The sequence below is a fragment of the Ruminococcoides sp. genome (assembly GCF_057037865.1).
On the sequence record NZ_DBLZMS010000001.1, the window covers coordinates 1 to 40,884 of the forward strand.

The window sequence follows — 40,884 nt, forward strand, 5'->3', positions numbered from 1 at the left end:
ATTAACACCTTTTAACAATGCCGTTTGAGAAAAGCACAGTATTCCTGAATTTGTAAGTCTATTAACTTTCTCTATTGCATATTCTGTTAATTCTAAATGAGAATTAATGTGAAAGACCATAAATAAAGTTTTATTAATTGATTTTAATTTATTAATAAAATATTCTGTAATTAATTCAGGACAATATGTTAATACTCTCGTATGTATTCTAATGATTTTTACGCTTTCTATTTTACTAACTTCCATAATCATTGATAACAAAAGATCTATATTTATAGCAAATGGATCTCCACCAGAAAAAATTACTTCATTAATTTTATCATGTTCTTTAATATACGCTAATACAGAATTAAACTCATTAATACTTAAATCAGAACTATCAATAATATTTTTCCTAAAACAAAATCTACAACTTCCTAAACATCGTTCAGTAGGAAAAATCAAAACTTTTGATGGATATCTATGATACAATCCTTTAATCAAATTAATTTCTCTATCTTTTGAAACATCTGTTATGATATTAATTTTATCATTTTTCTCTAAATTCTCATTGTAAAAAAATTGATTTGTAAGTCTATTATCAAATTTTGAATTTATAATAACATTATTTAAGTATCTTGTAATATTTTCTCTATACATTTTTAGCTCCTATACATTATAATTAGAAATATCAATTTTATTATTTTTATTGTTAATATTTGAATTCCAAAAATCAATAAACTGTTTCCTAAATCCAATCCGTTTGTTTAATCCAAATTCAATATTAAACTTTAAAGTTCTATCTCTTACATCCATTATATCAACAGCAATTGCCATTTCATTCACCGAAAATGGATTAAACAATATTTGTTCAGTAGACCAATTAAAATCGCTACTATTAACTGGTAAAAATTGCACTTGGTTATTCAAATCTAAAATATTTTTACCCTTTTTATTAAAATACATTTTATATAACCTGAGCATCTCATCTCTTTTAAGATTATTATTTTCACTGTTTTTGTAAATATATTTATATTTGCAATCACGATCAATAACATTATTCATAACAATCGCATGAAATTCCTTATCATCAAAATCCCAAAGAAAATCTGGCGTTATAATCCATATTTCTTTTGCAGATTTTTCTATTCTTCTTGTAGTGTTTTCATTCCATAACCATTGCGATTGTGATGAAAACTTAAGTACACCTCCGAGTAAATTTAAAAATTGTTCTTTTATGTAATTCACACAATCTTGATACTTTTTAAATGGAGTAATTTTATATTGTGATAACTCTAAAATAAAATCATAATATTCCTTCTTTTTAATAGTAGATTTTGAATTGATTTTTTTATTTTCAAAATCACGCCATACATTTTGTTTGATAAAAACAAATATAGGCAAATTTAATTCTTTGGCTCTTTCATATTCTCGATGTATAATTGATTTATTATCAATTACCGTACCGTAATTATTATCTAATATTAAAATAAAAACATTTGCTTTTTTTACTGCATTTATAGTCTCATCAACAATGCTAAAATCCTGCATATTATCATAAGGAAAATTATAGGATTGAAACTCTATAATGTCATAATTTTCTTTTTTCAAGTCTTCAATAATAGATTCTCTATCAGTTTTTGTATTTTCATCCATTGTAGAACTAATAAACAATTTTGGAATCTCTAACCAAGTTACATCTAAAAACATATATATGCTCCTTTAATTCTTATATGGATACCACCATTCACGTTTTTTTAAAGTCATATCGAAATTCAATACTTTTACATTCATGGAATTTTTAACTGAATCAAACGACAAAGAAAATCCCATTCCACTATCCTTAATTCCGTTCCACGGAACTTGGGGTAAAGGTAAATTCACTTCATTAAGCCACACCATTCCGCAATTAATATTATTAGCTATCCTTTCAAAAGTACCTACTGATTTTGACCAAACTGTACAACCCAAACCAAAACTAGATTTATTAATTATTCTTTCTATTTCATCATAGTTTTCAAATTGCCCTAAATATACTATAGGAGCAAATAACTCTGGTAATGTATTCATATAATCAATATTTTCACATTCTAATACAGTAGGATATAAAAAATTACCATTAATTAATTCATTATTTGTTACTTTTTTCCCTCCAATTAATAGTTTGCAACCATTTTTTATTGATGAATCCACTAGATTTAAAATACTTTGCAATTTTTCTTCAGAAATAAGTGGAGAAATTTCTTTAACGACACATAGCTTACTAACTTTTTCTATATACTTTCTTTTAAATAATTCATACATCGACTTATGAATTAATATTTTTTCTGTTGAAACACAAACCTGTCCCGCATTAGAAAATGCTCCCCACAATAGACCGTCGACAGCTAAATCAATATCTGAATTATCACATACTATAGCAAAATCACTTCCACCCAATTCCAAATTAATTTTCTTTAACTTAGTAGAATTTGATTCATAAATATTTTTTCCTGCATTTTGACTTCCAGTAAAATCTATTGCATTTATATTTGTATCTCTAACTAGAAATTTACCAACACTACCGTCTCCAGTAATTATATTAAACACTCCTTCTGGAAAGCCAGCATTTAAAAATAAATCAAATATAAGTTGTCCAGTTTTGGTAGAATATTCTGAGGGTTTAAATACTATTGTATTTCCAGCAATTAATATAGGAATTATTGACCATATAGGCAATTCAAAAGGATAATTCCAAGGCTTTATAACCGCATATACCCCTCTTGGTTCATACTTTAAAATAGTTTTTTTTCCATGCCATATACTATTATCTAAATTTACCTCTAATCCATTACTCAAAATGTCATAGGATTGTTCAATATAAAATTTTATAATATCATAACTCTCTAAAACCTCTGTCTCAGCTTCAACATATGGCTTTCCTACATCAGTACATATACATTTAATAATCTTTTCTTTGTCTTTTAATATTAAATCTAATAATAATCTAATTTTTGTTATTCTTTCTTCAAAAGTTGTTTTCTTCCATTCTTGAAATGAATTTTTTGCCTTATCTGTTACTGATATTATTTCGTTAATTTTGTAATTCTTTACATTATATAAGATTTCATTGTTAAAAGGTGATTTTTTTGTAAAATAAGTATTCTCCATTTTTATTTCCTCCTGAAACTTATTGTAGTGCCATTATATCACCCGTGTGATAAATTTACAATATTAAATAAACAATTAAATAGTTTTTGTTTAATCAAACAAAAACTTGTCGAAATAATTGTTACAATTTACTATATAAGAATTATAAAAGTGAAGTATCAAAAAAATGAAACTTATTTGTTTTACCTATGATTTATTTTCCCTATCCCCACCACACTACTAGCACTGTATGCATCGCACACACACAACAGTATACTATACTAAAGGTTTACTGCAATTATATATAGATAAATATTACATGTAGCTCCAGCAAGGTCTCGGGAGTTATGCCGAGACCTTGCTGGGGCGTAAAACTTAATATAAGTGCAGTAAATTGCGTTCTTTCAACGTAGGCTGTTGTGTGTTTAGGTGTACTAATAATATGTACCATTCAAATAAGATACGTTTGCGTACATGTAATTAGCATAATAAATTCCATAGTAAATATTGACTATTTGCAATTTTAGATGTATAATTTCATTATAATTCTAATAAAGAAATAATATGACAAGATAATGATTTTATTTGTAAAATAATGATATGCTTATTTTGAGAAATGTCGTTGTCCAATTACCAGAATGACTAGTATTTCTTAGAAGCTCGTGCCGCGAGGCGTGAAGGTTCAAGTCCTTTTACCCGCACCATTTTTATTTTTAAAATGTACAAGCCACTTTTGTTTGTTGGACAAGAGTTTACAATAAAATATTATTATGAGTGCGTCAGTCTTTTTTAGGATTTTTAAAGAGACTGACGCACTATTTTTACATATTATTACATTTATTTTAATAGAATAAATTAAGGAGTGGTTTGTGTGAGTATTATTAAAATGAATGATTTTTTTAAGATTTCTATTGCAGAAGCTTTCGATGAATATGAACTGCATTGTAAAGCTAGAAATTTATCTAAAAACACATTAAAAAGGCATTTGGAAGATTACAAATATTTTGACAAGTATTATGATACCTACAATATGTGTTCAACAATTGGTGAAGATATAATAAATCGGATATAAGATCTATCTTCTAAGTCAAAATATATCAGATAAAACCGTTGAAACAAGAATAAAAGGTATTAGAGCTTTTTTATATTTTTGCATGGATAAGGGGTATATAAAAAAATTTAAAATTGAAAATATAAAAACTGATGAAGCCATCAAAGAACCTTACACCGAATATGAAATGAATCTATTATTGAAAAAGCCAGATTTAAAAAAATGTAATTTTTCTGAGTACAGAAACTGGGTTTTAGTAAACTACTTTTATTCTACACGGTAATAGACTAAATACTGTTAGAAATATTAAAATAGAAGATTTAGATTTAAAGGAAAAATGTATGTTTTTAAGAGTTATTAAAACAAGACGTCAACAAATTATTCCATTAAGTAATACGATGACTGCAATCCTTACTGAATATTTGAGATATAGAAAAGGAAATCCAGAAGATTACTTATTTCCCACTATTCAAAATAAACAACTATCGCCACGTGGACTTGAAACAGCAATCGGAGAATATAATTTAAGACGAGGTGTTACCAAAAAATCTGTACATTTATTTAGACATACATTTGCTAGAGATTGGATTTTAGCAGGTGGTGATGAGTTTACATTACAAAATTTACTTGGACACACAACATCTGATATGACAAAACATTATGTTAATATATATGGTAAAGATTTAAAAAACTCACAATTTTATAATCTTAATCCTCTTGACAGACGTTCTACAATTAATTCAACTATAACTATGAAAAAAGGCAAAAAATAATTTTATTCAAGCCAAAAAAAGCAACAGTTACTTAGCAAATGTAACTGTTGCTTTTCGCTTGAATTTGATGTTATTACACAGACAATGAGAGCTTATGCAATCACTCATTGCCTATCAAATTGAAAGTAGTAAATAGCTGATTTTGTATTTGGTTTGTTCACTGTCTCCTTTATAAGGATTTTCCATAAGTTCAACTCACCAGATGGTGAGTTGGGTGCGTCATTACGATATCTGAGCCAACGATTTGCAATGCCCTTGCCGGAACTCAAAGGCACTCTCACCGACATAGGCACAGAGGAACTTAATCATCTTGAAATGATCGGTGCAATAGTATATCAGCTGACGAAAGACCTCACCGAGGATGAAATCAAGGAACAGGGATTCGGTGACTATTTTGTTGACCACACAACCGGAATTTTCCCACAGGCGGCAGCAGGTTTTCCCTATACAGCTGCATCAATGCAGGTTAAAGGCGATCCGATAACCGACCTGCACGAAAGTATGGCGGCTGAGCAAAAAGCCCGAACGACTTACGATAACATCCTCAGATTCTGCGATGACTACGATGTAAAAGATCCGATTCGCTTTCTGCGTGCCCGTGAGGTTGTCCACTACCAACGTTTCGGCGAAAATCTCCGCCTCTTAACCGATAAACTCAACGAAAAGAACTTCTACGCCTTCAACCCCTCATTCGATAAAAAATGCTTTAAAAATGAACTGAAAAAGAAGAAGTAACCAATAATTCACAAAAAGACTCCCCATAGACTTCGCAATGAAATCTATGGGGATTTTTGTATAACAATCCAGAATTAAATACAATTAACATTATCGCCAGACAGAAACTTTTCTATTACTTCTGCAATTTTAGCACTCTCAGTACATGTCAATTTATTATTATCCGAGTTATTTCTTATACATTTTATAAACTCAGCCAATTCGTAACGAATACCGTCACCTTCAAATTGGTAAAAATATTTTTTATTATTTCTAAAATCCTCTCTTCTAACTTCAAAATAATCCATTTTCCACCATGGAGAGGGAACATATATATATCCGGTGGTACCTGATATAATCAAATCACCTTCTGATTTTACACCAATTCCCACTTTTAACGATGCTTCAGCATTCGGATATAGCATATTGATTTTGGTATAAATATCAACATTATTATCATCAAATGAAGAAATAAAATTTATACTTTTTTCATTTTGACCTAAGATTGACATCACAGCAAAAATAACATAAGATCCCCACTCAATCAAGGCTCCACCAGACTTATTTTTATACAACCATTTTGGATTATTTAAAGATATATCAGTACATGTTGCTTCTACACCCTTTACTTTACCAATAATTCCGCTTCTAACTAACAAACACATTCTTTGAAAAGCAAGTGAATACGCTGTTTTAAGCGCTTCACACAAGATAACATTATGATCGTTTGCTAATTGATATATCAATATAGCATCTTTCCTATTTAATGATATAGGAGTTTCTATAAATACATGCTTACCACATAAAATTGCAGTTTTTGCAAATTTAATTCTCGTATCGGGACTTGATATTATGTAAACAGCATCTACTAAACTAAGCATACTTTTTAAATCATCATGCACTTTAATAAAATCATACTCAGAGATAAATTCAGGAACCTCATTAACGGCAAAAATATCAGTAACGCTAACACCACTAATATACATACTCTCACCAATAAATTTTTTTAAAGTCGGTGACTCCCCAATAATTCCAATTTTAACATTGTTCCCTTTTGAACGCAATTCTGTACTGGAAATACCTTTTGTTCTTTCCAAATACACAACCTTGCAATAATCGTTTAAATAATCAAATTTTCCTTTCCAATCAGAACCAACAGTAAAAATATCTATACCATATTTTTTATGTCATCAATTTTTTGGCCATCATATTCTTCTATTATAATTTCATCGGCAAGCCCTGTAGCTTTAACAGCTTCAATTCTTTCGGTTAAAGACTGTTGAACTAGCAATTTACCACGAGATCTATCATAGTTTTCAGAAGTAACCCCAACTATTAAGTAATCCCCTAAGGCTTTGGCTCTTTCAAGTAACTTAATGTGTCCGTAATGTAAAAGATTATATGTTCCGTATGTAATGACTTTAGTCATTTTGCTTTCCTCCAAAACGAGTAAAGTCTTAAATCAATCCTCGTGCCTGCATATCTTCTAATGCCTGAATCAATACATCATTTTCGCTATGATTTAAATAGCCAATATGTCCTACCCTAAATACTGTATCCTTTTTATCTCCTCCATTTGGACAAACCCAAATTTGGTACTCATCCTTAAGTATTGAAAAAATATCACTTGCCTTTGCAGTTATAGGATGAAGTGATGTTACAGCATTGGACGGACTTTCAGAAACAAATTCAAATGGAAGTCCTTTTATTTTATTTCTAAAATCTCTAGCTTGAGATGCCACCCTGTCGATTTCAGCACTTGCGCCACCTTGAGTTTTAATTTCATTTAACCTTACACTGATTTGTAATAAAATACTAACCGCAGGTGTGAATGGAGTTTGACCACGTGTTCCGTTTTTTAATGCATCTGATAAATTAAAATACAAAGATTTTACTTCAGATTTATTCACACGACTAATTGCATTTGGAGATAATACAATAATTGATATTCCTGGAGGACATGCTAATACTTTTTGCGAACCTGTGATCATTACATCTGCACTACATGTTTTCATATTAAAAGGATCAGCAAGAAACGATGACACACAATCACATACAAAGAACAGATTGTTTTTTTGCAAAACTCTCCAATCATTGTGGTATCATAAAGGACTGCCGAAGAAGTTTCATCAACATTAACAAGAAGCCCGGTAAAATCCTGTTCATTATATTTATACAACTTTTCTTTAGTGAGTTTTTCTCCAAAATTTAAATTCAAAGATACAAAGGGAATCTCATGTATCTTACAAATATCAACAAAACGCTGACCGAAACTTCCTCCGTTTATTACTAATACCTTATCATTCTCCGAAAAGCAATTCATTACGGTTGCTTCCATTGAACCTGTACTGGAACAAGTCATAAAAACGGCTCTTGAATCATTCGGCGCATCTGCATATTCAAGCATTAAGCTTTCATTATCTTTCATTAATTTCGAAAATTCCGGTGTTCTAAAATAAGGTACTTGTTCTGATCCAATAGATCGAACACTTTCACTAGATTGAACCGGTCCTACAGTGAAATTGATCATTGTCTTTTCTCCTTTAAAAATATAAATAATTAAAAAAAGCAAAACAACAGTGTTTCTGATTTATTTATTATGTAACTCTATTTCTCGCTGATATTCCGAATAATCTTTATACAAATCAAATATTATGTCACCTAAAGTATCAGCATGACCACCTCTTTCATTTTCTGGAGGAGGAGTCATGTAATCACCATACATATTATGCAAAAAACTGTCATAATCACTGTAAGTATTAAAATATGAGTCTTCAAATTTTATACTGATATAACTTTCAATAAGAGAAGTTGATCTAATAGTTGCGGCGTCCATAGAATACCATATTTCGCAACAATCTTCAAATTTGTTTGGAGCCAGCATAATATTATGCTCATTTATCCTACATATCAATCTACGAATATCCCTTGGTATAGCATAAATCAACTTTAATTTTAAACTTATCGGTTCATCTAATGCTTTGGCATATGTATCATGCAGAAGCATTCTATTCAAAGCCAAGGCTTTCTTCTGTTTATTTCTCTTTTTAGGATCATTGCTAACACCAACCAATGGAAATATGTCAATATGTATTCCAAAGTGAATTCCACATTTACACTCTCTTATTGGCATCGATGTTGTACCGTTAGCTCTTATTTGTGTCCACATTTCAGAATAATTCTTATCTGTTTTGTAGTTTTGGACAAAATATTTCTCACCCAACTCATGCTGTGCTAACTTCAAAAATTTTTTATAGTCTGAGAGTGGCATATCAACATCTATATCATCATCCCATGGAATGAAACCACCGTGTCTGACAGCACCAAGTAAAGTACCAGATGAAATCATATATTTAATATTATTATTATCACATACCCTTACAACATCTTTCAGTATTTGTAAATCAAATAATTGTACTTCCCTCAACGAAGGCATTATTATTCTCCTTTCGAATTATGAACTAAGACTTTGTACAGTATAACAAAATATAATTACCTGCTTTGACGCTTTTACAAGTCAACATAAAAATTTTTTATAGATTTACTTGGATAGTATAAAAACATTCTATTTAAATCATTTAATCCATCATAAAAATATCTCTGGTATACACTTTATCTTTAACATCATCAAGAATTTGGCTATATCTGTTAGCAACAATTGCGTCACTTTTAGCTTTAAATTCTTCTAAATTATTGACAACACAGCTTCCCAAAAAGGATTCTCCGTCATTCAATGTTGGTTCATAAATAATAACTTCTGCACCTTTTGCTTTAATTCTTTTCATGATACCTTGTATTGAACTCTGTCTGAAATTATCACTATTACTCTTCATAGTTAATCTAAAAACGCCGATTGTAACCTTTTTTCTTTTGAGGCATCGTACTGACTTTCACTATCATAATCATAGTATCCTGCCATTTTCAGAACTTGACTTGCTATGAAGTCTTTTCTTGTCCTATTGGATTCGACGATTGCAGAAATCATATTTTGAGGAACATCGTTATAATTTGCCAAAAGCTGCTTTGTATCTTTAGGTAAACAATATCCACCATATCCGAAACTTGTATTATTATAGTGATTACCGATTCGAGGGTCAAGGCATATGCCGTCAATGATTGCCTTAGTATCAAGATTTTTCATTTCGGCATAGGTATCTAATTCATTAAAGTATGAAACTCTGAGAGCCAGATATGTATTTGCAAATAGTTTAACCGCCTCTGCCTCTGTAGAACCCATAATCAGTATATTTACTTTATCATCAAGAGAACCTTGTTTCAATAATTTGGCAAATAAGTTTGCTGCTTCAACAACTTTTTTGTCCGATAAATCCGTACCGACAATAATTCGAGAAGGATATAGATTATCGTATAATGCCTTTGATTCACGTAAAAACTCGGGACTGAAAATTATATTATCAATATCGAACTCTTCTCTTATATGCTTAGTATAACCTACCGGCACCGTTGATTTAATAACGATGATAGCTTTGGAATTGATTTTTATTACTTGTTTTATAACATCTTCAACAGCAGATGTATCAAAATAGTTTTTCTTTGGATCATAGTTTGTTGGTGTAGCTATTACAACAAAATCTGCATCTTTGTACGCTTTTTCACAATCTAAGGTAGCGTACAGATTTAGATTATTTTCCCTGAAATATTTTTCGATATATTCATCTTTTATCGGCGATATTCTGTTGTTGATTAGTTTTACCTTTTCGGGAATGATGTCAACAGCAATAACTTCGTTGTGCTGAGACAGCAAAGTAGCGATAGACAAGCCAACATACCCTGTTCCGGCCACAGCTATTTTCATTTTTTAATCACGCCTTTCGCTTTTTTAATTTATTCATCAGGTTTCTAATTGGTACACGAATAGCATCCTTCTCGTAATCATTCATAGAAAAAAACCAACTGCCAGTTGAGTATAATAACGCATATATCAAAACAGCAAACAAAAATGCACTCCAGGAATAAAAGCTTATAAAATTTGACACTACAAATGTAATCACACACAATAAGGTTGGAATCCATGACATACATAAAATATTCTTCCAAAACAAAGGAATATTGATTTTAGTAACTTTATAATAATATATATTCATTATTATTCCCTGACCTAAAACATAGGATACACAAGAACACAATGCGGCTCCAATACCACCCAAATAAGGAACTATAAAATATGTGGATACTGCATTTAAAATAGCTATTGCTAAGTAAACCAAAGAACGAAATTTGTGCTTATTTTGTGCTATAACAATTGTCAATCCTGTGTTTTGAATATATGGAATTACCAGAGGAATCATTGTTAAAAGTGATATATAATAAGATTCGCCATAACTTTCACCCGCCCACATAATTAAAAATGGGTAACCAAAAGCTATAAAACCAGAAACTACTAATGCCAATAAAAGGTACTGTAATCTTCCGATTCTGATAAATACTTCTGACAAAGCCTCAGTATTATCACCGTCCAAAGTAACCATTGAATTGATTTTAGGACCTATTACACCGGATACTGCTTGCGACAACTGCATCAATATATTATTAAATGTTGAACCGACATTATAAATAGCAACAACTACAGTTCCTACCAATGCACCTAAAATAACCTTGTCCGTAGCCCAAAACAGCATATCTACCAAAGTTCCTATAAATATGTACACTGAAAATACAAGCAGCTCTTTAATAAATGCACTTTCAAACCGTACAAACTTTGGCGTTATTTTTAAAACTTTAAAACAATAATATATATTGATAGGGCATGCAATAAAATTAAGTAACAAGCCTGAAAAGGTCATACCAATTGAGCCGAATCCAAAGTATAGCAGTACAATGTTAACAACAGGTGCTAAAACTGTAGAAAAAATGTCAACAACTCTTCTAAATACAAATCTTTCGTATGCAGTGATAATTGATGAAAAAACACTGATTGGGAATGCAATGGCCGTGTTAAACGCCATCATAATAATCAATATTTTTAACTTATCAACTTCCTGTGGGGTCAATCCTTTAGAAAAACACGCATCTGTACATAACACTAAAACAAATCCGCCAATAATTACCAAAGCAGATACTATTCCATATATGACCAGAAAAAGCCCGAATACACTTCTTACCTGTTTTTTTTTTCCTTCTGCTCTATATTTACATATGTATCTGATGATGGTACTGCCGAATCCAAAGTTCAGCAATGACAAATACCCAACTATGGAGTTTGACAAGCTGTACAAACCATACTCAGCCTGTCCAAGCATTCTTAACATAATAGGGGTATATATCATAGGTATAATACTACCTATTGCAAGATTAACATATGATAGTAATGTACCCGCACGAAGTTGATTAACTTTCATTACGCAATCTCCTTAATAATGCACGAAATATTCTCTTTAATTGATTAGTTTTTCTGCCACTTTTCTGTATTTGCTTAATAAGCTTCTTACGATTCAGTGGATATATTTCACCATAATGTAAATTTCTTAATACTGTCTTATATTCGGAAGCAGCATTTGAATTATGCCCATAATCCATAACTGAATTGAGCTGAAAGTTATCATTCAACTCGGAATTTTTTAATAAAGAAAATTCATAATTTTTCTTTCTGCCATCAAAATATTGAGCAACACAAATTTTATCAACATCAATACGCTCGTAGTCGATTGTCTCTGAAATAAGTTTAAATATTTTCTCACCTAAATTCGTCCTTATAATAACGGAATTGCTGCCTAAAGAAGACGAATTTTGATCTGTATAATTGTCGCCTAAAGAAATATCAGCAAAAACATTTAACTTATCAACACAATAAACACATCTTTCAGGTTTAAAATAGTCTTTAATTTTAACTCGTTCTGATTTATTTTTAAAAACACATTTCCCGTCAGAAAAATAAAATTTCATATTTCCCGGCCAACCGCCACTATCTTTGTTTTTAAAATTAAATTCGGATATATCTCCGTAATTATCAAATAACATATCGCTGTAATATTCCCAGCAATTGTAATTATATACCTGATCACAAAATAAGCCCAACAACAGATAATTATTTCTGTTAAGCTTAAACTTATCTATAACATTCAATATTCCACGCACAGCACACGAAGTGGCAATTATTATTACCCTGCTATCATGGTTATTCAGAATGAAATCGACTAAATTTTCATGTGATACAGGTATATACCTTGATTTAGTATATTTTTGTGTGCTTATATCATTTAAGTTATAAGAGTGTTTGTCATACTTATTTGTTTTTACCTGAGAATGGTAATTGTATGTATCCACAGAAAAAACATAATCATAATAATCGTGTAATAACAGATACTCGACAATTGTAGTTATCACACCGCCGGAAGCACTAAAATGACGAATATCACTGTCTTTACTCCAAGCGTTTATTGCAAATTTTAAATTTCCAGTCATAGCTTGGTGCAAGTTATTTTTTTCATAACTATGCTGTACAGACGGACATACCTTATAACATTTTCCACACGATACACAGGCATCGGAAATTTCAGGAACAAACATTCCGTTTTCTCTTATGTATTTTATAGCATTTACAGGGCAAACATTTTTGCAAATACCACAAGAACAGCATAAATTATTATCTCGTATTTCAGCAACAGATTTCATTTAGTTCTCCAAATTTATATCATCAAATATATTGTGTTTTTGTACTTGATTTAATTCTTTAGAAATAATTTCCGATTGATTTGAATGATTATTCAGCAAATCTTCCGCGGCACTTAATAATTTTGATATATCAAAATTATTTCTCACATCAAAGCAGTATTTTTCTTGATGAAAGAGTTTGTGAAGATCTAAATACTTCACTGCCCAACCCATTGTTAGGCACGGAACCGCATTCTTATATGAATGTACAACAGAGTGAAAACGGGATGCGACTACAAAATCAAATTTATTTACAATATTGCTAAATTCAACACATGATAATTCCTGTTCAATCAAAAAGACATTGTTATTATGGAACATTTTAAAGATTTTATCACAAATATCAATATCACTATTGGAATGTCTTAAAATATATACATTCTTACCGTATACTATAAATTTATCTATTAACGATTTGTATGCCTCAAGCAAAATTTTTTCAGAGCATACTACTGAGTTCCTAACATTTGGGATTATTGCGATACTATTTGTTTTTACATTAAAGTCACACGACATCGGAATATTTTTGTATACGGAGTTCAAATCAACACTCTTATTATTCAGTACAAGGTCATAAGATATTTTAACATTTTTTAGGTTAAATTTCTCTATCAATAAGTCGTACCCCTGTTGCTCTCTTGCGTATATTGTGCTTGCATACTCAAGTGCCTTTTTAGTTCTTTTTAACAAAGACTTATCAAATGTTTTAAAAGGACCAAACGATTGGGGCATAAGATACACTTTTATGCCAAAATACTTTGCACACTCAATTCTATATAAATAATGTTCAATTTCGCACTTGTTCCAAGCATCACCAAGTCCGTAACCGCTAATATCAATCATCAAATCAACATCACGGAAAAATTCTTTCTGCTTATCATTCTCTTTCTTATCATAACCTTTTACCATGTAATATATATTTTGTTTTAGATTATTTTTTCTGATAACATCTACAACCGTACCGAATGTTCTTATGTTAAAACAAAAAATATTTTCCTGTTCAGAATCTGTATAAAAATCTGAAATTACAAAAATCTCGTGATTCGGAAACCTTTTGTGCAGTTCTGAAACACAAATAAATACCATAGATTGAGCGCCTTTATTTCTAAACTCTCCGCCTGTAATAACAATTTTTCTCATATATTCTCACTCTACATATTATTTTCTTAATTTATGTACTTTGGCACACATACTAATTAAAAATTTAGGTGCATGCAAATATTCAGCAATTTTCTCGATTGGCAGTCTATCTGAAAAATCGCAATAAAAAGTATAATACATTTTTAACTTTTTAATAAAAGAATAATGCAAAAACTTTGCTTTTTCATAATGTGTAAGAAAATGACCTTGCGGATTGTTTAAAAATCTATTATTTGCGCCTTTGACGGTAAGTCCATCGTCAAGATACTCCCATATCCAAATAATATCCTCAAAAACTCTTATTTTAAAACCATCGTGAGCCATTCTGTTCCATGGAATACAGGGAGTAATGAAATTTTCACCATCAAACTCAGGATAAGGATATTTTTTAAATATATCCGTCCAAAATACTTCTGCTCTCTCTCCGTCAATCGGATATTTTGTCGTTTCAGGATAACGCTCAAAAAATGTTGCATCTCTATACGGTTTATTATACCAAGGGGATTTTGGATCATCATGCCAAGTAGTGTTTCTTGTTTCTGTGAGTGATTGTCCACGATTGGCAACTATTCCACAGTAATCAGGAAGATTTCTTATAGATTCCATCCAGTCATTTATTTTTTCACAGGCATCATCAGTCAAATAATCATCCGAATCTATTGTAAAGAAAATTTCGCCTCTGGCAACCTCTAATGCACGATTAGTGGCTCTGCATTTACCTCCGTTTTTTCCCTTTATATATATAATTGGGAAATCTTTATTTTCGGACTTCCAAATATTCACAAGGTTTTCAGTATCGTCAGTTGAACCATCATCAAATATGATCCATTCAAAATCCCTGAATGTTTGTCTTTTTATTGATTCATATAATCTACTTATAATGTATCCCCTGTTATATGTTGGGGTAAACAATGTAATCTTATATTTATACTTCATATTTTTCACCATGTCTCAAATTAAAGATATCCAAATTTATCCTCTAGTTCTTTTCTCATTTGTTCTTTTCCTTCAGCTGAAGCGTTAGGCCAATCATACCATCTATATTTTCTAAATATAGGGTGAGATATCTGGTTATTCTTATGTTTTTTTGAAAACTCATCAAAACTGCAAATATATTTCGCGGGATTTCCGGCATAAACACTGTTACTGGGTATATCATGAGTTACAACGCTATTTGCACCAATAACAACATTATCACCAATTCTGACATTACAAAGTACAACAGAATCTGCTCCTATAAAAACATTATCGCCTATTTTTACAATTCCCAATTTTGTATGCACATCTTCTACTAATGCAGTACTGGCATCATGTGCTAACAATCTTACATTTGAGGCTAATGTTACATTATTTCCTATTGTTATAAGCCAAGGGAAATTCATATCAATCGGATATCCGCTATTAAATTTTACATTATCACCTATCACAGCACCTAATTCACGATAGTAATTTGAATCCATTTTTACATTACTATATCCTATAACTTTCTTAATCAATTCTTTAATACTCATAATTTATTTCTCCAATATATCCGCAATTCGTTTGCAAGCAAAGCCGTCACCGTATGGATTTGACGCTTTGCTCATTTTTTCGTATTCTTCACTGTCTGTGAGCAATTTTTTAAACTCGTTGTAAATTATGGTTTCATCCGTACCGACTAATTTCAGAGTGCCCGCTTTTATGCCTTCCGGTCTTTCTGTTGTATCACGCATAACAAGAACAGGTTTACCGAGGGAAGGAGCTTCCTCTTGGATACCGCCGCTGTCTGTCAATATAAGATAACTTCTTGAAAGGAAATTATGAAAGTCAAGTACATCAAGAGGTTCTATGATATGTATTCTGTCATCATTCCCAAGTTCCTCACCGGCAGCTTTTCTGACAACCGGATTCATATGAATCGGATAAATAACCTTTACATCAGAAGTTTCATCGACAATTCTTCTGATTGCTCTGAACATATTGTGCATCGGTACACCAAGATTCTCTCGTCTGTGAGCCGTCAACATAATCAATCTGCTGTCAGATGCCCATTCGAGTTCAGTTTGTGTATAATCAGATCTTACTGTGGTTTTCAAGGCATCAATCGCAGTATTACCCGTTACAAATATATGGTCAGGATTCTTACCTTCGTTGATTAAATTATTCTTTGACATTTCTGTAGGCGCGAAATTATAGCTTGCCACTATACCAACAGCCTGTCTGTTAAATTCTTCGGGATACGGTGAATATATGTTATATGTTCTGAGTCCTGCCTCAACATGACCGACAGGAATCTGCATATAAAAACACGCAAGAGCCGTGACAAATGTTGTTGATGTATCGCCGTGAACCAACACAACATCAGGTTTTTCAATCTCAAGTACTTCCTTGATTTTGTTTAAAATATTGGTTGTTATATCAAACAATGTCTGCTTATCTTTCATTATAGACAAATCATAATCCGGCACAACATTGAAGATTTCAAGCACCTGATCAAGCATCTGTCTGTGCTGTCCGGTTACGCAAACTTTTGTTACTATATTTTTTCTGCTTTTTAGCTCATTTACTAACGGACACATTTTTATAGCTTCAGGTCGTGTACCAAACACTAACATTACTTTTTTCATTCTACATCCCTACATTTAAGCAATTTCTTAATAAACAAGTTAATTTTGGAAATGTAAGATACAATTTCATCCAAAAAGCTTGTTTTCCTTTAACATAATTAAAAATATTACCTTTATTTTTGTATTTTAGATTTTCCTTTATATTATCAATAATATATTTTTCCGCTTTTGAACGCAAAGCACATTGCATCTGATACATACAAGTTCCCATATAAATGCTGATAGCAGTATCGTAATATGCAGAAAAATACCTTTTTACATAATCGCATCTTTGTCGATTTGCTTCTAAAACATCAAGTCTTTTTTCAGAAAAGCCACAACCCATAATGCTGTTATCTCGCTGTACATAATAGTAAAACGAATCAACAATAACAGAAGTTTTTCTTGTTTTCCCGAACACTTGATAAGACCAAAATACATCTTCGTGATATTTGCCTTTTTCAAATAAAATATCTTGAATCAATTCTGTTTTATACATTTTATTCCAGACATGCTGCTTCAGTTTTCCGTCAATTATGATTTCAAACATTGCTTCATTTGTGTCTAATATTTCATTCTTATCAACTTTTGACTCAGATATTACCGTACCCTTTTCGTCAACCCATTTAACGCCACAAGAAACAACCTCGCTGCCATCTTTTAGCATTACGCCATACATTTTATCTATCATATTGCAATGAATGTAATCATCGGAGTCAACAAACACAATGCACTCTCCGGAAGCAATCTTCATACCTGCATTTCGTGCATCTGACAAGCCACCGTTTTTCTTATGTACAACCCTTATACGAGAATCCTTTTTAGCAAAGTCATCACACATTTTTGGACAGTTATCAGGCGAACCGTCATCAACAAGAATAATTTCAAGATTTTTATATGTTTGATTTATAATTCCAACAACACAGCGTTCAAGATAATTCTCAACATTATAAATCGGAACAATCACACTTATCAGCGATTTACTATCCATATACTAACCTTCAAGAACTTTCATAATTGTTTTAGCCGGATTAAATTCATCAATCGGCTCATTTTTTACATTACCAAAATCATTGTTCTCTATTAGCTTAATTGCACGTTCAATATCCTCAACTGTATTTTCACAGAATATATATCTGTTAAATTGTTCAAAATATGATTTTAACACTTTCTTTTCTTCGTCTGTACCATCAAGAATAAATAGAATAGTTTTATAGGTTGCGGAATATTGATATATTTTTCCCGGAATTTGTCCGCCCTTTCTGTTACACAAAAAGACGAGCACATTAGTTTTATCTTCAATAGGTTTAAGCTCACCTAATTGCAACCTTGGATAAATTGTTATTTTATCTGTTTGAGCAAACAGATTGCTGGGATTACCACAAATGTTCACGTTGACACCTATATTTTTAGCAGCCGCATAAAACGGTGCCAAATCTCTACTTACAGGAGCATAATCACCAAAATAGCCATAATTATTATATTTATTCACCGTTGAACCTTGTTCATCATTTTTATAATAAAACGGCAAAGGCGCCCAATACATTTTGTGAGCAGACTCAGGGAAAATTTCTTTTTGATTTTTCAGAGTCAACGGACTTACATAACATACTCGTTGTGCATATGACAAAAGTCTTTTTTCTTCTTTATATATTTTTTCTTTTTCGTTAAATCCATAGACATCAACGTACCACGGATCTTCCCAAACCTGAATCCATTTTTTAGTCTTTATATGACCTGCTTCCAGTAAATTATAGGTTAATAAATGGCTTGTTACAGGAGTAGAAAGAGATAAAACAATATCATACTCTGTATCAGATTTAAATTTCTGAGCTTTTTTTACAAATTTTGAATATATACCGTGGATGCCATAAGATGACAATACAAAATTTTTGGTAGAATTCACAAGTTTCGATTTTATGCTTAATTTACTTTCATTTGTAGAATAATCCGTCCGTGCAAGAGAAGCATTATCTTCTTTACTCTTGCTTTTGCTTATTGACATTTTTTCATAAATTGTTGTTCCGTAATAATATATACACTTAACAGAAGAGGGAATTATCATTGATTTGTCAACATCGTATTCCTTTGGATCTGCACTTAGCAAAGTCACTTCATATCCTAAATTGACCAATCCTCGTATATATGCCATATGGCATAAATTAGCTGAAGAGTTTCTGGTAACACAATCTCCGTTTATAACAAGTACTTTCATAACAATACTCCGGTTTATAATATTTTATAGTTTAGCAATTGCTTTTCTAATCATTTTTTCAAGCGAATCAAACAGCTTTGATACTAGGTGATCAATTCTGCAAACTTTAAACAATTGTCTTCTAATATAATCGATTATCACGCATACCGAAAAAATAGCAACAACAACAAACAATTGATAAAGCACATACCACCAAGCATTAACATTACTTGTAATGCCGATAAATTGCCACCATTTTTCAATACATACATCTGCGTGTGCATGTATAAGATACACACCAAAAGTTGAAGCAGACACAGCACTGATGAATTTTGAAAATTTAGTAGTGGAATCAATTTTGTTGATATTTAAAAACATCAACAACAACGATACTGATGCGACATATGCAAAAATTGAGTCATATCTCCACCAGTTATCAACAGCAGATTTCAATAAAGCTATGTTAAGCACATTGGATACAAACAGCCCTATTACCATCAAAGCCGGACAAATTAAAAATATTGCAAAATATTTTCCCACTTTCCGTTCGGTGTGTAATGGCGTCTGAAATAGGAAGCCGTAAAGTACAAAAATGTAAACCATGCTAAACCCCATCCATTACCGGAATTCATACCCTCAAATGCCGGATGTATGGATATCCAAACTGAAAGAAGAAAAAACAAAACCAATAACAAATTTCTATGTTGTTTTTTAGTCATTGCGTTAATTGCAATATTATAAAATGGCGACAATAAGTACATACCAAAATATATTGTTATAAACCAATATCTGCCGGTTATAATAGGTACAAAACAAGAAAGGATAGATGTTATAGAAAAATCAACTTGACCGAGCAATATCATAACCACTCTTATAACCAATGCATAAAAAACTACCTCAACCCATAAAAGCCCTAATTTTTTCAATTTAAAATAAGAAGTTACGAGAAAATATCCCGAAATAAGTATAAAACAATTGACGCATACTTGAACAAGAGCATATAAAAATTGCTCAACATAATAAATAGATGTTCCGGGCACAAGAGTTTCGTACAAACCACTATGGTCAATAGAATGGAGTAAAATTATCATTAACATAGATACTATCCTTAACCATTCAAGTCCCATATGTCGTGTTTTAGTTTTTACAGTTTTAATCGATTTTTCCATTTCAATCCCATTTCTCTTCTATTTTTTTGGCAACAAATTTCCAACAAAATCGTGAAGCTTCATATAAGCTATTTTCCATTTTCCATATTTTTTAACAGAGCCATCTGTATTTTTATTAATTACTTTCACTATATCTTTAGCTAAATTATAATAAACAGGCTTTGTGAAATGGTTTATATGGTCATAAAAGTCCGAACTGCTCTTAACATATTTATTGACATCAATCAATTCAACATTTTTAGTTTCGGCTGCCCAATTTCTTAATAAATCATTAGTTTGCTTATGAATAATATGCCTGTCCTTATAAGCTGCATTATCCCCCATATCATACGGAATTTCCACACCAAGCATTATTGCCATTACGGTGTCTGAATTTAAATGGGAACGAATATATTTATAATTTTCAAGAATTATATCCGGAGTATTTCTACCTAAAAATTCATATTTTTGCGAAAAAGAATCCAAAAATTCTTTTGTAAAATTAAATCCACCGGTGCTGCAATTTTGATTAATCAGCTTTTCATAATTATCAGGGTTTGTCATATCACTTGTGTATTCAATAAAAGCAAGTTCTTCTCCTGTGCCTTTTCTTTGATACACTCCAAGATTGCAATCCTGAAGATAGCTAAGCACAACAACTTTATATGGCAACTTATATATATTGTTATTATAAGCACCCAAATCCATAAAAGGAAGTTCATTTACTATCAGCTCTTTTTGTTTATCCGATAGAATATTTGCCTCTACAATATGCGTTGTATGTGCTGTACTTTCAACAACTGCTCCATTATCTAACACATATGTAAACTCAGTATCAATACATTCTGACTTTTCAATAAACGGAAAGATTTGGAACAAGTCACAAGGTCCCTTGATAAGTACCTTATGCTCACCTCTGCTCCTTATTTCAGCACCCTTTTTGTCGGCAGATTCCATACTTTGATTTATCCAAAATGGCAATTCTGTTGTTGAAAGGTTACTTACAACATCTCCGACAATCTTCAGTACAGGTCTTTTTAAATAGTTGTATGTGTACTGTTCTATTCCCATGCCAAGTGTACGACATGAAAACAGAAAATGTTCACAAACATTGTCTTTTATTGCAAAAAAGCCAACAATACCGTAATCACCAAAATCATCTTTAACAGAAATATAACCGCAATTATAGGATCGGTTACTAAATAAAACTTTTAATGTTTCGACAGAATCCCTTTTTTTAGTAAAATTCAACTGATTAGAACGCATTACCAAATCATGTATTCTCTCAACATTTTTCAAACAATCATTATGTATATCTAATTTTATATGGCTGCTCGCTAAAAATTCTTCATTAGAATTATAATTAAGTTTATCAACAGCTTTTTCTTCAAGTATTTTATATTGGTTAAGTCTCTTATGAGATAAATCCGAAGGAGTCTTGCTGTCAACCCAAGATATTAACTCCGGAATAATATTCGGCATTGCTGTCAATAATTGCGGAGAAAAATATTTTGCTTCTTCAAGATTTGAGGAATTATCATCTATAAATAATACATTTTGAGTTCTAAGCTGCATATCGGAAATTATTTTAGATATTCTGTTACCTTTTGGTGTCCAGTCAATTGAAGGAAAAACAAAATATTCTTTTATTCCATATTTTTCAAGTTCAGTATTAACCTGTGCCTCATCATTTTTGCTGCAAATAGAATTTACAATTCCTATATCCGTCAGTTTAATAATTAGATTTTTATGTTCATCAGGTAAAACAACACTTTCTTCAGATAATGTACCCTTCCAAAGTGTTTCATCTAAATCCCAAATAATCAATTTAATCTTACTAAAATCCATTACAACCTCTTATTTTTTCACATATTCGGAAACATCATAATTTCCACCATTAGCATTATTAAACCATGAAACAAAGTTAAAGAAAGACTCGTATTCTCGGGCTTCTGTTAGATGGTTTTTTCTTAAAATATTTCCTACCTCACCGGAGTCTGCATATTTCGGTATATATACTGTGTATGGCAAATCATACTTATGTGCCGTAAACACCACCAAACCTCTAACATTTAAAGCAGATAGTGATTCAAGCTCTTCGTATGTCAATCCATCTCGTTCTTCAAGAAAAACAAATATATTATCAAAATTTATTCTTGATTTTCTTTCATTCCATTTATTTAATGCTTCTTCAGGTGTGGAATAATGAGTGAAATGCACAACTAAATCATCTAAATCTTGTGCACATAGTTTAGCGCATTGGCAAGTAAAATCCTTATGATTGAAAAATACTAAATTGCCTTTGTTATAAGCTTCAAGATGTTTAACATATTTTACAAAATCGGTTTGCGTCATCATAAGATTTACAGTCGGAGATAAAAACTTTAATCCTAAATCATGAAATAAAATGCCACCGATGCAATTTGGGCAAAGAAAAGAAACATTTTTGTTTTCTATTTTCTTTCTCATTTTATTTCTTCTGTGCTTAGCAACAAAGTTAAACTTATAAAATAAATCTGTAATTTTCAATCACTACATCCCCAAAAATTATAAATTTAATAACATTTCTTCAACAGCTTTTACTGTTTTTTCGGTACTGAAAGCTTTACCACGCTCTTTTGCTTTTGTGGCATAAGTTTCAAGCAAACCAGGCATTGTCAGCATTTTCTTGATGCCCTCATAAAGTGCATCTTCATTATTTTCTGTTACGATACCGTACTCGTTGTTTTCGCCGAGCATTTCCTTCATACCCGAAACTTCAACGGTAACAACAGGTGTACCAAGAATCAGTGCTTCGGTAGTAGCTGTACTGAACCCCTCAGCAAAAGATGTACAAACAAAAAGATCACTCTTTTTGATATATTTATACGGATTAGTATTGTAACCCAATAATTTACAACTTTTGTTCACTCCGTATTCATTGATAAAATTAAGAAGGTTATCTTTTTCAGAACCTCGTCCTAAAATTATAACCTTATTATCAATTGAGTTATCAAGCAGTCTTTTATGAACCCTTATCAATCGATCAAAACCCTTTGATTTTTTCAAAGTGCCAACTGCGACAATTGTTTTGCTGGATTCGTCAAAAACATAGTCATCTATCTTTTCATTCGATTTTTCTAAAATCTGATTTGTTTCGTTGGTATTATAAAGCACCTGAATCGGCTTTTTAAAATTCAGTATATCTGAAAAATCTCTCTTGACATATTCAGAAACACATACTGTCATATCATACTTGTTATAACATTTTTCCGCCTCTGAAAAACTTCTGAACGATGATGACAACTGAACTTTTGAATGCTGCTCAACATGAATCCAGCTGACAAGCTTTGTATTTAGGTTAGTGCAACCGCTTACAATTCGTGCGGTAGGACCTTCAAGGTAAGAAATGATTATGTCATATTTTTCCTTAATAAACTTTTTGTAAAGTTTTTCGGGTGAAAACAGGCATAAATACTTGCTGTTCCCTCTGAATTGTTTCTTGTAATAATACTTGAATTTAATATCTGATTTTAAAAACTGTTCGTTTACGCCACCCTTGAACAACACCTGAACAGAAATATCAAACTTGCTTCTATCCATATTATTCACAAGGTTTACAAGCACTTTTTCGGCTCCGCCTTGTCCCAAGGTTGGAATCAAAAATAATATTTTTTTCATTTTATACATCAATTTTATCTCGATTAAAATTTTATAAGTAAAATAAACAAACGCAAGAGCAATCATCTCAATTTTACTATTAAACAACTTTATAGCTAACAAAGCATATTAATTATTTTGCTTCTTTTTATGCAATATCATATAGATTTTTTCTGGTAAAAAGGCAATAAAAAGACTTTTTACAAATTCAACTGCTAAAAAAGGATAGAATTTTAATGGCATTCCTATCATTTTAAAGCCCATAAATTGGACATACACAGACCTAATTCTTGAAGATTTAGTTCTTCTATGATACGCATTCCTATCATCCCTCATCTTATATAACGGAATCTGGAGGTTATAACCACGATAACCCTTTGCGTATAGTTTGTACCACAAATTGCAATCTTCATAACGCAAATATTTTTTATCCACTGTGTACCCACCCACTGTTAAATAAGCTTCTCGACGAATCATACAAGGAGCATGACAATGAAAAGGAGCATGAAAAATAAAATCAGAAATCTGAGGAACTTCTATAACTCTACATCTTCCCCAATCTCCCTTACTGTCAAAAAAAATCATAGGAGTACTTACAATCGCAAATTCTTTATTGTGTTCTAAAAAGTCAACTTCTTTTTGAAGACGGTCTGGCAACGAAATATCATCTCCATCCATTCTTGCAATATAGTCACCTTCCGCAACATTCAAACAACGATTTAGGGTATAATTAAGTCCCATATTTTTTTCATTATATAAAATTTTGATTTTATTAGGATAAAGCGCACAATACTTTTCAGCTATATTAACAGTATCATCTGTAGAACCATCATCGCACATAACTATTTCCCAGTTTGTGTAAGTTTGGTTAATAAGCGATTCAATAGCTTCATCCAGTGTTTCTGAGCAATTATAAATCCCCATAATTATAGAAACTTTAGGGGGTATATTCATTTTTACCTACCTCTTAACTTATTCATTATAAACAAAAGAATATAGAACAAATTTATACTTCTGTTTCTTGCAAGTATAAAAAATATTTTCCATTTAAAGGAAAGATATTTAAAATCCAGTGCATTTAAAGAAGAAACATAATGATCCATAGACAATATTTTCTTTAGTTCGCTTTTTTTATATGATATTTTATTTTTTTATCTTCAGCTAAATTAATTCCTAAGCCGATTAATCCTAAACATATTCTGTTGTTTAAAGCCAAATTATAATTCGAATTTAAGTTATTTATTTTTATAAATTGTTCAATCTTAGTGTATAACTCTAGCCACTGATGTACCCGCGCAAATTTATACGAGTGTGTAATGGATTTTAAATTATCTTTTCTATAATGGTAAAAAACACTAGAAATATAAACTGTTTTATTTACTTTATTAAAAGCCTCTATATTAAATAATGCATCTTCTGTTCCAATTTCATTGATATCAACAAATCTCACATTATTAATCGCACTTTGTTTATACAATTTTCCCCAGACAGTTACCACACTATCTAAAGCATGTGGCATAAACAATTCCTCGTTAATCGGGCCAACCATACGTCTTCTTAATTCTTCAATGTTTGTTTCATCCCAAACAATGTCCTTATTTTCAAAAAACAAGTTTACTTTGCTATTAAGAGGATATTCGCTAATATAAGGCCACATAACAACATCTGCATCATGTTTAATCATAGTGTCTAGTGCAATTTTACATGTTTCTAAGTCAAGCCAATCGTCACTGTCAATAAATAAAATATACTCACCGCTTGCATTGTCTAAACCTAAATTTCTTGCCGATGATACACCTTGATTCACTTGAGAAATAATTCTTATTCTTTTATCATTTTCTGCAATTTTTTCAGCTATAGCAATAGAATTATCCGTACTACCATCATCAATAATGATTATTTCTAAATTATTATATGTTTGATTCACAATAGAATTTAGGCATTTTTCAATATAATTTTCAACATTATATACTGGAATTATTACACTAATAATTTTATTCAAATTACTCATCCTCCCTAATTCGCTATAAAATCATCATATAATTCATTGTTTTAATTGTCATTTAATCATATTATTTTTCGTACTTTATAGCCCACTGTTTACATTTACAACAACAAAATTTCAAATAATAACTTCCGTCAACAATTAAAATGATCCAAAATAATCACTGTGATAGTATGTCGGACCAGTCAAGTAATAATAAACTAAGAGTACTATAACATAAATCCAACACACATATTTCCTATTATTTTCATTAAAACATATCCTTAACAAAACAGGAATCAAAATCAAATCGTATAATTCACTGTAAATCGGAAGCCTACCGATAAAGATACCGCTGGTAACCATACCTACAAGATAAATTGATGCCGTACATACTGACAAGTTTACACACAAAGAAAGCACCGGCATTTTTTCGTAATATTTGCTTAACTTTTCCCGATAAACAAAAGCTACAATCGGTGGAACAGCATAGAATAAAACTCTCAACGGATTAACGCCGTCATCTTCTTCAAAATATATACTTATATCATTTTCATAAGATGTGCCTTGAGCAAATTCATCAACCTTGCCAAAAAACGGCTCGGCAAAAACAGTAATCAATACCATTACAAAAATAAAAAGCCAAACTAACTTGCTCCAAGGTTTTAACCTGGCAATAAAGTAAATCGGTATTAAGAAAATTGCTGTGGAATGGATAAATATCAAAATTGCTACCATAGTCAAGAATTTAAAAAACTTGCCGGTAATAATAAAATCACAGCACAAAAATGACACGGCAACACAAATAAACTGTCTCATTCCGTTGAGCATATAACCCGAATAACACAGGAATGCCAAAAACAAAAACGAAGCCAAAAAGAAATCTGCATTCATACAATATTTTCTCAATGTTATCATTACACACACACCTGAGAAAATCGCAATTGAACTCAGCCAAAGCGTGTAATTATCTGAGATAAAACACTTAAAGAAAATGCTGTATGCATTAAAGAGAACTCCCTTGCCCTCGGAAGACCATGGATCCCAATTCAATTTTGAAAACTCTTCCGAAAAGTTTGTTGAATAGTTATTAAAAGCTGCAACATATGCGGTTGTATCAGCAACATAGTGCCTCATTGATGCCCAAAATAAGAAATAACCGAAAACTAAAAATGCATAAACCCACGGAACTCTTCTTTGTATTCCCTGTTGTAAATTATAATCGGTAAGCGCTATCTCTTCTTTATGAGTGATATCATACAAAATATATATCAAAAAAGTCCAAAATATCATGGACCAGTAAATTATCATTAAATCACACCTAAAAAATCTATATTAATTACAAACCTAAAGCCTTTATTGTATCGTTTACAACGATTTTTTTATCAAATTCGTCCACCATTTTTTGTCGGGCGTATTTACCCATAACTTCTCGTTTTGAAATATCTGTTTCAAGAAAAGCTTTCATTTTTTCATAAAGGCTGTCAACGCTTTTAGGTTCACAAAGCCAGCCTGTATATTCATTTTCCACCGACTCTCTGCAGCCCGGAATATCAGTGGTAATGACAGGTCTGCCTGTTGCCGAAGCTTCGAGATTTACATTACTCATACCCTCGTGATAGCTCGGCATTACAACACAATCGGCGGTCGCATAGTAAGGTCTTGGTTCTTCCTGAAATCCGTGGAATTTTACAACGCCCTTACTTTCAAGTAACTCAACTCTTTCCTTGCATTCATCTTCAAAAAAGCCTACAAGGTCAAGTACAAATTTATAGCCGTCATCGTGAAGCTTCTCAGCCGCAGAAAACAATTCATCCATGCCCTTTTCCTTCATGATTCTGCCAAGATACAAAAAATGCGGCGGATCACTTTTTGGGTAAGGCTTGCACTCATAAATTTCAAGATTGATTCCTGCGCCGTTCAAAATAGTTTCTTTCTCGACAGAAATAATCTTTCTGTCAACAAATTCATCTGCATTAACCTGATTTTCAAAAAATACCGTTTTTACCTTTTTAAAGGCTGTTTTATAAAGAACTGTCGCAAACTGAGCAAGTCCGGGCTTTTGAAATGCCGTTCCTAATCCCTGAACATTCGCATAAAACGGAATATTTAACTTTTCACACATCAATCCACCGTAAACATTTGGTTTGATAGAGTATGTAATTACCAAATCAGAGTTTTCTTCCTGTAATATTTTTTTATAAAATTTCATAAGTGAAAAATCGTGAATCGGATTAACCCCTCTGCGCTCCATCTTAGTTTCAATACAACGCAATCCCATATTGATGAAATCCTCATGATGTCCTACAAAAGGCATACTAAGAACAACATCATAATTTTTCATAAGTTCTTCAATCAATTCTTTTCTGAAACGATACAGCATATAAGAGTGATTAGTAAGAATCATAACTTTTTTACGATTATTCTTCATCTGCAATTGCTCCTGTTCCGCCCTCAACTACACCATCATGCTTAAACACACTTACAACTGTCATAAAAAGACATTTTACATCAAAGACAAAACTGACATTATCACGATAAATCTTATCCATCTGAACTTTTTCAGGGATAGGAAGCTCATCTCTGCCGTTAATCTGCGCCCAACCCGTCAAGCCGGGTTTTAAATCATTTATACCGTACTCATCTCTTTCAGAAATCAAATCATCCTGATTCCAAAGTGCAGGTCTTGGACCGATAACCGACATATCGCCCTTAAAAATATTAAAAATCTGAGGCAATTCGTCAAGACTTGTCTTTCTTAAAAACGCACCCACCTTAGTTATATACTGTTCAGGATTTTTAAGAAGATGTGTAAGACAATCCTTGGGAGTATCAATTCTCATTGTGCGGAATTTCAGAATATTGAAATATTTTTTGTTTTTTCCTATTCTTTTCTGCCTAAAAAAACAGGACCTTCGCTCGTGCATTTTATTATGGCACATATCGGAAGGTAAAGTACTGACAGACACATTATCGCTGCAAGTGAACAGATAATATCAAGCATTCTTTTCACAATTCTGTTATAAAACGACATTTTTCTGTCTTTCATATTTAATACTCCTCAACCCAAAACTAACTTACGCAATACATCTATAGAATTATGCCACAGAAAGCATCAATAAGCAATAAAAGAGGAGAATACGGAAAAAAACAATTGAAAAAAGTGTTTTTTAACAAAATATAGGTATAATTACGCAAGATTTTTGTCATAGATATGATTTATTTTCACTAAAGTGATAATCAAATATAGTCTGTTTTGGTTATTTTGTGCAAAATTTGTCACAGAATATAATAAAACGCCGCAAAGCAGAGCGAGAAATCTATGGCGTATTTCAGGTAAAAAAGCACTATATAATCCGCTATATTCACTGCACAGCGATCCTCTGCACGGCAACCTGAAAGCTTACATATACACAGTGCTAAACCACTCTGCAACTGTCTTTTAGAAGTTAATCATCTGGCAAGTATCTGATATCTGAAATTGTTCACAGACTTGTTGAAATGTGGGATTAATTATGATAAACTGACAATATAAGTCAGAGTACGATATAATTTGAGGTAGACACATAAAAATTTCAGAATGCACACTTTCAAAGGAAACACAAGACCTTTTATACAGATATTTTGCGGCTGCGGCAAATCTTTACGGAGTTATCGAAATCGGCAAACTTCTTAAAATTTACAACAGCCAGAACGAGCCTGTGAGCGAGGAAGATTTTCTGTCATTTGTTGAAAATATGAATTTTAAGGGAAAGTATTTTTGTGTGTTTAATCAGGACGATATTTACGATGACGGCTCAGAAACCCTTGCTCTTGAACAGGAAATTCTTGCAGAATATCTTTACTTTTTTGAAGTTGATGATGATAGTCTTGATAAATACGAAATGCTGAAATATCGTCAAATCGGAAAGAAATTTTGCGTTCTTGACAAAGAGCAATTTCTCAGGTATGAAGATGACTGTTATTTTAAAAAGACTCCCGATTTTCTTGAAATGCGTTCGTTTTTAAGAAATGAAACAGGACTTTCAAAAGAGGACGCAGACGATTATGCGAACGATATTATGATTTGTTTTGAAGCTCAACCCGACAATTCCGAAGAATCTGTATACGAAGTAATCATGGGAAGCGGAATCTACAACCGTGATGATATCGCATTCAGCCACCGAAAGCTTGAATATTTGTGTCAAAAAGTCATGTACACAAGTGCCAGACTCCATGTTCTGCTCGGACACACTCCCGAAGAAATTTTCGGTTAATAGGTAAAATTGCATATTATAGCGACAATTCAAAATTATTTTGAGGGGAACATATAGATGAATAGTGAAAATACAGCAACACACAAAATAACATATTCAAATATAGATATTGCAAAATTTATAGCGGCATATTACGGCAAATCGGGAGGAATTTTGTTATGATAAGGATAATGTTTGTGTGCCATGGGATGACTCACGAACGCTTTATAAACCGCAATATTCCTTTGTAAATCTCGGCAAATCACGGTCAGTTAAAAAGTATAAAACTACCAAAAGACTACTTTTCAACAGTTTTAAAATCAGCTTTTATGCCCTTATCGTTAATAGGGTTAAAACGGACAATATATTGCAGAGTTATCGTTAAAAGGTTGTAGGCACCCCATAAAATTCTGTGTAAATAATAATCCTTCAAGCAATAACAAAACAGCGGATTGCGGTGTAATCAGGCTTTCTGATTTGCCCCGTGTCAACTTTTCTTTCCTGTCTGCAAAATGTTATGCACGCCTTGCGTGAATAACATTTTGCAGACAGGGAATTCTATTCTCAGGGGCAAATTAAGCCGGTATTCTGTCCTCAAATATTATTGATAACTGGCTCAAAATTATGTCCCAGTTTCGACATCTTTGTGTCCAGCGTTCGACAATCTTTTGCGACGCTAAATACAACATTTTGCGCAGGCTGTCATCATTCGTGAATGACGGCTTGTTCTTCGTAATCTGCCTGAACTGACGGTTCAAACCTTCGATAATATTCGTTGTATATATTATCTTCCGAACCTCGGGCGGATATGCGAAGAATGTGGATAGAATATCCCAATTTTCCTCCCAACTTTTCACGCAGGAGGGATAAGTTTTGCCCCACTTGTCCTTGAACAAAATCAGGTTGTTCATAGCTTCTTCCTCGCTGATAGCTTGATATACTTTCTTGAGGTCAACCATCAGCTCCTTGATGTGTTTGTAGCTTACAAATCTTGTGCTTGAGCGTATCTGATGAATGATGCAACGCTGAATTTGTGCATTTGGAAAAGCAGCTTCAATAGCTTGTCTGAAACCTGTCAGACCGTCCACGCAGAACAGAAATACATCCTTAATTCCACGGGTTTTGAGCTCGTTCAACACATTCAACCAAAATTTACTGCTCTCATTTTCGCCAATCCATATGCCGAGAATATCTTTCTGACCGTCAAGATTGATGCCCAGAACTACATACGCAGCCTTCGTGATATACTGATGATTTTCCTTGACCTTGTAATGAATTACATCCATAAACACAAACGGATATACAGCTTCAAGAGGTCGGTTTTGCCATGCAGTCACATCGGGCATAATCTTCTCGCTGATTTTGCTGACAAGCTCAGGCGAGATTTCAACATCATAAAGATTTTTGATTTGCTCTGCAATGTCACGCTGGCTCATTCCACAAGCGTAGAGCGAGAGGATTTTCTCTTCCATACCGTCAACATTACGATTATATTTGCCGATTATTTTAGGTTCATATTCGCCGTTTCTGTCCCTCGGAACTTTAATATCAAGCTCTCCCATCTGTGTTTTTATCGTCTTTTTTGAGTAGCCGTTTCTGTAATTTTTCGACTTATTGCTACATTCATTATTCGACATTCTTTCGCTTTTCTCGTAGCCGAGTTCATCTGCAAGCTCACATTCCATAACCTCCTGAAGAATGTCCTTGAACATATTTTTCATTGCTGTCATAACTTCATCTGTTGAGGTGAATTTCTGACTTCTTACGAATTCTCTCATCATTTCTGCCGGTGCTTTTGCCATTAAAAAAACTTCCTTTCAAGCTTTGATTTTTCTATTTCCATTATTGCTTGAAAGGAAGTCTATTATTCACTTTTACACAAACCTTTTCGGCGGTCTCGCTAAGCCGGGAGCCGTTTTTCTTTTTGAACTGTAAACCGTATCAATGCGGGAATCTCACTTTCTTTCGCCGCCTGAAACCATTTTGTCCATCGCTACCGCCGCAATAAGGACACCGGACGGACTACGTTGACCTTACACTCGCCAGAAACAGTACGCTTTTATCTTTATTAGGGCTGATTCCTATATGTGTTCCTTTAAATTCTTGACTTTCAAATTCAACTTTGATATCATCTAAATAGAGCATAGTTTTCTCTCCTTCATTGTTTGTCTCTTCAACTACAATTTTGGAGCTTCCTATGTTCTTTTTCAATATTTATTTTTAATTATCCCACATTTTTCTGTGATGAGGGTATTTTTTGTGGTCACTTTTTGAGGTCACATCATATATCGGTGCTTTTATTATATAATCAATTGTATAGTTGCTTGACCGTTGCAAACACACTCATAAATTTATTCTTCTTTTTCTGCCTTTTCTTGTTCTTCAAGGAAATTAATAAATTCATCTCTTTCAGGATTTGTATATCCTCTATATACAACATCATTAATTTCAGAATGGTTAAACATAAAATTAGATTTATCCCCCATAAATCCTTCAGGATATAACACTCCAATATAATCATAAACCTTTTCCAGTGTATCTACATTAGCAACTTTTATGCCTGTAATCATTAATTTTCTCAACCCCCCTCTTAAAATCACAACAGTTCCTATTGGTAATAATTCCTTATACATAATTTTTGATTCCTTTCTTAATAATTTCAATTTTAAGTTATTTCGTAAAACTATTTTGCAAATAATCCCAACCAGATGATAACCACTTTACAGTTGATATTGCCGGGGCTACTACAGCATCAGCTGAGATAGAACCTATCATGCCTATACCGGCTAAAGCAGATACACCAACTCGTTCTATTACACTATTGCCTTTGTTATCCGCAATTTCTTTCAATCCTTGAGAATGCTTAATGTAAAAACTAGAAATAGGATGATTCACCGCATAATTAGTCATTGGATCCACGGTAATATCCTTTATTCCTTCTGCAATTTGGTCGCTTTTACCCGATAAATCAAACAAAGCATCAGATAAACCAAGCGTTACAGTGCTAACTATAGATGTTAATCCTTTTACGCTAGCAGCCATACCAACATCGCCAATATCATTCATGCTTAGACTACCGTCTTGCGTTACTTCATGGTATTTGTTTACACCACCTATAACTGTATCAATTGAAACACCTACAATTGCTAATATAGTACCGGCTTTATCTATTATTTTTCCTCCTTTGACAGTATAATCCCATTGATAGCCCGTAAATGTTCTGGTAAGCTCTTTCGTTCCCCATTTTACTGTTATGGCAGCTTCACCAACATCTAATCCTGAATTTGTGTTTTCTAAAACCTGTACTACTTTTTGATATGTTTCACTGTTTTCATCCATAAACACTTTATATGTATCAATACTTTCCTTTGTAAATCCACATATGTTACCTATCAAAGAAACAAGACCCACCTTTCCTTGCCAAACTTTACCTAATCGACCAGCTTGATATGAGTTTAATGACTTTTCAAGATATTTATAGTATCCAGTCCAAGCCGAACCACTCACTTGAACAAGTCCCAGAGAACCGGATATTGCGTCTAATGTATCAGTGTAGTTAGTTGTATAAAAAGTGTGCAAGCCAGAAAAATAAGAAAACGCAGTCCCTGCTAAACCAAAATTATTAGAAGCAGTTTTATCATTTTTACCACATAATTTAGCAATAAATTTACTTGAGCTTCCATATATTTTTAGTAAAGCCCCTATAGTTTCATTGTCAGTTAGAATTTCATTTCTTTCAATGGGGATTGATTCGATATTTTCAAGTGTTTTATCAAGCGTAGAACTCATATACTCTGCTCTGAAACAACCGTTTTCCGGGCAAACTAACTGGCTCATTTCATATATGTACCTCTGCCAGCGTTGCAAAACCTGAGTAATATTAGATAATTTTGTTTGATAAGAACTGTCAACAGACATTACATCACTAAAAATTTTCTCAATAGTATCTTTTGTTGTATTGTTCTTATCAATAACTTTCTTATGATAAATATTAACATTATTAAGATAATTTTTAATATTAAGCTGTCCTATCCACGACTCAAAATCATACCATCTATCCCCTACCCAATCAGTAAAATCTGAAATTTTATCGTTCTCAACTTCTGTAACAAGCCCTAACATCCGAATTTTTGAATTATTAGAAAAATCTCTGTACATTTTATTTCACCGCCTTATTTGCCATCAATCTTTCCGGCCGCATTACTATCACTTGTAATGAAACTGGCTCTAATATTCTGCATAAAAGAAATCGTATTGGAAATCATATCACCAACATGTATATTCAAGGATTTATAAACACTTGCTATATTCTCAATTTCATTTACTGTTTTCCCACCACCAACCGTTGTTGGTGCAATAGTATTTATACCATCACAGGCGGACTTAAGTGATTGTAAGTTAGTAATTGCAGCATCAAGTTCAGATATTTTGATATTAATCTCTGACATAATATCACCACCAATCAAAATAAATACTGGTCTGCGTTATCAACGCTTGTAAGGAAATTATTGATTTGTATTTTAGCTACAGATGAAATATCACTAAATTGTTCAGATAACTTTTGTGCATAAGATATATAGACACTTAATGCTTTTGAAACTTCACCGCTAACAATAGCATTGGAATTTATTCCTTTTAGAATAACAACATAGTCAGAAATCAATTTATCCAATTGTTCTCCCTGTATCATAAAGTAGGTTTGCATGCTCTTACAATAATCATCATCAATAATAAGATCATTACTTGCCATATTAATTCCTCCTGTCATCTTGCATACCTTAATTGATTTTGCCAATATGTGATTCTACCTCTACGATAAGATAATTTGCTATTCGTATCGTTAATCTGCCATTGCAGCGAACTTTTTTCATTTCTACAGTTGTTTATGTTATTCTGGTTACTATTAACTTCATTACGCAAACCGTTAACTTCATTTTGTAAATTATTGATTTCGTTTCTTAAACTATTGATTTGACTCCTAAGATTATCAATCTCTCTCTGAATTGCATTTATTTTACTCTGAATTGTACTCATAGCAGATGTTAAGCCATTATATGCATTCCTATATTCTCCTCCGTATAACAGATTTCCCATCCCAGAAATATATGACGTAATAAACCTTAGGTTAAATTTTTGTGAAAAGTTTCTGCTAAATATACTTTGTCGCTGAGATTGTCTAATACCAAAATTATTTTGTAAAGCTTGATATTTACTTTTTAATCTATTTAATTCATTAATCTGGTTTTCAAGTTGTGAAGCTTGCGAATTAATCTGACTAATCTTACCGTTATCATGATTAATCTTACTATTATTGCTATTTATTTTATTATTAGCCGTATTAATCCTACCTTGTGACTGATTAATTCTACTATTCGCTTGATTTATTCTGCTATTAAGGCTATTTAAAGTATTTTGGTACTGTCTAACTAAATTTTCATTGTATCTAATATTATAATTAACTTGAGCTTTTGTGTATGCCATGCGACATCCTCCCAAACAACCGTATTATTTTGGCAACGGCAGATTTTAAGTATATTGTATTATCCGCCGCTGCCTCCATAAAACAGTAATTACTTTCTAAACTGACCAGCAATATTCTGATCGGTTTGCTCAACAATGTTAGCTGTTGACTTGAGTGCTGCAGAAATCTCATCAATAAGATCCTTTGCCTTAACAAAACCAGGGCGCAACTCCGCAAACTTTGTTGCATATGCTCTGCTGGCTTCACCTTCCCATTCAGACTGCAACTGAGTAAGCAATCTATCCATTGCATTAATGATATCCTGAAGGTTACCAGCCTGAGTTGTATACTGGCTTGCTCTTGTTCTCATCATTTCCGGAGTCATTCTAATCTGATTTGCCATTATTTTTCACCCCCTATAATTTGTTCTTGATATATAGTAAAATCGGCAGTTGCCAATCCACTATCTAAACATAGTTAATCGAAATCTGATTTAACTAATTTCAGCTTCACAACCATATTATCTAAAATATAATATGCGTCACCCATTTCCAGCTTTTTCTTATTAATTCTAAACTCTTCATATGGAACGTCAAATGGTTTTAGATTATTTAAATCTTCAAAGAAAATAATATGTTGTTGCTGCTTTACCAGTCTTAATGGTTCAGGTGAGTCAAAAGAAACAGTAGCGTTTATAAAGTTTGAGAAGACAATCGCAACATTCATTCCCTTGAACCTTGTAATTATATCCCTAAATTTTTCCATTGTATCCCAGTCATCATTAATTTTCTTAGCTAAATCATTATTCTGTATAATCAAGAGCAACAATTCGTTTGAATCACCGAAAGTTCCTGTTTCAACCATACTGTTGTACCTATTTTCAAGAATTGTATGCCACTTTTTAAGTATTTCTACTACGGTATCACAATCTAATGTGTATGTATCGACAATATCCTTATCTTTCAAATGGCTAAATTTTCTTGAAAAATCATCCAAAATCACAACTTTTGAAGGTGATTTTACCCTATTTTGCTCAAGAGAATCAATCATATAATTAATAAAGTTTTTGTGACCAGTGTTTTCTTTACCACATAATCCCATTATTCCTAATTGTGTAAGATTTAAGTAAAACGGAGATACATCAGCATAGGTCAATCCTATCGGCAAATTATAATCATTTGTTTTTGCACCAAATTCTTTGTGTAGCATATCACATGATAAAATCTGAGGTATACTCAGAATATGTTTAGCTTTTAAATCTTCAAACTTGGCATTAGAATCAGCAATAAATTTATGCATCTCATGCACTCTATCAATTTCCTTTTCCCCCTCAAAAGCCAAATAAGACTGACACTCCAAAACTCGTTTATCAGCTTCAACTATACATCTACCAGGTACTTCATCCGGAAAAATATCCGTACGATTAAATAAATTCACATATTCATTGACATCGTTACAGTTGAAAACAATTTTGTTAGCAAAATAGGTTATATATCTATATCCAATTCCTGAAGTTTGCGAATTTGTAATTATTGTTGTAATTCCAACAGAAATTCCTTCTCTGATAATATTCATCAAACTATCATCATCTTGTAAATATAACTCCAACAATGCTGTAAGATTATCAACCAGTAAATAAATACGAGGTATGTCTTTATATCCTGCTTCTAAGTAAGCGGAAAAGGAACTGACTCCTACTTCAACTAATTTATCTTTCCTAACAGCAATCTCTGTGTTCAAGAGCTTAAATAAGTTTTTTAACTTCTCATCTTCAGACGAGGTAACTACTCCTCCCACATGATTTAAGCTTTCAAAGTTAGTTAATACCATAGAACCAAAATCAATAATATATATATTTACCTCTTTTGGAGTAAAAGTATTAGCAAGTGTTCTAATCATACTTTGAAGTAAATTAGTTTTGCCATATTGAGATGAACCAATAATCAAAGTGTTTTTATTATTTATATCAACAAATGTTGATGCTTGAATTTGATTCTCTGGATCATCATAAACACCTATATCAAGCAAGCCATTAGCTATATCAACTTTTTGAGGATACGATATAATCTTTGGAAGTGGTGGAAGACAAATATTAGATAACTTTTTTATATTGTTGTCTTTACAAAATTCATCTACATACTTTACAATTGCATCTAATTGTGTGGTATTTATTCCTTTCTGCTTTTTCTTTTTTTGCGTATATATTGGTACTTTTCTGCCAGAATCATTGATTTGTCTTATAGTAAAATCTTTAGCATTAGTATTTATTGTTTTTGCTGGAGCACCGCTATAAGCAGACTGTAAAAGCTCAAATATTTCATTATTTCCTACCTGAAAATATGTTCTACCCGGTTCCTTAATTTCAGCGGCTAATGGAGATTTTAAAACTTCATTACTATCGTCTTGATTCTGAACCTTTAAGCACAATTTAAATCTTGAGTTACTCCAAATTTGGTCATCTACTTGTCCATGAGGCTTTTGCGTTGCTAGTATTAAATGAACACCTAAACTTCTTCCTATTCTCGATGCTGAAATTAATTCTTTCATAAAGTCGGGCTGTTCAGCTCTTAACTCAGCAAACTCATCAACAATTAAAACCAAATGAGGAATAGGTATATTTACTTCTCCTGATTTATACTTTTTTATGTATTTATCTATGTGATTAACACCGGCTTCAGAAAACAGCCTCTGCCTTTTTTGCAATTCAGCTCTTATTGATTTTAATGAACGGTCAATTTCTTTTCCATCAATATTGGTTATCGCTCCCAATAAATGTGGCAGATTTCTGAATTGATTTACCATCCCACCACCCTTAAAATCAATAATTACAAACGCCACTTCATATGGATGGTATAAAGTAGAAATCGATAAAATATATGTTTGTAATAATTCTGATTTACCAGAACCAGTTGTACCGGCAACCAAACCATGCGGGCCATGTGCTTTATCATGCAAATCCAAATATACTAAACCACTTCTTGTAACACCTATAGGAGCAGCCATTGATTGATATACTTTTGATGAATTCCATCTTGACTCCAAATCAATATCAGTCGCATCAAATATATTAAACATTTCAAATAGAGAAATATTCTTAGTTAAAGCACCTTCAAGAGAAATTTCTTCTGTATAAACAGGAGCTAATACTTCAACCATTTTTTTCGCTGTTGCATCATCAATAGTCTCATATTCAAAATCAGTTACTTCTTCTTTATTTTCAGCAGAAACAACTCTGCCTTTTGTTGCTGAATCTACAAATATAAAAGAATCGCATCCTAACGGCACATTGCCCTTTGCATCGCTCATAAAAACAAAAGTTATGTTAAGTTCTTTGGCTTTACTAATGAACTTTGATATAGGATGATTCTGAAAGCCGTATTCATCATAAAAAAATACAACTATTCTTTCATAATCTTTCTCATTTTGATATCCTTTTTCGTTTTCACGAAAAGACATTTCTTTGAAAAGATAATCAAAAATTCTGTTTTTACTATCTTCATCAACAACAATGTTTTTTGCATCAATTACTTCATTTTTTACATGAGGAAGAAATCGTAGCCACTGAATTCTTTCTTTATGGTGTTTTTCAGATATAAAAAATAATTTTACATCGCTAGGGTAATGCCGAATGCAAATATCTATAACAATATTTTTGAATATTGAATACCTGTTTGATTCTTTACCGATAATTCCTATACAATTACATTTTGTAAAGTCACATACAACAGGCGCATCAGGCAACATTTCATATTTCTGGAATAACTTCTGGGGTATTAACTGTAAATCATCCTCAATTTCTAATTTTTCCTGCTTTTTATATTTTATTTTTCTAATGGCTTTCACACTGCCGATTCCTAATCTAGCATTGAGAAAATCATCATCTTCAGGGACTCTGTCAAAAAGTTCTTCAGAAAAGCAGAAAAGTCTTTGCTGTTCTTTTTTGGTATCAATAAAGAGTTCTTCCAGCTGTCTTCTTTCTTGATTTCTTGATTCTATGATTTCCTTATCTTTATTTTCTGAATACTTTGTGTATTTGTCGATTCTATCTTGAATCTCTTTTTTGAAATCTTTTTTATTTTGGACCAAGTTAACTACTGTTGTCAAAATAGCCATACCACCGGTAATAACGCTGAAAACAATCATATTAGAGCCACCCGCTAAAGCCATAAAGCCGGACGACATTAACATTCCCATAGATGGTAACAAACTGGTTAATATGTTATCACGATTTTTCTTCGGTTTGGAGGGTGGATCAAGTATTTCAATCTCATCATCATTTAATACACTCTTTAATCTGGTATTTCTTTGAAATTTGGGATAATTGACAGGAATGGGATTATCGCTAAAAGTTAGGCCGTTCACTGTTATATCTTCCCTAATTTCTGTCCAGATTTTTCTATCTTTGTAATAAAAAACAAAATCTGAAATAGAAAAAAAATCCCCATCTTTTATAGTGCATTTTGATATAGTCTTAGTACCATTTAAATAGAATCCGTAGGTTGTATTAATTATGTTAACAGAAAAACCTTTTTCATTTCTCTGAAATTCAAACAAATCATTATTTACATAATGACCTTTTAAACTAATTTGGCACGAATGGTTAGTACCAATTTTTATATTTGAACAATTTGATACATTTATTATGCGTTCGTAGTTCTTACTTTCATTATCAAAATCTATCAAAAATTCAATATTGAATGCTTCAACATCAGAATCCTGATACTTCACACTCAGAACATCACCGTGCTTCACGGATTTGTTCAACAGTTTTCTGACATCGCCAACATTCAAAAACAAGTTATCAGAACATGTTACAATCCATAAATCACCTTGTTTTGAAAAAGTTAATAAAAACTCCTCAAAAAACAAATCCTTATGTAATCTAACATTGCATTCCAAAGATGTTCCCACTGTGAGTTTTAAGACATTATCTTGAATTTCAATTTCTTTATAAACATTTTGGTTAGACAGTATTATCTTATATCTATTCACCGTTTTATCTCCTACCCATTAAAACTTATCAAACTTCCATCTCTTATTCCGAATTCATTAAGGCTCTTATCTCCGCGAATTAAGGCTATAGGATGCTCAGAAGATAAATAGCATTCCTTAATATTAGACACATCTATTCCTAATTTAAATGCAGAATTCAACGCAATGACTAAATCATTAGCTGAAATA

At 32.1% G+C, this 40,884-nt stretch carries 39 protein-coding genes and 1 pseudogene; 4 read left to right on the plus strand and 36 right to left on the minus strand.

The window, feature by feature from the left end:
* From AC2HW8_RS00005 to AC2HW8_RS00015, 3 genes are all read right to left on the minus strand, one after another.
* The coding region (locus AC2HW8_RS00005) for a radical SAM protein (protein ID WP_484326966.1) at positions 1 to 639 on the minus strand (639 nt) is incomplete at its 3' end.
* A 9-nt stretch (positions 640 to 648) separates the two neighbouring features.
* Entirely contained in the window at positions 649 to 1,689 is a 1,041-nt protein-coding gene (locus tag AC2HW8_RS00010; RefSeq protein WP_293641477.1) for a DUF4062 domain-containing protein, read from the minus strand.
* A gap of 12 nt (positions 1,690 to 1,701) precedes the next feature.
* A complete protein-coding gene (locus AC2HW8_RS00015; RefSeq protein ID WP_484326967.1) occupies positions 1,702 to 3,129 on the minus strand; it encodes an aldehyde dehydrogenase family protein in 1,428 nt (475 codons plus the stop codon).
* Positions 3,130 to 3,979: 850 nt separating this feature from the next.
* Here AC2HW8_RS00015 and AC2HW8_RS00020 point away from each other — a divergent pair.
* The 3 genes from AC2HW8_RS00020 to AC2HW8_RS00030 all read left to right on the plus strand — a co-directional run bounded on the left by AC2HW8_RS00020 (position 3,980) and on the right by AC2HW8_RS00030 (position 5,667).
* Positions 3,980 to 4,180 carry a hypothetical protein gene (locus AC2HW8_RS00020; protein ID WP_195230980.1) on the plus strand — a complete coding sequence of 67 codons (201 nt, stop codon included), beginning with the start codon at positions 3,980 to 3,982 and terminating at the stop codon, positions 4,178 to 4,180.
* Between the two features lie 248 nt (positions 4,181 to 4,428).
* The gene (locus AC2HW8_RS00025; protein WP_484327070.1) at positions 4,429 to 4,932 is read left to right on the plus strand and encodes a tyrosine-type recombinase/integrase; all 504 of its coding nucleotides are present in this window, start codon (positions 4,429 to 4,431) and stop codon (positions 4,930 to 4,932) included.
* A 153-nt stretch (positions 4,933 to 5,085) separates the two neighbouring features.
* The gene (locus AC2HW8_RS00030; protein ID WP_293601184.1) at positions 5,086 to 5,667 is read left to right on the plus strand and encodes a manganese catalase family protein; all 582 of its coding nucleotides are present in this window, start codon (positions 5,086 to 5,088) and stop codon (positions 5,665 to 5,667) included.
* A 74-nt stretch (positions 5,668 to 5,741) separates the two neighbouring features.
* Here AC2HW8_RS00030 and AC2HW8_RS00035 read toward each other — a convergent pair whose 3' ends face one another.
* The 25 genes and pseudogenes from AC2HW8_RS00035 to AC2HW8_RS00155 form a co-directional block, all read right to left on the minus strand.
* Positions 5,742 to 6,743, minus strand: a complete 1,002-nt coding sequence (locus AC2HW8_RS00035) for a Gfo/Idh/MocA family protein (RefSeq protein WP_484326968.1) — start codon at positions 6,741 to 6,743, stop codon at positions 5,742 to 5,744.
* 71 nt (positions 6,744 to 6,814) lie between these two features.
* A complete protein-coding gene (locus tag AC2HW8_RS00040; protein WP_412961837.1) occupies positions 6,815 to 7,075 on the minus strand; it encodes an adenylyltransferase/cytidyltransferase family protein in 261 nt (86 codons plus the stop codon).
* Positions 7,076 to 7,103: 28 nt separating this feature from the next.
* Positions 7,104 to 7,691 carry a pyridoxal-phosphate-dependent aminotransferase family protein gene (locus AC2HW8_RS00045; RefSeq protein ID WP_412961839.1) on the minus strand — a complete coding sequence of 196 codons (588 nt, stop codon included), beginning with the start codon at positions 7,689 to 7,691 and terminating at the stop codon, positions 7,104 to 7,106.
* Positions 7,658 to 8,176, minus strand: a complete 519-nt coding sequence (locus AC2HW8_RS00050; RefSeq protein WP_412961841.1) for a pyridoxal-phosphate-dependent aminotransferase family protein — start codon at positions 8,174 to 8,176, stop codon at positions 7,658 to 7,660. Before AC2HW8_RS00050 ends, AC2HW8_RS00045 begins: the two co-directional genes overlap by 34 nt.
* A gap of 60 nt (positions 8,177 to 8,236) precedes the next feature.
* Positions 8,237 to 9,082, minus strand: coding sequence for a LicD family protein (locus tag AC2HW8_RS00055; protein WP_412961843.1), 846 nt, complete (start codon positions 9,080 to 9,082; stop codon positions 8,237 to 8,239).
* 142 nt (positions 9,083 to 9,224) lie between these two features.
* Positions 9,225 to 10,462: pseudogene (locus AC2HW8_RS00060) on the minus strand (nucleotide sugar dehydrogenase).
* A gap of 7 nt (positions 10,463 to 10,469) precedes the next feature.
* Positions 10,470 to 12,005 (minus strand): lipopolysaccharide biosynthesis protein, encoded by a 1,536-nt coding sequence (locus AC2HW8_RS00065; RefSeq protein WP_484326969.1) that lies wholly within the window; start codon positions 12,003 to 12,005, stop codon positions 10,470 to 10,472.
* On the minus strand, positions 11,995 to 13,278 hold the full coding sequence (locus AC2HW8_RS00070; RefSeq protein ID WP_484326970.1) for a Coenzyme F420 hydrogenase/dehydrogenase, beta subunit C-terminal domain: 1,284 nt from the start codon (positions 13,276 to 13,278) through the stop codon (positions 11,995 to 11,997). The genes AC2HW8_RS00065 and AC2HW8_RS00070 overlap by 11 nt, the downstream gene beginning before the upstream one ends.
* On the minus strand, positions 13,279 to 14,457 hold the full coding sequence (locus AC2HW8_RS00075; protein WP_484326971.1) for a polysaccharide pyruvyl transferase family protein: 1,179 nt from the start codon (positions 14,455 to 14,457) through the stop codon (positions 13,279 to 13,281).
* Between the two features lie 18 nt (positions 14,458 to 14,475).
* Positions 14,476 to 15,393, minus strand: coding sequence for a glycosyltransferase family 2 protein (locus AC2HW8_RS00080; RefSeq protein ID WP_484326972.1), 918 nt, complete (start codon positions 15,391 to 15,393; stop codon positions 14,476 to 14,478).
* A 20-nt stretch (positions 15,394 to 15,413) separates the two neighbouring features.
* Positions 15,414 to 15,968 carry an acyltransferase gene (locus AC2HW8_RS00085; RefSeq protein WP_484326973.1) on the minus strand — a complete coding sequence of 185 codons (555 nt, stop codon included), beginning with the start codon at positions 15,966 to 15,968 and terminating at the stop codon, positions 15,414 to 15,416.
* 3 nt (positions 15,969 to 15,971) lie between these two features.
* The gene (wecB, locus tag AC2HW8_RS00090; RefSeq protein ID WP_484326974.1) at positions 15,972 to 17,063 is read right to left on the minus strand and encodes a non-hydrolyzing UDP-N-acetylglucosamine 2-epimerase; all 1,092 of its coding nucleotides are present in this window, start codon (positions 17,061 to 17,063) and stop codon (positions 15,972 to 15,974) included.
* 1 nt (position 17,064) lies between these two features.
* Entirely contained in the window at positions 17,065 to 18,033 is a 969-nt protein-coding gene (locus AC2HW8_RS00095) for a glycosyltransferase family 2 protein (RefSeq protein ID WP_412961857.1), read from the minus strand.
* Positions 18,034 to 18,036: 3 nt separating this feature from the next.
* On the minus strand, positions 18,037 to 19,257 hold the full coding sequence (locus tag AC2HW8_RS00100) for a hypothetical protein (protein ID WP_484326975.1): 1,221 nt from the start codon (positions 19,255 to 19,257) through the stop codon (positions 18,037 to 18,039).
* A gap of 24 nt (positions 19,258 to 19,281) precedes the next feature.
* Positions 19,282 to 19,776 (minus strand): hypothetical protein, encoded by a 495-nt coding sequence (locus AC2HW8_RS00105; protein ID WP_484326976.1) that lies wholly within the window; start codon positions 19,774 to 19,776, stop codon positions 19,282 to 19,284.
* Complete coding sequence (locus AC2HW8_RS00110; protein WP_484326977.1) at positions 19,749 to 20,405, minus strand: acyltransferase family protein; 657 nt, start codon at positions 20,403 to 20,405, stop codon at positions 19,749 to 19,751. The genes AC2HW8_RS00105 and AC2HW8_RS00110 overlap by 28 nt, the downstream gene beginning before the upstream one ends.
* 18 nt (positions 20,406 to 20,423) lie before the next feature.
* On the minus strand, positions 20,424 to 22,232 hold the full coding sequence (locus tag AC2HW8_RS00115; protein WP_484326978.1) for an HAD-IIIC family phosphatase: 1,809 nt from the start codon (positions 22,230 to 22,232) through the stop codon (positions 20,424 to 20,426).
* 9 nt (positions 22,233 to 22,241) lie between these two features.
* Positions 22,242 to 22,913: a DUF1919 domain-containing protein gene (locus AC2HW8_RS00120; RefSeq protein WP_412961867.1), complete on the minus strand. Its 672-nt coding sequence runs from the start codon at positions 22,911 to 22,913 to the stop codon at positions 22,242 to 22,244.
* Positions 22,914 to 22,931: 18 nt separating this feature from the next.
* Entirely contained in the window at positions 22,932 to 24,044 is a 1,113-nt protein-coding gene (locus tag AC2HW8_RS00125; RefSeq protein WP_412961869.1) for a glycosyltransferase, read from the minus strand.
* 108 nt (positions 24,045 to 24,152) lie between these two features.
* The gene (locus tag AC2HW8_RS00130; protein ID WP_412961871.1) at positions 24,153 to 24,977 is read right to left on the minus strand and encodes a glycosyltransferase family 2 protein; all 825 of its coding nucleotides are present in this window, start codon (positions 24,975 to 24,977) and stop codon (positions 24,153 to 24,155) included.
* 163 nt (positions 24,978 to 25,140) lie between these two features.
* Positions 25,141 to 26,025, minus strand: coding sequence for a glycosyltransferase (locus AC2HW8_RS00135; protein ID WP_412961873.1), 885 nt, complete (start codon positions 26,023 to 26,025; stop codon positions 25,141 to 25,143).
* Positions 26,026 to 26,169: 144 nt separating this feature from the next.
* Positions 26,170 to 27,318: an EpsG family protein gene (locus AC2HW8_RS00140; RefSeq protein WP_484326979.1), complete on the minus strand. Its 1,149-nt coding sequence runs from the start codon at positions 27,316 to 27,318 to the stop codon at positions 26,170 to 26,172.
* 28 nt (positions 27,319 to 27,346) lie between these two features.
* Positions 27,347 to 28,438, minus strand: coding sequence for a glycosyltransferase family 4 protein (locus tag AC2HW8_RS00145; protein ID WP_484326980.1), 1,092 nt, complete (start codon positions 28,436 to 28,438; stop codon positions 27,347 to 27,349).
* A complete protein-coding gene (locus AC2HW8_RS00150) occupies positions 28,428 to 28,949 on the minus strand; it encodes a sugar transferase (RefSeq protein ID WP_337806451.1) in 522 nt (173 codons plus the stop codon). The genes AC2HW8_RS00145 and AC2HW8_RS00150 overlap by 11 nt, the downstream gene beginning before the upstream one ends.
* The gene (locus tag AC2HW8_RS00155; protein WP_015523558.1) at positions 28,892 to 29,056 is read right to left on the minus strand and encodes a sugar transferase; all 165 of its coding nucleotides are present in this window, start codon (positions 29,054 to 29,056) and stop codon (positions 28,892 to 28,894) included. Before AC2HW8_RS00155 ends, AC2HW8_RS00150 begins: the two co-directional genes overlap by 58 nt.
* Positions 29,057 to 29,708: 652 nt before the next feature.
* On the opposite strand from AC2HW8_RS00155, the gene AC2HW8_RS00160 reads away from it, so the two are divergent.
* Positions 29,709 to 30,263: a hypothetical protein gene (locus tag AC2HW8_RS00160; RefSeq protein WP_296666239.1), complete on the plus strand. Its 555-nt coding sequence runs from the start codon at positions 29,709 to 29,711 to the stop codon at positions 30,261 to 30,263.
* Between the two features lie 554 nt (positions 30,264 to 30,817).
* Here the strand turns inward: AC2HW8_RS00160 and AC2HW8_RS00165 are convergent.
* The 8 genes from AC2HW8_RS00165 to essC all read right to left on the minus strand — a co-directional run bounded on the left by AC2HW8_RS00165 (position 30,818) and on the right by essC (position 40,695).
* Positions 30,818 to 32,044: an IS256 family transposase gene (locus tag AC2HW8_RS00165; protein ID WP_412961876.1), complete on the minus strand. Its 1,227-nt coding sequence runs from the start codon at positions 32,042 to 32,044 to the stop codon at positions 30,818 to 30,820.
* Between the two features lie 549 nt (positions 32,045 to 32,593).
* Complete coding sequence (locus AC2HW8_RS00170) at positions 32,594 to 32,875, minus strand: DUF4176 domain-containing protein (protein WP_195231076.1); 282 nt, start codon at positions 32,873 to 32,875, stop codon at positions 32,594 to 32,596.
* A gap of 37 nt (positions 32,876 to 32,912) precedes the next feature.
* Positions 32,913 to 34,400 carry a hypothetical protein gene (locus AC2HW8_RS00175; protein WP_412961881.1) on the minus strand — a complete coding sequence of 496 codons (1,488 nt, stop codon included), beginning with the start codon at positions 34,398 to 34,400 and terminating at the stop codon, positions 32,913 to 32,915.
* A 14-nt stretch (positions 34,401 to 34,414) separates the two neighbouring features.
* The gene (locus AC2HW8_RS00180; RefSeq protein WP_412961883.1) at positions 34,415 to 34,690 is read right to left on the minus strand and encodes a hypothetical protein; all 276 of its coding nucleotides are present in this window, start codon (positions 34,688 to 34,690) and stop codon (positions 34,415 to 34,417) included.
* Between the two features lie 14 nt (positions 34,691 to 34,704).
* Positions 34,705 to 34,992 (minus strand): hypothetical protein, encoded by a 288-nt coding sequence (locus tag AC2HW8_RS00185; RefSeq protein WP_195231089.1) that lies wholly within the window; start codon positions 34,990 to 34,992, stop codon positions 34,705 to 34,707.
* Positions 34,993 to 35,006: 14 nt separating this feature from the next.
* Positions 35,007 to 35,723 (minus strand): coiled-coil domain-containing protein, encoded by a 717-nt coding sequence (locus AC2HW8_RS00190; protein ID WP_195231091.1) that lies wholly within the window; start codon positions 35,721 to 35,723, stop codon positions 35,007 to 35,009.
* Between the two features lie 89 nt (positions 35,724 to 35,812).
* A complete protein-coding gene (locus AC2HW8_RS00195; RefSeq protein ID WP_412961885.1) occupies positions 35,813 to 36,106 on the minus strand; it encodes a WXG100 family type VII secretion target in 294 nt (97 codons plus the stop codon).
* Between the two features lie 74 nt (positions 36,107 to 36,180).
* A complete protein-coding gene (essC, locus tag AC2HW8_RS00200; RefSeq protein ID WP_412961887.1) occupies positions 36,181 to 40,695 on the minus strand; it encodes a type VII secretion protein EssC in 4,515 nt (1,504 codons plus the stop codon).
* Positions 40,696 to 40,884: the final 189 nt, after the last annotated feature.

Excerpts from the sequence above, each read along its gene's own strand:
- AC2HW8_RS00095 (WP_412961857.1), bottom strand. The coding sequence starts at position 18,033 with ATGGATAGTAAATCGCTGATAAGTGTGATTGTTCCGATTTATAATGTT.
- AC2HW8_RS00170 (WP_195231076.1), bottom strand. The coding sequence starts at position 32,875 with ATGTATAAGGAATTATTACCAATAGGAACTGTTGTGATTTTAAGAGGG.
- AC2HW8_RS00115 (WP_484326978.1), bottom strand. The coding sequence starts at position 22,232 with ATGGATTTTAGTAAGATTAAATTGATTATTTGGGATTTAGATGAAACA.
- AC2HW8_RS00155 (WP_015523558.1), bottom strand. The coding sequence starts at position 29,056 with ATGAAAGACAGAAAAATGTCGTTTTATAACAGAATTGTGAAAAGAATG.
- AC2HW8_RS00100 (WP_484326975.1), bottom strand. The coding sequence starts at position 19,257 with ATGAAAGTACTTGTTATAAACGGAGATTGTGTTACCAGAAACTCTTCA.
- AC2HW8_RS00070 (WP_484326970.1), bottom strand. The coding sequence starts at position 13,278 with ATGAAATCTGTTGCTGAAATACGAGATAATAATTTATGCTGTTCTTGT.
- AC2HW8_RS00145 (WP_484326980.1), bottom strand. The coding sequence starts at position 28,438 with ATGAAGAATAATCGTAAAAAAGTTATGATTCTTACTAATCACTCTTAT.
- AC2HW8_RS00040 (WP_412961837.1), bottom strand. The coding sequence starts at position 7,075 with ATGACTAAAGTCATTACATACGGAACATATAATCTTTTACATTACGGA.
- AC2HW8_RS00175 (WP_412961881.1), bottom strand. The coding sequence starts at position 34,400 with ATGTACAGAGATTTTTCTAATAATTCAAAAATTCGGATGTTAGGGCTT.
- AC2HW8_RS00110 (WP_484326977.1), bottom strand. The coding sequence starts at position 20,405 with ATGGAAAAATCGATTAAAACTGTAAAAACTAAAACACGACATATGGGA.
- AC2HW8_RS00055 (WP_412961843.1), bottom strand. The coding sequence starts at position 9,082 with ATGCCTTCGTTGAGGGAAGTACAATTATTTGATTTACAAATACTGAAA.
- AC2HW8_RS00015 (WP_484326967.1), bottom strand. The coding sequence starts at position 3,129 with ATGGAGAATACTTATTTTACAAAAAAATCACCTTTTAACAATGAAATC.
- AC2HW8_RS00010 (WP_293641477.1), bottom strand. The coding sequence starts at position 1,689 with ATGTTTTTAGATGTAACTTGGTTAGAGATTCCAAAATTGTTTATTAGT.
- AC2HW8_RS00085 (WP_484326973.1), bottom strand. The coding sequence starts at position 15,968 with ATGAGTATTAAAGAATTGATTAAGAAAGTTATAGGATATAGTAATGTA.
- AC2HW8_RS00140 (WP_484326979.1), bottom strand. The coding sequence starts at position 27,318 with ATGATAATTTACTGGTCCATGATATTTTGGACTTTTTTGATATATATT.
- AC2HW8_RS00185 (WP_195231089.1), bottom strand. The coding sequence starts at position 34,992 with ATGGCAAGTAATGATCTTATTATTGATGATGATTATTGTAAGAGCATG.
- AC2HW8_RS00165 (WP_412961876.1), bottom strand. The coding sequence starts at position 32,044 with ATGGCAAAAGCACCGGCAGAAATGATGAGAGAATTCGTAAGAAGTCAG.
- wecB (WP_484326974.1), bottom strand. The coding sequence starts at position 17,063 with ATGAAAAAAGTAATGTTAGTGTTTGGTACACGACCTGAAGCTATAAAA.
- AC2HW8_RS00080 (WP_484326972.1), bottom strand. The coding sequence starts at position 15,393 with ATGAAGTATAAATATAAGATTACATTGTTTACCCCAACATATAACAGG.
- AC2HW8_RS00065 (WP_484326969.1), bottom strand. The coding sequence starts at position 12,005 with ATGAAAGTTAATCAACTTCGTGCGGGTACATTACTATCATATGTTAAT.
- AC2HW8_RS00195 (WP_412961885.1), bottom strand. The coding sequence starts at position 36,106 with ATGGCAAATCAGATTAGAATGACTCCGGAAATGATGAGAACAAGAGCA.
- AC2HW8_RS00125 (WP_412961869.1), bottom strand. The coding sequence starts at position 24,044 with ATGAAAAAAATATTATTTTTGATTCCAACCTTGGGACAAGGCGGAGCC.
- AC2HW8_RS00180 (WP_412961883.1), bottom strand. The coding sequence starts at position 34,690 with ATGTCAGAGATTAATATCAAAATATCTGAACTTGATGCTGCAATTACT.
- AC2HW8_RS00130 (WP_412961871.1), bottom strand. The coding sequence starts at position 24,977 with ATGAATATACCCCCTAAAGTTTCTATAATTATGGGGATTTATAATTGC.
- AC2HW8_RS00050 (WP_412961841.1), bottom strand. The coding sequence starts at position 8,176 with ATGATCAATTTCACTGTAGGACCGGTTCAATCTAGTGAAAGTGTTCGA.
- AC2HW8_RS00150 (WP_337806451.1), bottom strand. The coding sequence starts at position 28,949 with ATGTGCCATAATAAAATGCACGAGCGAAGGTCCTGTTTTTTTAGGCAG.
- AC2HW8_RS00075 (WP_484326971.1), bottom strand. The coding sequence starts at position 14,457 with ATGAGAAAAATTGTTATTACAGGCGGAGAGTTTAGAAATAAAGGCGCT.
- AC2HW8_RS00190 (WP_195231091.1), bottom strand. The coding sequence starts at position 35,723 with ATGGCATACACAAAAGCTCAAGTTAATTATAATATTAGATACAATGAA.